This window comes from Levilactobacillus brevis, assembly GCA_021383565.1.
GTDB classification, from domain to species: domain Bacteria; phylum Bacillota; class Bacilli; order Lactobacillales; family Lactobacillaceae; genus Levilactobacillus; species Levilactobacillus brevis_B.
The window spans coordinates 980,418-1,038,088 of sequence record CP079699.1; the positions used below are offsets into that span (position 1 = coordinate 980,418).

Sequence of the window (57,671 nt, forward strand, 5' to 3'; positions counted from 1 at the left end):
TGACCGTCGTCTAACTTTAATAAGCTTACACCTACGCCGTCAATTTCACGATACCCATTTTCAAATCAACACAACCGCTACCTAAGTAGTCAATTGATCTTGCAAATTGGCAACCGTCTTCTCGCCAAATCCCGGCACCTGCGCCAAGTCCTTCACCGTCTGAAAAGACCCGTGGGCCGTCCGGTAGTCGACAATCTTCTGTGCCTTCTTCTCGCCGACCCCGGTTAACTGCTGAAGGTCGGCTACCGTTGCCGTGTTGAGGTTCACCACGGTCGCTGATTCGCCGCTCTTAGCTGCCGCCGACCCACTGTGTGCCCCCGTTTGCCCTGCAGCAGCCGATGCCGAACCACTGGTTGCCGTCGCTGGGTGCTCACCCTTCTGTGGAATTGTGAGCTGTTGTTGATCCGTCAGCCGACTCGCCAGATTGACTTGGCGTCGATCCGCCTTAGCCGTCAGCCCACCAGCGGCCTTAATCGCATCCGCTACCCGCATTTCGGCGGCAAACTGATACAGCCCCGGGTGAGCGACCGCCCCCTGAACATCCACAAAGACCCGGGTATCGTGATGACTGACCTGACTAGCCAGACTTGACCCCACGGTTGCCGTGTGGCTGGACTGACTCTGAGCGACCGGTTGCGTGGGCACCGTAGCGGGTAAGGCCGCCGGTGCCGGTCGGCTCACGACAAAACTACCCCACACAATCAATCCGGCCACCAAGAGTATGCCACCCCCCACCATCACCTGATAACGGCGGGATAAGCCGCGCCACCACATCATCACCTGTTGCATGTCATCTACCCCCTTTCACCTTAACTCCGCAATCAGAAGTAAAATATTTTCAAAAAACGCAAAAAAATTCCCCTTTTTTCAAAGAGGAATCCTGACTTAATGAGTTTTAAGGTAGTGAACCGCGTCGTTAAAGGACTTGACCGGAACAACCTTCATGTTCGGCGCATACTTCTTCGCCGTGGCCTTTGCCAACTGGTAATTGGTCTTGTGTTGTTCCTCGTACTTGAGTAACAACTTCGATGGTTTGACGTACGGTGCGAAGAAGACCGTGGCCCCTGCGCGTTTGGCCGCGATAATCTTCTTATCAATACCACCAATCTCGCCCACATCACCGTTCGCATCAATTGTCCCCGTTCCGGCCACTTTCTTGCCGTGACGGAGATTCTGCCCGGTCACCTGCGTATAGATCTGCAGGCTAAACATCAGCCCACCGGACGGACCTCCAATGTTACCGGCGTCCACCGTGACCTTAGGCCGGGCCTTCACCTTGACGTTATCGGTCAGCGTGATACCAATGCCCGCCTTCTTGGTCGGCAGGCGCATCAGCTTCTGAGTGGCCGTATGCGTCTTCCCGTTATGCCGGTAAGTGATGGTCGCTTTAGACCCCACCTTTTGGCGCTGAATGTACTGCTGATACCCAGTCATCGTATTAAAATGACGACCATTAACCCGGGTCACCGTGTCACCAACCTTCAACTGGTGGGCAAACGGCGACTTGGCATCCACACTCAACACGTAAATCCCCAGATACTGCCGCGTGACCGGTTTATGTGCGGCCTTATACGCGGTATAAATGGATTCATTGATGGCGCTTTGCATATAAAAATCCTGGACCTTGTCATAGGTGGCATTACTCTGCCCACCCGTGACGTCATCCACGCTTTCGATGCTGTAGTACGAGTTGAGTTTCGCATATAAATACGTCGCCGGTCGCGCTTGTGCCAACGCCACCGACGTAATCATGTATTTACCGCTGTTCTTATCCGGATGACCCGGCATCTTGACGAAGGTCTTAAGATTATCTGCCTCGCCAGGCCCCTCGATGTACTTGGGCAACGGCAGAAAGAAGAAAGCGAGCACGGCCAACGCCGCAATCGCCGTCCCGATGACCTGCCACCACTGTTTACGGGTTAATTTCCACATGCGCTAGTCACGCTCCAATCGCTCGCGGAGACCGCGCGCCACGGCAGGAGGAACCAACTGCGTCAGGTCACCACCGAACTGGGCCACTTCCTTGAGCAGACTGGAGGAAACAAACTGATACTTGGGCGCCGCCATCAGGAAGATTGTGTCAATCTGATCGTCTAGCGTCCGGTTCATGCCGGCAATCCCCTGTTCAAATTCAAAGTCCGTGCCGTTGCGGAGGCCGCGCACCAGAACCGTGGCGTGAACCGACCGCACGAAGTCCACCGTCAGACCGGTTTCGACCTGAACGGAGACGTTTGGCAGATCGCGGGTCTCCGCCTCAATAAAAGCAACCCGCTCACTGGCCGTGAAGACCCCCCGTTTCGACGTGTTCTGCCCCACGGCGACCACTAGTTGATCGAAGAGACGGCTGGCCCGTTGGATGAGATCCAAGTGGCCGTTGGTCAAGGGATCAAAGCTTCCAGGAAAGACTGCGATAGTCATGCTGGATCACTTCCCAACGCATAGATAGTCAGCTCCGTGATGCCGTAATCACGACGCTCCACGAGGTCAAAACCGGGCAATTCATCCGGTAATTGGGCGTTCTGATCCGTTTCACAGATTACCCGCGCCCCGGGTGCCAAGAGCTTCAGCTCACGTAATGTTGCCATCTGTTCGGCAATCTTCTGTAAGGCATAGGGCGGGTCAAAAAAGACCAGATTAAACTGATCACCACGACCGGCCAATTCCTTAATGGCGCGGTTGGCGTCGCGCTTTAGGATTTCAAACCGCTCGGGGGCCTTGGTCACGGCCACGTTATCCTTAATCGTCTTGATGGCCGCGTACTGCTTATCAATCAGCACGGCCTTAGCGACACCGCGTGACACGGCCTCGATGCTCAGCCCTCCCGACCCCGCAAAGAGGTCCAGACTCCGGCCGCCATCAAAGTACGGGCCAATAATGTTGAACAAGGCTTCTTTAACCTTATCCGTCGTCGGCCGCGTGGCCATCCCCGGCACCGCCTTTAACCGACGGCCACCAAAATCACCTGCTACAATTCTCATTCATCATCATCCTTTGCCGCCGCCATCTCTTCCGCGACGCCGTTAAAAGTTTCGTTGATTGCTGGCCGTTCTGATGCCACGACCCGTTTTACAAAGCGTAAATGATTCAACTGATCCGTCAACGTGGGGACTTCCTCCTTGTTGACGTACAACACCACGTAACGCATTTTTTTAGAGACGTACATCACGGTGCCGTAGCGCTTCAGTTGGCGCGTTTGTTTCAAGCTATACGTATACACGATCAGACTCTGTCGTGGTTGGATTTCAAATGCCATCGCTAGAACCTCCTCACTTAATGCGTTGCCCGGTAGCGTTTCTGCCGAGCACTAATATTCATCACGACCCCCATCACGAGGGCTAACGTCCAGGTACTGGACCCCCCGTAACTAATAAATGGGAACGTAACCCCGGTAATCGGCAGCAAGCCCAGGACACCCCCCAGGTTAAAGAGGGTCTGGACCGTCAAGTAGGTCGCCGCGCCGTAACAAATCAAGGCGTGGTAACCCGAATGACTCCGAATGCCGACCAAGACCGTGCGAACAATGATCAAGAACAGCAGACTAATCACCGCTAGTGCCGTGATCAGACCCAGTTCCTCGGCCAGAATCGCCATGATGAAGTCGGTGTTGGGCTCAGGCAAGTACCCAGTTTTCTGAATACTATTGCCCCAACCCACACCGAAGATGCCCCCGTTACTCAGGGCGTAATAGGAATTAACCAGCTGTTGACCGACCCCCTGCGAATGCTTGAAGGGGTCCACAAAGGCCACCACCCGCTGGAGTTGGTAAATATTCTTGGCAAAGCCCAACTCCGAAACCTTGATTGCCAGTGGAAAGATGAGGCCAATCACCACAAACAAAGCCAACAGGAAATAGGCAATCGCCCGCCGCCAGTTAAAGCCACTGGCCAGTAACATCACGAAGACAATGCTGGCATTAATGGCCGCCCCCCCTAAATCGGGTTGAATAAAGATTAGCCCAATCAGGACCGCACTAATCCCGACCGGCCGTAACATGACGGCCCACCATCCTTCAAGGGCAATGGCATCCTGTCGCCGGTCAATGATGTGCGCCAACCAGACGATCAGGTAAAATTTCACAAATTCCGCGGGTTGGATGCTAATTGGCCCCAATCGAATCCAGCCGGCCGCCCCATTAATGGTCTTCCCGATCACGATCAGGAACAGCAACGAACACACCGCCAGAATGCTGGCATACTTGAGGACGCGCTTGTCGCGGAGTTTATTCAGATTCATCATTACCATAAAGGTATAGATGACCAATCCCAAAATCACAAACATCAGTTGCTTGACTAAATAACTACCAGGACTTCCCCCATTTTGAGCACCTATGTCGGCGCTGGCGGAGTACACCATGACAACCCCGAATAGGCTCAAAATGATGTAGGGTACAAACAGCCAGTAGTCTAAATATTTTAACTTTCGCATACGGTTTACTCGCTCCAAGTCTACCGTCCGTAAACGGTAATCGAATGTTTATATTATAGCATAGCTTCCGCTTAAGCAAATGATAAACTGGGATTCTCGCTTCTACCGTTTCTCCGCCCGAACCATCACGCCAACAGCCACCTGGTGACACCAAAAACCGGCCATTCTCGCAGTTACCCACGAAAATGACCGGTTCAGATTTAAATTAAATTTTAGAAATTACTTCCGTGCAGCGGTCTTCCGCTTCTTGGCAGCCTTTTCCCGTTCGCTGGTGTTCAGAATTTGCTTCCGCAGACGAACGTGTTCTGGGGTGATTTCACAGTATTCATCTTCGTTGATGAATTCCAGTGATTCTTCCAGAGACATCTTCAATGGCGTCTTAACCTTGGCAATATCTTCAGAACCGGCGGCCCGGACGTTGGTTTGGTTCCGGCCACGCGTGATGTTAACGGAGATATCGTTATCTCGGCTGTTTTGGCCAATGATCATCCCTTCGTACACTTCAGTCCCAGCTTCAGTGAAGATGGTCCCACGGTCTTGAACGGCCATGATGGCGTACGTCGTTACCTTACCAGAGTTGATGGAAACCAGAGTCCCGTTGTGACGACCAGGGTTCCAGTTCTTGATAACTGGCAGGTACTTGGAGAAGGTATGGTTCATGATCCCGTAACCACGCGTTAAGGATAAGAATTCGGTTGAGTAACCGATTAATCCACGTGATGGGGCCAAGAAGGTCAAACGAGTTTGACCGTTACCAACGGCTTCCATGTTCTTCATTTCACCCTTACGTTGTGACAAGGTATCAATGATTGAACCGGTGTATTCGTCAGGCGTGTCGATTTGAACGGATTCAAATGGTTCGCAACGCACGTTATCAATTGTTCTGTAGATAACTTCTGGACGAGAAGCTTGTAATTCGTAGCCTTCACGACGCATCGTTTCGATCAAGATGGACAAGTGAAGTTCACCACGACCGGAAACAATCCAGGCACCAGGGTTATCGGTGTCGTCAACTCGTAAGGAAACGTCGGTATGGAGTTCACGCTTCAAGCGTTCTTCCAATTGACGAGACGTCACGAACTTCCCTTCGCGACCGGCAAATGGTGAGTCGTTGGTCCGGAAAGTCATTTGCAGCGTTGGTTCGTCAATCCGTAAGATTGGAAGTGGTTCCAACGTGTCAGGTGCAACCACCGTTTCACCAACGTTGATTTCATCCATCCCGGAAACGGCAATCAAGTCACCCGCTTGGGCTTCCTTGATTTCCAAACGCTTCAGACCGAAGTAACCAAATAACTTGGTCACCCGGAAGTTTTGCTTGGAGCCGTCCAACTTCATAACGGTAACGCTATCGCCGACTTTAACCTTCCCACGGAAGATCCGGCCAATCCCGATCCGACCCACGAAGTCGTTGTAGTCCAACATGGCAACTTGGAACTGTAAAGGTTCGTCCGTATTGTCGATTGGCGCTGGGATGTGCTTAACGATGGTGTCAAAGACTGGCTTCATCGTGTGTTCTTGCGTGTCCAATTCTGGATCGTAGCTAGACGTCCCGTTCATTGCTGAGGCGTAAACCACTGGGAAGTCCAATTGGTCTTCGTCAGCACCTAATTCGATGAAGAGGTCTAAGACTTCATCAACGACTTCGGAAGGACGAGCGCCTTCACGGTCAACCTTGTTGATAACCACGATTGGGGTTAAGTGTTGGTCCAAAGCCTTCTTCAAAACGAAGCGGGTTTGGGGCATCGTGCCTTCGTAAGCATCGACAACGAGCAAAACGCCGTCGACCATGCGCATGATCCGTTCAACTTCACCACCGAAATCAGCATGTCCTGGGGTATCCAAGATGTTGATTTGCTTGTCGCCGTAACGCACAGCAGTGTTCTTGGACAGGATCGTAATTCCCCGTTCCTTTTCGATGGCGTTAGTATCCATGGCGCGGTCGCCAATGGACGTGTGTTCGTCTAACGTATCGGATTGTTTAAGCATTTCGTTAACCAGGGTCGTTTTCCCGTGGTCAACGTGGGCAATGATGGCAATGTTACGGATATCATCTCTGAATTTCAAGTGTATTTCTTCCTTTCGTGCTTGTTGAATTAGATGGATCACGGCATGCTTACGTCGTCAGTAAGTACGCTTATTGTAGCGTGATTGATTAATAAAGTCCATCTGTACCGACCGGCCGCATAAAAAAACTGTGACCGTGTCACAGTGAGACGTCATCTTCTTCAATTTGGAGAATATCACGTTGCGCTTTTTCCGTCGCTACTAGTACAAGGTTAGATGATAGCATATTGAGCGGCTGGCCGTCAATGGTTGAGACCCGAACACCCAAAAAGTTTAGCATAACTTGACCGGCCGCAATGTCCCACGGCTTCAGATAGGAAATGTATCCGAGCGTCTTCCCCAGAAGAACGTTAATCATTTCAATGCCGGCACTCCCGTAAATTCGCATCCCTGCGCTATCGTGCACAATCTTCTGCATGTGCGCGACGTCATGGACCACGAGCGGAGCACTGGCGCCAATCAGGCCATCGGCTAAGGCAATGTTCGCCGGTGCACTGAGCTGTTGATCGTTGGCCCAGACCCCATCAACGGCGGGACCACCGGCGTACAAGACGTCATTCATCACGTCATAGATGAAGCCCAATTGCCCGACGCCATCTTGGTAGATCCCAATCATCATGGCGAAGTTGTCGTGTTGCTTCACAAAGTTCATGGTCCCATCGATCGGGTCCACAATCCAGACACGCCCGTCCAGACTGGTCAGCTGATCACCAAAGCCTTCTTCTCCTAAAACCTTGGCCGTGGGATCTAAATGCCGAATACCTTCAATCAAAAATTGTTCGTTACTCTTGTCAATGTTGGTCACTAAATCCTTCCGACTGGTCTTTTCACTGACCGTCATCGGACCGGCCATCTTCGCAATGACCTGCCGCCGCCCTTCTCGTAAGAGTGCCGAAACATCCCGTGCTACCTGTTGCCAATCTTCTGCCATAACGCTTAACGCGCCCCTTTCATCTTAATCCGGCCACCCTGTTCGCGGGCCTGCTTAACCGTCCGATAAATGCTGTAGCCGGAAGCCTGTTCAAATTCCCGTCCCAACTGCTTTTCTTCGAACTTTTGCGGAACAACCTGCTGAAAACCCCGGTAAGCTGCCAGCAAAACATCTGCGGGCACCCCCTGATTCAGCTCATAGGCATCCTCCACGCGCTGATACAGCGTGGTTACCGCGACAATGTCTGCGGTCGACCAGTCGGCCTGCAATGGATATTCATAGTTACTTGATGATTGTGTCACGCGTTATTTCCCCTCCGTTTGTTGTGCTTCTATCGTGGCAATCTGCTCACGAATCGCCGCAATCTGGGCGGCGTAGTCCTGTTGCTCGTCTTCAGATAAGACCAGATTGGTTAAATGCCGAATGCCCTTGGCTCCCACCAGTACCGGTGAGGCAGCCGCAAAGGCCGGCTCTTCCTCATGAATGTTGGTCACTGCCGCAATAACCGGCTGATCGGACAAGGTGGCCTGTAGCAAGCGAATAATCGCCAAGTCACGCAAGGTCCCCTGCTGTTCGGCGGCTTCACGCGTCAACCACGTGCTCATCTTGCCCAAGTCATCGGCATCAAAATCGGCATCCGCATTGGCTAAGTACATAAGTAAGGGGGCGGGACCCACGTAAGTTCGGCTCCAAGCCACAATCGGCGTCTGTGCCGTTCCGACCACCGTCGCCTGAATCACGGCAGCCCCGACCCCCAGTCGTTCGGCCAGTCGATAGGTCAACAGCCGCGTCAAGGGGTAGGTTCCTAGCCCCCAGATTTGACTGGCGGGCAATCCCGAGAATTTCCACGCAAAGTAGGTCAAAATCTCGTCCTGCTTCCCGGAAAAGATCAGCTGACCGTTGAAGCCATTCTCCACAATGCGCTTCATCAGTAGGCGCAACTCCGCCACCATGTTGGCGACCGGTGTCTCCACCGTTTCGCGGTCGAGAACCATCAGCCAGGTCGCCTGACCATAGTCAGCGGCGGTCCCAACTCGGATCGTCAGCCGCGGGCACAAGGCACTCGCGACGACCAAGGGTTGATAGCGTGGCGTATCGTCCGTGGTGTTGGGCATCACCACACAATCTAGCGGTAAATCCGTCACCAGTAGCTGGTGCAACAGCTGACTGGCCTGATCAAAATTTCCCTGAATCAATAACGTTGGTTTCATGGGTGACCCTCCTTGTACCAAAAACGATAGGTAGCTGACCGTGACCGCTGAATTCGGGTTGCAGGCGATCTGGCCGCTGGTTTAAGGCCGCAACCTCCCCATATTAGAGGCGGCTCCGGCTAACTGCCGTCAAAAATAACCACATAATCCCATTATAAGTGAACCCCGCCGGATAGCAAGCTAGAACTCCCGCTCCCACGAAAAAAGGCGCCTCCACAATGGGAGTCGCCTTTCTTCGTAACCATAGAGTTGTCACAAGTCGCTTTAGACGTGGGTTGGGAACCCTAAAGCAATGTCCGCAGTTTCTTGGATTGGTTCGTTTAACGTTGGATGTGGGTGAATCGTCAACGCCACATCCTCGACGTTCAAACCGCCATTCACGATTAAGGATAATTCACCCGTCATCGTGCTGACTTCGGGACCAACCGCTTGGGCACCGACAATGTTCTTGTTGTCATCATCGGTGTAGACGAAGCGAACGAAGCCTTCAGGTGCGTCCAGAGAAACGGCCCGAGCATTCCCAGCGAATGGGAACTTCGCGGTCTTCACCTTGATACCCTTGTCCTTGGCTTCGGCTTGGGTGTAGCCCACCGTCGCCAATTCAGGGTCGGCGAAACATACGGCCGGCACACTCAGCCAGTCGTTGGCCGTCTTCTTACCGGCAATAGCGCCAGCAGCCGTCTTGGCTTCGGCAAAGGCCTTGTGAGCCAATGCGGCGCCAGGAACAACGTCCCCAACGGCCCAGATGTGTTCTGAAGCCGTCCGACCTTGGTTGTCGACTTCGATCTGACCGTGATCGTTTAACTTAACCTTGGTGTATTCCAAGCCCAAGTCATCCGTGTTCGGCTTCCGGCCAACCGTCACCATGCAGTAGTCTGCCTTGATCGTGGTTTCCTTGCCATCAACAGAGTAGGTCACGTCGACACTGTTGTCGTCTTGCTTTGAGCTCTTGGCCATAGCGCTGGTAATCACATCAACGCCCTTCTTCTTCAAGTTCTTCAGGACAACGGAGACCATATCCTTTTCAAAGTTAGGCAGGATGGATGGTGTTCCTTCAATGATGGTGACGTGAGCACCCAGACTAGCGTATGCGCCCGCTAATTCGGTCCCGACGTAACCGCCACCGATGACGACGAATTCTTTGGGAATCTCTGGCAAGTTGAGCCCACCGGTCGAGTCAATGACCCGGCCTTCAAACTTGAATCCAGGGATTTCGATTGGGTGACTCCCCGTCGAAATAATAATATTATTGTATTCGAAGGTTTGGCCCGTATCCGTCGACATAAATTGCTTCTCACCAGTTGGCATCACCCGCAGTTGGGTATCGCTCAAGAAGACCGCTTCACCATTGACCACGTCAACGTGATGCTTCTTCATCAGCATCTTAACCCCACTGGTCATCCGGTCGACAACCTTCTTTTGCTTCCAGTCTTGGGTTTTCTTGAAGTCGATCTCAGCCGAACTCGTCGAAATCCCGTAAGTGGAACCATCCTTGGCTTGTTCTAACCGATGACCCGCTTGGATCAGCGCTTTGGAAGGCACACAACCAACGTTCAGGCAGACACCGCCCAGCGTATCGGATTTTTCAACCAAAGTTACCTTTTGGCCTAATTCAGAAGCCCGAATTGCGGCAACGTAGCCACCGGGGCCGGCACCAATGATGACGGTATCCTTTTTTTCAACATCTGCCATATTTCTGTCATCCTTCCATTAAGAGCATTTCTGGATCATGAAGCAATGCTTTCATTTCGTTTAAGATATTTTGAGCTAAGGCCCCGTCGATCAAACGGTGATCGTAACTCATGGAGAGCTTCAGCATCCGGCCAACCACGATGTCGCCATCTTCGTTGACGTAAGGTGCCTTTTCAATCCGGCCAACCCCCAGAATAGCGACTTCAGGTTGGTTAATAACTGGCGTGAACCAGCCGCCACCGATAGATCCAACGTTACTGATGGTAATGGAACCACCGGCCATGGATGCTGGTGACAACTTGTTATCGTAAGCAGCTTGGGTGTTTTCACTAATTTCCTTAGCGATTTCAAACATACCCTTGGAATCCGCGTTCTTGATGTTTGGCACATACAGACCGTGGTCCGTGTTGGTGGCAATCCCAATGTTGTAGTAGTGCTTCGTCACAATCTCTTGGGTGGTGTCGTCAATGGAGGCGTTCAGTTCTGGGAAGTCCTTCATGACGGCGACTAAAGCCTTAACGATGTATGGTAAGAAGGTCAAATGAATGCCCTTGTCGGCAGCGGCTTGCTTGTACTTCTTCCGGTTAGCCATCAAAGCTGAAACTTCAACTTCGTCAAATGAAGTAACATGTGGCGCAATGTCCTTGGAAGTCCGCATACTCTTGGCGATAATCTTCCGCATAGGCGACATTGGTTCCCGAGTTTCCAGTTCTGGCCGATCCGCGTTCCAAGGCTTGATTGCCTGACCCGTTGCCTTGGCAGCAGCTGGAGCGGCTGGCGCAGCCTTTTCAGCAGCTGGGGCAGCAGCACCGTTAAAGTTGTCGATATCAGCCTTCAAGACTTGACCGTGGTTCCCGGTTGGGGCAACCTGCGTGATGTCAACACCCTTATCGCGAGCATATTGCCGAACAGATGGCATCGCCATGACCAGCTTATTTGGATCAGCGGCAGCCGGTACCCCGGTTGGCGCAGCAGCTGGTGCAGGTGCTGCGGCGGCTGGTTCTTCAGCTGGTGCAGTCTCTTCAGCTGGAGCTTCGTCGCCACCCTTGCCTAAGTCAGGTGGTGTATCCGAACCATCGTCAATCACAATCAGTGGATCACCGATTTCAACGGTATCCCCCTCTTGTGCGACAATCTTTGAAATCGTACCATCAACGGGTGATGGTAATTCCGAAACAGACTTATCGTTTTGGATTTCGACTAACGTGTCGTCTTCCTTAACGGCGTCTCCTTCTTTAACAAGCCATGAAGAAATTTCACCTTCAGCCATTCCTTCACCAAGCTCAGGGAGTTTGAACGTATAAGCCATGGGAAAACTTCCTTTCTTTCATTTAATGCAGGATGTTCCCACATCGAGTTTTATCATTTTATTAATAGAGCGGTTACATTTTAATAGTTAACGATTTCACGGACCTTGGCTTCAACGTCATCGGCATTTGGAATCCAATCGTTTTCAGCTTGGGCAAATGGGTAAACGCTATCTGGCGCAGCTACCCGACCAATTGGCGCATCCAAGGACATGATCTTTTCTTCGGCAATGTCGGAGGCCACAACGGCACCAACACCGGCCATCCGTTGTGCTTCTTGAACGACAACAACCTTGTGCGTCTTGTCGATGGAAGCGAAGATGGTGTCCGTGTCAATTGGTGACAGTGAACGCAGGTCAATGACTTCGGCTGAGATGTTGTCCTTAGCCAAGGCATCGGCAGCGGTCAGAGATTCGTTAACTTCTGCACTGTAAGCCACGATGGTCACATCCGTACCTTCGCGAACCACTTTAGCGGAATCTAGCGGAACCGTGTACTTTTCATCTGGCACTTCATCCTTCATTGACCGGTAAAGCTTCAAGTTTTCCATGAACAGAACGGGATCGTCACTCTCCACAGCGGAGATGATTAAGCCCTTCGCATCGTATGGATTGGCTGGGGTTACAACCCGCAGACCAGGGGTACTGGTGAAGTAGTTTTCCAAGTTATCGGCGTGCATTTCGGCGGTATGCGTCCCCCCACCAAATGGTGTCCGAACAGTAACTGGGAAGTTCTTCTGGCCACCGAACCGGTAGTGGTCACGCGCTAATTGGCCAACAATCCCATCCATGGCTTCGAACGTGAATCCCATGAATTGGATTTCTGGAATTGGCCGCCAACCGGTCAGTGACAACCCGATGGCTAACCCTAAAATCCCGGATTCGGCCAATGGGGTATCGAAGACCCGGTCTTCACCATATTTGTCTTGCAGACCAACCGTGGTCCGGAAGACACCACCGTTTTTACCAACATCTTCACCGAAGATCAAAGTCTTGGGATCGTCGTTTAAGACTTGATCCAGACCAGAAGTGATCGCTTTAATATACGTCATTTTAGCCATGATTACTTCGACTCCTTTGCTTCGAATTCTGCAATTTGCTTCTTAACCGCTGGAGTAGGAACATTGTAAGTCCACTTCAGGAAGTCGGAAACCTTTTGTGCTGGGGCAGCTTCTGCTTCCTTCATTGCTTCCTTAAATTGGTCTTTGTATTCGTCGACTAACTTGTCTTCTTGATCTTGTGACCAAACGCCCTTGTCCGTTAAGACTTTCCGCATCCGAATCAGTGGATCGGCATCGAACCAAGGCTTTTCTTCTTCCTTCGTCCGGTAACGAGAAGGATCATCACCCGCTGAAGAGTGGGCACCATAACGGTAAGTTAAGGTTTCAATCACAACTGGACCGTTACCAGCAGCGGCAAATTCACGGGCAGCTTTAGAAACTTCGTGAACGGCCACAATATCCATCCCGTCAACTTGAACGGAAGGAACACCCATGGCAACCGCCTTTTGGGCTAAGGTTTCAGCACCCGTTTGCTTATAACGTGGTACGGAAATGGCCCAACCATTGTTTTGAACGAAGAATACGGCTGGTGCTTGGAAGGCACTGGTGAAGTTAACCCCTTCATACCAGTCCCCTTGTGACGTCCCACCATCACCGGTGTAGACAAAAGCAACGCGATCTTCGTCGCCGTTCTTCTTGATCCCCAGGGCTACGCCGGCAGTTTCAACGTATTGGGCACCGATAATAATTTGTGGGAAAAGCATGTTTGGATTTTCATGTTGGTTTCCTTCAACATGGCCCTTAGACCATAAGAAACCCTTTGCAACAGTTGTACCGTGCTGAATCATTTGTGGTAAATCACGGTAAGCAGGTAACAGGAAGTCATTTTCCTTAAATGCAGTCACACTTCCCATTTCACTGGCTTCCTCACCGGCAGTTGGAGCATAGAAACCGAGGCGACCCTGACGGGAGAAGTTCATTGTTTGTTCGTGTAACGTACGCTCCCAAACCATTTTCTTCATGAAGTCAACAAGTTGGTCATCTGAATATTTTGCCAACGTGTCTGGATCAACAACCTTCCCTTCCCGGTCAATGACTTGCACCGGGTGCTTATATGGGTCGGCCATCGTAGCTTTGATTTTGGCAAAGTCTACAATCTGTTTGCTTCCATTAGCCATAAGTAACACTTTCCTTTCACTTGATATGAAATTGTTAACAAGAGTGAGTTAACGTTGCGTTTCCTGACTACACCCCTAAAGTACCATTTTTTCACAACCGTTGCAAGCCCTTTCATTAACGTAAATAAAGGTTTAGTGTGAAATATTCCGCGACGCTTGTGATTATCAGCTTTCGTTATTTTAAATGTACGGAAAGCGTTTTCTTTCATTTCATTTTGAGCGCTTGTTATGTTAAAATAGTTGGTAGTTATGAATAATTTGCGGAGGTAATGCTCTTGTTTCTCATGAAAGATATTGTCAGAGATGGCGATCCCGTACTGCGTAAGGAAGCGGCAGAAGTCACTTTCCCCTTATCTGCAGAGGATCAACAGCTCGCTAAAGACTTAATGGAATACTTAGTGGTCTCTCAAGACCCCGAGCAATGTAAGAAGTATGGTCTGCGGGCCGGCGTTGGTCTGGCCGCACCCCAAGTCGGTGTGTCCAAGAAGATGGCGTCCGTGCTGGTGCCACCGGCAGAAGAAAACGGCAAGTCGCCCTTCACCGATGTCATCATTAACCCGGTCATCGTCTCTGAATCCGTTCAGCTAGGCGCTTTAACCGAGGGTGAAGGTTGCCTGTCCGTGGACAAGGATGTGCCCGGCTTCGTGCCCCGTCATGACCGCATCACGTTGCGTTACTACGACGTCAACGGTGAAAAACACCAGATTCGGCTCAAGAACTACCCCGCAATCGTGTGCCAACACGAGATTGACCACTTACACGGGACGTTATTCTACGATCACATTGATAAGGATCAGCCGTTCAGTCGCGCTGAAGACACCATTATGATTGAGTAATTGTTTGCAAAAAGAGTGCGTCGCTTTCACAAATTTCTGCGAAAGCGGCGCACCTTTTTTCAGTTAGGTTAGTTACTTAACCACGGGATCGTCCAATTTTTTTAAGTCCTTAAGATATTCCACGGTTGATTCATTCATCAGATAGGCCACGTCCAGGTGAAGCTCACCCGTGTAGACCCAGATGTCACTGACCACGAAGGCCGAGCCACTAACAACCGACTTAATATCGTGGTCGGCACTGAAACTGGCTAACGCCTGATTGAAAGCTGCTTCCAATTCCGGTAAGCGCCGTTCCGTGTCCAAACCGGCCGGAAAACTATACTCAAACGACATGACCCCCCGGCCCCACACATCGGCGACGGTCTCCGCCGCTTCGATCTGACACTCGGGCTCGGTCAGCACGTCTTCATTCACCAGCCGTTGGAGGGCCGCCTTGACTGCCACATCCGTCTCGTCTTGGGCAGAACGCCGAACAATTCGGGTCGCCCGCTGGACGATGGTGCGGTGAATCATTTCATATATCACGATGGCAATGATAATCCCAATGATGATCTCTACTATTAGTGCCATGGCGTCTCCTCCGTTCACTTTGCGTTAGGTTAATCATAGCATGTTTTACCGTCCAGTGGTAATTCTATACAATCGCCTGAAACTATGCTAAAATTGTGCTAATTGTTGTGTAAGCAACCCGCAGTTCGGATGGACCAATGACGCGCCGTAATGCTGACGCGTTAAATTATTTTGTTAAAGGAGTTTTGTCAGTGATTTATAAAGTTTATTACCAAAACGATAAAAAGCGGAATCCTAAGCGCGAGGATACCCATTCTCTATACTTGGAAGCGAACACCGAAGTTGAAGCTCGGGCCCAAGTAGAGGAACACACGGAACACAATATCGAATTCATCGAAGCGATTGAAGGCAACACGCTCGCTTACGAACAACAGAATCCGAATTACAAGTTAACGGAGTTTAATGAATGAACAAGTTAAACGTCAAAAATAACGAGACCGCTATCTTTGGCGTGGGTGGACTTGGTGAAATCGGGAAGAATACGTACGGCATTCAATTTCAGGACGAAATTATCCTGATCGATGCCGGGATTAAGTTTCCCGAAGACGAACTATTAGGGATCGACTATGTCATCCCCGATTATCAATATCTCGTTGAGAACCAAGCCAAGATCAAAGCGCTAGTGATTACCCACGGCCACGAAGATCATATTGGCGGTATTCCGTATTTGCTCAAGGCCCTGAACGTCCCAGTGTATGCGGGTCCTTTGGCCTTAGCCTTGATTAAGAACAAGCTTGAAGAACACGGATTACTTAAATCGACTGAACTACACGCAATTGACGATGATACTGTGCTTAAATTCCGTAAGATGAGTGTCACCTTCTTCCGGACGACCCACTCAATTCCCGATACGCTGGGAGTTGCGGTTCATACACCAGTCGGCACGGTTGTGGAAACTGGGGACTATAAGTTCGACTTAACACCGGTTACCAACCAGCCGCCTGATCTGCAAAAGATGGCCAAGCTGGGCGAAGAAGGCGTGCTCTGCCTGATGTCAGACAGTACCAATGCCGAACGCCCAATTTGGACGAAGTCTGAAAAATGGGTGGGTAAATCCATTCGTAAGATTTTCGACCAAGTTGAAGGCCGGGTCATCTTTGCCACGTTCGCTTCCAACATCTCGCGTATCGAGACGGCTTGTGAAGTTGCGTTGGCTCACGGACGGAAGATCGCTGTCTTTGGTCGCTCAATGGAAGCGGCCATCGTCAACGGTCGTGAACTGGGGTACTTGAACATCCCTGACGATGCGTTAGTGGATGCCAACACCATCCGTTCCCTGCCCGCTGAAAAAGTTATGATTCTATGTACCGGTTCGCAAGGTGAACCCATGGCCGCTCTTTCTCGGATTGCCAACGGAACTCACCGTCAGATTGCGATTCAACCCGGTGACACCGTCGTCTTCTCCAGTAACCCAATCCCCGGGAACACGATTTCCGTAAACCGCGTGATTAACGAACTGGAAGAAGCCGGTGCCAACGTCATTCACGGTAAGGTCAATAACATCCATACCTCTGGTCACGGTGGCCAAGAAGAACAGAAGCTGATGCTCCGGCTGATGCAACCGAAATTCTTCATGCCGATTCATGGGGAATACCGGATGTTAAAGATTCATACCGAGTTGGCTGAACAGTGTGGCGTGCCGTTAGACCATAGTTTCATCCTGCAAAATGGGGATGTCTTGGCCTTAACGCAAGATTCCGCCCGAGTGGCTGGTCACTTTACCGCTGGTGATGTTTACATCGACGGTTCCGGGATTGGGGACATCGGTAACGTGGTCTTACGCGATCGGCAACTCTTGTCCGAAGAAGGCTTGGTCGTGGTCGTCGCCACGATCGATCTGAAGAATCAAGAGATTAAGGCTGGTCCCGACTTGCTCTCCCGTGGGTTCGTCTACATGCGCGAATCCGGCGAACTCTTAAATGAGGGTCGCCGCCGCGTCTTCCAGACGATCCGCCGGGCGATGCGTAATCCGAAGGCCACCGAAGCCTCGATTCGTAACGCCGTTATTGATGACCTCCAGAACTTCCTCTTTGCGAAGACGGAACGTCACCCTATGATTTTACCCATGTTTATTATGACGAAGTAGTCATGACCGAAGGGATGCTGTAGTGGCATCCCTTTTCTTTTGCCCTTTTTCCCGATGAATCTTACGACTCCGGAAAGTTCCGTTAGAATCACTAGGCAGTTTCCTTGATTTCGTTTATAATAGTGAGGATTAATAATTGAGAGGAGAAGTATGGTGAGTGTCCAGTTCTATATCATCTTAAACGAGCACGCGGGGAGTGGTCGTGCCAAGGTCTTGTGGCCCGAAATCAAGCAACAGCTCGATGCCGCCCAAGTCTCCTATGAGCTCGCCATTTCAGAATACGCCAACCATGCGATTCTTTTAAGCGAGCAATTTGCAAAACAATTACCAGATACCGCCCATCAAAACTGGGTCGTTCTCGCGGTCGGTGGCGACGGGACCCTACACGAAGCCCTCAACGGCCTCACCAAACAACCACGGACCTACCCGATTCCGGTCGCCTACCTACCGATTGGTTCCGGCAATGATTTTGCCCGCGGTGCCGGCATGGCCCTCAAGTGGCAGGATGCCCTGAAACAAATTATTCAGTGTACTCACGCGACGACCTACGATATCGGGAGCTATGACGAAACAATTAAACAGGAACGCGGGGTGTTCACCAACAACCTGGGGATCGGTTTTGACGCGGCAATCATTTCGCAAGCCAACCAGTCCAAGGCCAAGGTGTGGCTGAACAAGCACCACATGGGCAAACTGTCCTATCTGGCCTCGGCACTCGATGTGTACTACAATCAGACGGGATTTACCCTGACTGTCCACGTGGGCAATCAACGGGACATCTATCCCAACGCCTTTCTGGTAACCACGACGAATCATCCGTACTTCGGCGGCGGTGTGGGCATTGTTCCCAACGCCACCATCACCGATCACCAGCTCCATTTGGTTGTAATCGAGAAGCCAAATTTCTTCAAGCTGATGTGGTTGGCCCTACGGCTCATATTTAAGCGTCATTTGACGTCTAAGGCCGTTCATTACTATCAGGCATCAAGTGTCCACCTTACCGTTCCGGCCATCGAATACGGCCAATTAGACGGTGAAGAGATGGGCGGACGGTTCTTCGACGTTTACGTCGGACTCAAGCAGTACCCGTTTTGGTTTGACGTGACGATTTAACTTTTCTGAAAAGCCCAACTTAAAAGGGCCGTGCGCCGACAAGTTTTCTTGTCGGCGCACGGCCCTTTTTGAACAAAAATACGAAAGTTTGCGAACACGCCCCAGTCCTCAGCTGACAGGATTTACCGCCCGCCATTAAATGCGTTATCAACACCACCTACGGCTGTCAGAGATTCCGGTTACGATGGATGAAAGCCACTGAGTACGCGGCGACATCGCTGGTGTGGCAACGTTCAGCCAGTTTAATTGGACATCCCTCAGGTAGCCGTGAGTGAGCTAAATTTGGTCTCAGCCGTGGGATTTTCCAAGTGTTTTACTTGGAAAACGGCGTCTTTGAGACGCGGGCCGACGGCTCAAAGCGAGGGACAAGACCGCCTTTTGGCTTTTCCCGTCCTACCCACCGCGATCCAGACCAACTTTGGCGAACGGTAAGGCGGCCAGTACGTGACTGGCGTATTAGAACAGTAAGAAAATTCTCGGTGACCCTTGGCCAAACCAATCAAATCAAAAAAGTCCCACCGCCATAACGACGACAGGACTTGCCGATGAGCGATCATCGACGGTTTATGCTTAGTCTTCAGAAGCATCCATTGCTTCCAGAATCATGTCTAGCTGAGCGCACTTATTACTGAGGTAGTTCATTTCCTCACCATACCGCGGTTCAATCCGTACGGTTTCATCAGTACTTTGAACAGTTGCGGATTCCTTTTCTTTCAACGTGGCTAGCTGTGAATTAGCCTGCCGATACTCTTCCAGAATCTCTACCCGATTACTCATCATTACACAACTCCTTTAACAAAAATAGTTTTTTAATTCCCGTTTTCTCAAACGACTAAAAGGAATCATACCACTTGCTAAAGGATTTGTTAACGATTATCTTAAACTTTTTCAGCGAAATTCATAAACTTTTGACGTGCAACCGATTACTTAACCGTCCCGGCAAAGGATGGCATGAAGTACTTACTGATTTGGTGAACCTGAACGTTTTGTCCCGGCGTTGGCGCGTCAACAAATTGGTTATTTCCTAAGTAGATGGCATCATGGTAAGTGGACCCCTTGGCACCCCAGAAGAGGATGTCGCCCGGTTTAGCCGAGCCAACGGAATGCGTCGAAACGTAGGCCTCTTGTGCTACCGTGTTATGTGGTAAGCTGACGCCCATCGCGTTCTTGTAAACGTAAGCGACCAGACCAGAACAGTCCATCCCACTCAGTGAGGAGCCACCCCAGACGTAAGGAATGTTGGCTGAAGAGAGTTTCAGCGCCAGACCCGTCACGGAGCCGCTGGTTAAGCCGGCCGTGTTTGTGGTCTTCTTAGCGCTACTACTAGTTGTGGCCGCTGAACTGGTTGCGCTTGAAGCCGCACTGCTAGTACTGTTAGCTGATGTACTGCTGGTCGTGGTAGCGGCCTTAGCAGCCTGCTTCTTAACGGCCGATTGCGTCGTGGTTCTGATCCGCTTCGTGGTCGTCGTAGCCGTGGCGTTTTGACTACCAGTCTGCTTCTGCGCTTGGCTGGTGGTACGACTACTGGTTACGGCGCTAGTTGATGACGTGGCACCCGTAGCTGACGACTGGGTGCTGGACTGACTAGCCGGCTGGGTTGAAGAGGTTGCCGGTGCTGCGGCCCGCGTCCGCCGTTGTGGCTGTGACGTCTGACTCGCACTCGTCACGCTACTCGTGCTGGTACTGCTACTGGACGACGTCGTCACGGGAGCACTGCTAGACGTCGAACTGCTGGTCGTAGCCGCTGACTGACTGGAACTGGACTGGGCGTAGCTGGTACGCGGCGCCTGCGATGTCGTGTTGGCATTGCTGTGGTTACTCTTCGTTACACTGCTACTGGTTGATCCAGTGCTGGAAGAAGCCGAACTGGTCGTGGATTGACTGGTAGCGGCTGACGTGCCCGCGGCTGCGCTTTGTTTCTGCTGTTGCTTGCTTGCCGCTGCTTGTTGTTGCGCCACGATTTGGGCCTGCACGGCATTGGCCTTTTGCGTAGATTGATGCGTCGCACTACTGGTCGTGCCAGTCGTCGTGTTGGCTTGCACGCCGGTCGTGGTCTTGGCGGTACTCCCCCGCGGAATCGTCAATTGTTGACCCACGCTCAACACGTCACCCGTCATGTGATTGGCCTTTTGTAATTGGGCCACGGAGACATGGTATTGCTGTGCTAAATCCCAGAGCGTATCGCCGGATTTGACGGTATGCGTCTGCGTCGTCTTAGCGGACCGAACCTGTAATTTCTGCCCGACGAAAATTAAATCAGTTTTGCTGTCAATCGAATTCTGCGCTTCGAGGTCATCAATCGAGACCCCCAGTTTTTGTGAAAGTTCCCAAACGGTGTCGCCCTGCTTGACTTGAATACTGTCGGCATTAGCAGTAATGGTCGCGCCGGCTGCCAAGGCACCCATGGCCCCAACAACCCCAACCAACGCTTTTGTTTTTCGTTGTCCTGTACTCATTTTCAACAACACGTCCTTTTATGACTTTTTTTCAAACGCAAGTGAACGAGAAAATTCGGCCAAATCAGCCGATCACTTTCGGTCGTTCATAGTAAATACGAATCACAAATTAATATTACCACACGTTTTCCCAGTTCCTTGTGAAATATTAAGGAAATCATAACGGATTTTTAAGGTTAAACATTTGTTCCCGTTTTGAAAATATAACAATTTAGATACGCATGAAAGCACCGCCACGTTAGTATTAAACGGTTACATTGAAGCAAACAAACGTTCAAATACAGTCGATATCCACCGGCAAACAGTTACTTGAGGCGGTCAAGGACGGTTGCACATGAAAACAGTTGCAGAATACAAATTGAGCCTGATAACGCTTTCTGTAGGTTACAATTATCAAATTTTCGGGCGACTTTGTGAAATTGAAAAAAATTCCACAAAAAAACGGGAGAAGGTCTCCCGTTAGTTAGTAATCCCGCCATTCTGACTGATCTTAGTTGAAGAGTCCTTGGAAGAACGCCACAACCTTATGCCAGATTTGAACAAGGAAATTTTCTGCTTTTTTCGCATCCGCACTGTTGGCAAAATCTTTCACATTGGCCATTTTGTTACCAATGCTGTTGGCTAAATTGCTAGCCACATTGGTGACGTTGGTCACGTAGGATTTGCTGGTCGACACCGGCGCCTGTTGCACCTTACTCAGGGCCACCGCAATATTGGTAATCTGCGTCTGGTTGGTTTTCCCATCAATCCCCTGCTTAGCCAAAGCCTTTTGCAACATGGCTTCGATATCTGCCTTGGTGGCCAAATCGTCACCGTTTTGTCGTTGCTTGGCCAAGTCAGATGAGACTGACCCGACGGCCGACATCAACTTACCCGGATACTTCTTATCACTACTGTTGTTGTCAATGGCCGGCTGAGTGGCATCCAACACGCCGTTGGCAGCCTGGGTATTTTCCGAATTCAGCGTCAACCCATCGGCGGCCAAGGCCTTGTACACCCCAGTCAGTGCCGATTCACCGGAGACTGATTTATCGGCCGTCACCGTGATAATGACATCCTTCACCCCGGCCATCGTTGCGACCATGGCGTATTGTTGCGAGGTCACTTCCGTAATATTATTACTACCATTATAGTCGGCAATGTTGACCTTGACACCAGTTCCCGGATCAGCGGGTGCGAGTGCCACCGAACTAATCATGCTAGCATCGGTGGTTCCGGCTGAATTCAAGTACTTGGCGTAATCGCTCCCGGTAGCGGTCAAGGCCGTGTAATTGGACTTGACGCCCAGAGCGAAGGCCACGCTATCCTTGTCTTCGCTAGCTAAACCCGCGCCATAGACCACGTAGGCCTTGGACAAAGCCTTGGTCTGAACCGTGCTGCCACTGGTGGCGGAGCTACTGGTCTCGCTCGTGTCAGCGGTCGTCGTATCGGCATGTCCGATCACACCGCCCCCGATGCCCACGACCAGAGCGGCCGCGGCTAAGCTCAAAACAATTCGTTTAAATTTCATTGTTTGCACTCTCTTTTCACTTGAATTTAACTTCTCCCGTGCACCCAGTATAGCACGTGAAAATTCCGGGAAGCTAAACGCAACGTGACCTTAGAGAATTCTTCAAACTTACTTTTACTGCCAGAAACGCCGTGCCCCGGCGTATTCGGGGGCAAAGGCGGATTTGGCCATACTGGATTCTTCGACCTGACCACCCGGCTTAGGCGCGTGGAGAATGCGACCGGCCCCCGCGTAGAGTCCCACGTGGTGAACGTCACCCGTGCCGTGTTTGGTGGCAAAGAAGACCAGATCACCCGCGGTTAACTCTTCCGGCGCCACCGGGAAGCCGTTGGCAAATTGGTCCTGCGTATCCCGTGGTACCGGAATGCCCAGTGCCCGGTGCAAAGCATAGACGAAGCCCGAACAGTCGAAACCGGCTGGTGTCAGGCCACCCCAGAGGTACGGCGTGTCAATGAATTGCCGCCCCAGAGCCAGAATGCGATCACCATCATCCACGCCACTCACGCCTAATTTTGCCGCTGCGGCTGGAATCTGACCAGCACCTAGAGGCGTCACCACCTGAATCCAGTCGCTGTCTTGACTGGTGGTAGTCAGGATCGCGCCCATGGGTAGATCCAAAACGGGCTGTTGGTTGGCGTCCACGAGGGTGGTCGTCGGCTGAACCAGCCGCACCGTCGTTGTGGGATATTCCAACTCAGCATCGCTAGTGGTCAATTGACTCAGCGGGACCCAACCGGGATAACCGCGGCGCTCTGCCCGATTGGCCTGACGCGTCACGAAAACATGAGCCCAATCCCCCTCTTGTCGATCCAAGACGACCCGATCGTTGAATAACGCTTCGGTGACAATGCTTTGATTATCCGCTAATCGTTGCCGATCGGCCGGCTGTAAAGCAGCCGCCCAAGCCGTCAAGTTGCCATCCTTCAAGTACGTTTGATCAGTCTTTGTGGCTTGTTATGATCCCTTTGGGGTTGTCAAATGAAATAATATAATTCATCTGACAATCAACGGAGGGAATATGACATGTCGAAGATCAAGTATAGTGCCGTGGAGAAGCTGGAGTTGATTAATGAGTTTGAAGCATCAGGTCAAACTAATATTGGCTTTGCCAGAGAACATGGTTTGGCAGACAAGGAGGCGGTCATTCGGTGGCGGGCGTTGTACAAACGAGATGGCTTTGATGGGCTTAAAGAATCTAAAGGTTGTCGCAGATACAGTGAGGTCTTTAAGCTAAGAGTCGTGTATGCTTTTTTGAACGGCGAAGGTTCACAACGAGAAGTAGCAATGAAGTATGGTTTGCGCTCAGCTACGCAGGTAAATTACTGGGTTTCCAGGTATAATAGGGACAAAACTGTGACGGCAACCCCGTCTAGAAAGCAGGTCCCAACGATGAGCCGAAAAACTACTCTGGCAGAGCGTATTGAAGTGGTTGAGTACATTACCAAGCAGAACCACTCATATAACGAAGCAGCTGAACATTACAGCGTCTCCTACCAACAAGCCCGTTCGTGGGTGCTTAGAGCTAAGAAAGGTGGTTACAACGCCTTAGAGGATCGACGCGGACACCGTAAGCCACAACGAGAATTAACCGACTTAGATAAGGCCAATTTGCGGATTAAGCAACTAGAAGGTCAAGTCGCCGACATGGAATTACTGAAAGAATTCGTAAAAAAATTTCAAGAAATTCAGCACAAGGGGTGAATCAGCAACATCGACTGGCATATCAGGCAATCAGTGAGGTCAGTCAAGGAAAGCGAGGCGCCATTAAGACATTATTGACGCATATCGGAGTTAGTCGGCAAGCTTATAACAAGTCTTTTCATCGGCAAGAAACGCCGTGGGAGACTCAAGAGCGGCTTCTAGAAAAGCGAATCACTTATTGGTTCAATCAACATCATCAAGCAATCGGAGCTGGCAAGATCTTGTCCAATCTACAGCATGATGAACAGGTGACGTTTAAGGTAACAATCAAGCGTGTTAAACGAATTATGCGTAACTTGAATATCAAGTGTCAGATTCGGGTTAAGAAGCGCCAACGTATCAAGGAACAGGAACAATACATTCAGGACAATGTTTTGAATCGTAACTTTAAAGTCGCCGGTCCCAACCAGGTTTGGCTTGCGGATTCGACTGAGTTGTCTTACGGACCAAAGGGTCAATTCAAAATCCGACTGAGTGGTGTTTTAGATCTATGCGGCCGGAGACTGATCGCCTCATTTTTGAGCACTACAGAAACAGCTGTGGCAGAGATCCAGGTTTTTAAACAGGCTTTTGAACAGGCTGGCGATGTACACCCACTGATCCATACGGACCGTGGAGCTGCTTACACCGCTAAAGCTTTCAATAACTTTCTGTCAGAACATAAAGTGATGCGCAGTATGTCCCGACCAGGAACACCTTACGACAACGCGCCAATGGAGCGTTGGTGGAATGAATTTAAAGCGCATTGGATGGAACGTCATCCAATGCCAAAAACGTATCGAGAGTTTGTGGAGCTGGTAAACGAAGGCATCCACTACTTTAATTACTTGGATCGTTCCCCAGAAAGAAACGGCCTCACCCCAGTAGAATACTGGAATGAAGCCGCTTAGAGTAAATATCCATTTTATATTATTTCGAATGACAACTTGACAGGGACTAGTACAGCTGCCGTCGGTGCGGACCACACTAATGCCGTGGGAACCTTAATCCGTCGAATCTCCATTAAAACCGCCTCCAGTTTCTTTACCCCAATCTTACCAATAATTCGGTCAACTTACTAGGGCCTGTTCTCAAACTATTTCAATAGAATCATGATGGCGCAGATGTATATGGTGGACAAGAAGCTGGTAGCTAGCTTATCGTAGCGTGTTGCGAAGCGTCTAAAGTTCTTCATTTGATTAAAAAAGTCTTCAATCAGGTGACGTTCACAGTAGGTGAAATAATCACAGTCCCAAGGATCTTTGGCATTCTCTTTTGGCGGAATGGTATAGGTCCCATGGGCTGATGTAATTTGGTCTCTTAGCTTTTCGGCACCATATGCTTTATCCGCAATCACGTTTACGTTAGTCAAATCAACAGTTTCAAGTAGTTCAGGTGCCGCAATACTATCGTGTACCTGACCACCTGAAAGCAAGAATTTTAGTGGGTTGCCCAGTCCATCTACTAACGCATGAACCTTGGTGGTAAGGCCACCTCGGCTTCGTCCTATGAATTGGTTGAACTCTGCATTGACTGCGTTTTTTTAGCACCGGTAGCTTTTTGATGAACCCGAATACTGGTTGAATCTAAGCTGATGTTCTCCATGTCTGGATCTTGAGAAAGTTCTTCAAACATTTTTAGAAACAGACCGGAATTTGACCAACGTTGAAATCGGCTGTAAATTGCCTTCCAGTGACCGTAGCGCTCGGGAACGTCACGCCATGCCGCTCCGCTTCGCATCAGCCAGAGAATACCATTGAAAGCCGTTCGGTTATCAATGGTGGCTGGTCGACCGGTACGATAGGCTGGAAACATTGGTTCAATGCGGTTCCACTGTTCGTCAGTTAGTTCATAGCGCTTTGGTATAGTCATGATGTACTCCAATCCGTTTTTGATGGAGTATACCAGAAATCAATGTTTAGGAACAGACCCTAAAGGAAGGTGAATTTTTTCTTTTTCGCTAAGTTAGTTCAATGTCCATTAGGGTATACCCTATTGGCCTTTTTTATTTCTGTGCTATACTAGGGCCTGTTCTCAAACTATTTCAATAGAATCATGATGGCGCAGATGTATATGGTGGACAAGAAGCTGGTAGCTAGCTTATCGTAGCGTGTTGCGAAGCGTCTAAAGTTCTTCATTTGATTAAAAAAGTCTTCAATCAGGTGACGTTCACAGTAGGTGAAATAATCACAGTCCCAAGGATCTTTGGCATTCTCTTTTGGCGGAATGGTATAGGTCCCATGGGCTGATGTAATTTGGTCTCTTAGCTTTTCGGCACCATATGCTTTATCCGCAATCACGTTTACGTTAGTCAAATCAACAGTTTCAAGTAGTTCAGGTGCCGCAATACTATCGTGTACCTGACCACCTGAAAGCAAGAATTTTAGTGGGTTGCCCAGTCCATCTACTAACGCATGAACCTTGGTGGTAAGGCCACCTCGGCTTCGTCCTATGAATTGGTTGAACTCTGCATTGACTGCGTTTTTTTAGCACCGGTAGCTTTTTGATGAACCCGAATACTGGTTGAATCTAAGCTGATGTTCTCCATGTCTGGATCTTGAGAAAGTTCTTCAAACATTTTTAGAAACAGACCGGAATTTGACCAACGTTGAAATCGGCTGTAAATTGCCTTCCAGTGACCGTAGCGCTCGGGAACGTCACGCCATGCCGCTCCGCTTCGCATCAGCCAGAGAATACCATTGAAAGCCGTTCGGTTATCAATGGTGGCTGGTCGACCGGTACGATAGGCTGGAAACATTGGTTCAATGCGGTTCCACTGTTCGTCAGTTAGTTCATAGCGCTTTGGTATAGTCATGATGTACTCCAATCCGTTTTTGATGGAGTATACCAGAAATCAATGTTTAGGAACAGACCCTAGATTGTTCTGAATTTCTTCACGAAGTTGCGCGGAAAGTCCCTGGTGACTAGCCCCTATTGGACGAGATAAGTTCTTTTGTCTGCGCCTACCATGCCGAACAGCATCATCTGTTCCACCGCCACCCCACCAAAAAGGCCACGCTAGTTGCGGAAGCCTAGCGTGGCCAGAGAACGATATATTATAGAAGAAACAGCCTAAGTCTTACAGAAGATCCAGATAGGCTTGGACGATGTTTTCCGGGGTGAAACCGGCCATCTTAACCACGGCAGGTCCGTTGCCACTCGCCCCGAACCGTTCTTGCGTTAACGCCACACCATCGAGGCCAACGTAGCGGTACCAGCTGGCGCCACTCGCCATTTCGACCGCAACCCGCCGCCGCAGATGCTTAGGTAGCACGCGCGCTTGGTAATCGGCGGATTGTGCACTGAATTTTTCAAAACTTGGGATAGAAACGACACGAACATCATGCCCAATCTCCGCCAGGCGTTGTTGCGCGTCCACGGCGAGTTTAACCTCGGACCCGGAAGCCATCAGAATGCCCTCCGCCTCGTGTTGGGCCTCGGTCACCACGTAACCGCCTCGTTTAACGCCGCTACGCACCTTGGCCGCTGCCTTGGGTAAGGTTGGCAAGCCCTGACGCGTCAACACGATTGCCGTTGGGTGATCGGTCGCCGCAATGGCCTGTTCCCAAGCCGCCACGGTTTCATTCCCATCGGCGGGCCGATAAACGGTCAATCCCGGAATCGACCGTAAGGCAGCCAGCTGTTCAACGGGTTCGTGGGTCGGCCCATCCTCCCCCACGGCCAACGAATCGTGGGTAAACACGTAAATGACCGGCAGTTTTTGCAAGGCCGCCAGCCGAATCGCTGGCTTCATGTAATCGGAGAAGACGAAGAACGTTGACCCATAGATTCGAGTCCCACCGTGGAGCGCAATCCCATTCATTGCGGCCGCTTCGGCGAATTCGCGGACCCCGAACCAGAGATTCTTGCCGGTCGGGTTATCCCGACTGAAGCGGTCCGTCGCCGCCACGTTGGTCTTGTTGGAACTAAACAGGTCGGCCGATCCCCCCCAGAGATTCGGGCAAGCCGCACTCAGTTGCTGTAAAATCTCGTGACCACTCGCCCGCGAAGCCAGCGCATCTTTCTTGTAATAGGTGGGCAGACTCGCCGTGTAACCGGTCGGCAAGGTTTGGCTGATCCCCTGCGCAAACTGTGCCGCAAGGGTTGGTTCAGCCGTGGAATACCGATCAACCAGATTCGACCATTCCTGATGACTGGCCCAACCACGCGATTTGACGGTACTCTGGAACCGATCACGCACGGCCGTTGGCACTGTGAAGGGATCGTTATCCCAGTTGTAGAAGTTCCGGGTAGCCGCGAGGTCTTCATCGTTGAGCGGCGCCCCGTGAACCTTGTTGGTTCCTTGATGCGGGCTCCCCGCGCCAATAACCGTCTTGACTTCGATCAGGGTTGGCCCGGTCTGATTGTTCTTCGCCGTATTAATTGCGTCGTCGATGGCGGCTAAATCATTGCCATCTGCCACGCGGAGGTAGTTCCAGCCGTAGCTTTCAAAACGGCCGGCAACGTCATCGTGACAGGCGTTAGACAACGGCCCATCAAGGGAAATATCGTTGGAATCATACAAAACAATTAATTTATTGAGTTTTAACTGACCGGCAAGGCTGGCCGCTTCAGCAGCCACACCTTCCATCAGGTCCCCATCGCCGCAAATCGCGTAAGTATAGTGGTCAACCACGTTAAAGGCGTGCCGGTTGTACGTAGCGCCGAGGTGCATCTCCGCCATGGCCATCCCCACGGCCATACCAATCCCTTGACCCAGTGGACCAGTCGTCGCATCAACCCCAGGCGTCACCCCATACTCCGGATGACCAGGCGTCTTACTCCCCATTTGCCGAAAGTTCATCAGGTCATGCTTACTCAGTGCAAAGCCGCTCAAATGCAGTAGGCTATACAACATGGCTGAGCCGTGCCCCGCGGATAAAACGAAGCGGTCCCGGTTGAACCACTGTGGGAAGGACGGGTCGATGCGTAGGTGCCGTGAGAACAGGACGTAGGCCATTGGCGAAACACCCAACGGTAAACCCGGGTGACCGGACCGCGCTCTAGAAATCATGTCCATACTGAGCATCCGAACCGCCGTCACGGCCTGCGTATCAACTTCATCAAAATCTGCTTTTTTTACGACTTGTTCATTCAACATTGTAAAATAACCTCACTTTGAGCAACCGGACCATTCACAATCGCTAGTTTTGATTGGCACATGCATACGTTGATTTAATCGATATCGTCAACGGCATCTCCTTGACTTTTCTAACTATACCAATTCAACTAAAATAATGCAAGCATTCTTTAAGAAGTTATTCTAACGGCGTTTATATTAACTTGATAGCTGTATTATCAAATATACCGATTCGTTGATGTTGCAACCGGTTGTCTCAAAAGTGCAAAAAAAGGCAATCTTTTCCGAAAATTTCGAAAAAGATTGCACAATTTTAGTAAGCTTTCAGAAAATCTATTTTTGGCTAGCGGCGATGACGTCATCGTACGTTGGAATCGATGGCATGGCCCCTAAACCTTGAACTGTCAGGGAACTTGCCCGTTGCGCGAAGGTTAAGGCAGATTCGATGTTGCTCAGGTCGCCCTTCAATTGTGAGCTCAAGGCCCCAATGAAGGTATCCCCAGCAGCGGTCGTGTCGACGGCCTTAACCTTGAAGGCTGGCACGAAGCCAGATTCCTTTTCCGTGGCGTAGTAAGCACCCTTACTCCCGACAGTGATGATCAGGTTCTTGACGCCCATTTCGCGGAACTTGGCCGCGTTGGCATCCATGGAAGCCCGGTCGGTCACTTCGATTCCAGTCAAATCGGCACTTTCAGTCTCGTTAGGGACCACCAGATCCGTCACTTTCAAGAGCTCTGGATCGATCTTAGCAGCTGGTGCTGGGTTCAAGATCGTGGTTACCCCGTGCTTCTTAGCAACCTTGAAGGCAGCCAAAGCAGCGGCTTGGGGCGTTTCAAACTGGGTAATTAAAAAGTCAGCCTTGGCAATATCGTCTTCGACCGCAATGACTTCGTCTTCCTTGATTTGTTGGTTCGATCCCCCATAAACCAAGATACTGTTTTGACCCTCTTCATCCAAAAGAATGAAGGCAGAACCCGTCCCAACCGTCTTATCGGTCACGATGGCGCTCGTGTCAATCTTGTCTTCTTGTAGGGATTCGACCATGAAACGACCAGCGTCGTCATTGCCGACTTTCCCGATGAACCGGGTGTCCGCACCGGCACGCGCAGCAGCAACGGCCTGGTTCGCACCCTTCCCACCAGCGGCACTACTCTTGTTTTCAGTTGACAGCGTTTCGCCCGGTAGAGGCATCCGAGGAACCCGTAAGGTTGTATCCACGTTGAGACTTCCAAGAACAGTTACTTTGTTTGCCATAATTAACTTCCACTCCTTAACCATTTATCCGTTCGTAAAACGTTTTACGTATTACCGACACGCCCGGTAACCCGTTTCAGATTACTACTAGCGTATCATGTTTCGAAAAGGCTTACAAGTAAAACTTGAAATTTTTTTCAATCAAAAGCAAAATTTTGTCGGTTTATTTACGAATCGCGGCGGTACTCTCCCGTTGTCGCAGTTCAACCGGCAATTCCACCGTTTGCGGCGCCAACTGACGCTTTTGAATACGATTAATCAAAAGCGTTGTCGCCTGCTCGCCCATGGTCACCACCGGCTGATGAACCGTGCTGAGCTTGGGCACCACGTAGTCATCGAGGTCAATATCATCGTAACCCAGCACCGAGATGTCTTCCGGCACCCGAATGCCCCGCTCGTGAAGACCACGAATGAGCCCCAGCGCCATCTCATCGTTGACGGCGAAGACGGCTGTTGGCGCCTGCGCGATCACGGCTTCGGTCGCCTGATAGCCCCCCAGCTTGGTCATCGGCGAAATGATAAAGGCTTCATCGGGAAGCGTCACGCCCACCTGCGCCAGATGGTGTTTGAATCCTTCCAGCCGAACCACCAGGTTATCCGTGGGATCGGCCGGCATGATAACGGCAATCTGCCGGTGACCCAGCGATAAGAGATGTTCTGCCGCCAGCTTGCCGCCTCGCTGGTCGTTGATGCGCACGCTGTCCAGACTCGGACCACCGTTTTGGTCGATCAACAGATACGGAATGCCATTCTTTTTCAAAATATTATCAATAGCCTCGACGGTAATCGAAGAACTGGAAATGATTAAACCGTCTACCGCCCGCTTGATTAGCTCCTGCAGATAGTAACCCTCCAGATCTTCGTCGTAATTCGCCCCAAAGATCAACGGAATAAAGTGCCGCTCACGACTGGTCGACTGCACACCTTTAATAAACATACTGAAAAACGGGTTGCCCAGGTTGGGAACAATCACGCCAATCGTCTGGGCCGAACGCATAATCAGATTCCGCGCGTTAAAGTCGGGGACGTAGCCCATCTCTTCTTGGAGCTGATGCACGCGGGTCCGCGTATCAATGCTAAACCGCTCGCCCTTCCCATTTAAAATCTGCGAAACCGTGGTGACTGAAACCCCGGCGGCCTCTGCCAGGTCCCGAATCGTTACTTTCCGTGTCATAGCACCCTCCACACCAATCTGTCAAAATCTCGTTTAAGTCGTGGTCACCAACGCCCACGCCGGCAACCACGACCACTGCGTTAATTATACCCTATCCGCGCCGTCAGTTGCTGAACAATTTTAGTTATTTTTCCAATTGTTATTCGTTATTATTAAAGTTATTAAACCCGTAAGCGTTATAATCTTTATTTCAACGTTAAATTAACTAACTGTCGCTTTCCATCTGGGTAAATGAAAAAGACTAGCGGCACCCTTTCGGTCATGTCGTTAGTCTTCGGTCTACCTAAGCCTTCAAAATCTTATCGATGGCTTGTAATTCTTCATCGTCAAATTCCAAGTTTTGGACGGCTTTGACGTTTTCATATAAATGTTCTGGTTTGGAAGCGCCGGTAATCACACTGGTAATCACTGGGTTGTGTAACAACCAAGCTAAGGCCATGTGTGATAACTTTTGACCGCGGCTGTGGGCAATCTTATTCAGGCCCTGCAACTTCTTCAACATCTTGTCACGACCGGCGTCCAAGATAAATTCACTGGACCAGTGAATATCGACGTCTTCCGGAATGCCATCCAGGTACTTGTCGGTCAACAGGCCTTCGCACAGTGGTCCGTAAGCGATGGCGCCGGCATTGTTCTTCTTTAACATGTCGAACAGACCGTCATCATTGGCCGTTTGATTCAACATGTTGTAGGACACTTGGTCCACAACGAATGGCGTATGCAGGTCTCTGAAGATCTTAATCATCGCTTCGGCTTGAGGGGCCGTGTAGTTCGAGATTCCCACGTAGAGCGTCTTGCCTTGCCGCACCATGTCGTCTAACGCCACGGCCGTTTCCTCCGGTGACGTCTCGGCATCGTAACGGTGGCTATAGAAAATGTCCACGTAGTCCAGGCCCATGCACTTCAATGAACGATCCAATGAAGCCATCAGCGCCTTACGTGAGCTCATTTGACCGTAAGGACCAGGCCACATGTGGAAACCCGCCTTACTACTGATGACCAGTTCATCACGATAAGGCTTTAATTCACGCTCTAAGACCTCACCAAAAAGACGTTCCGCTTCGTAGGACCCTGGACCGTAGTTGGCGGCCAAGTCAAAGCTAAAGATCCCGGCATCAAATGCCTTTAAAATAATGTCCCGGGTATCGCCGTAGTTGGCGTGTTCCCCATATTTATGCCACATTCCAAAAGAAATTGCTGGTAGTTGAAAACCAGTATTTCCGGCACGCCGCACTGGAATTTTTTCATAACGATGTTCATCTGCTAAATACATTTGCCACATTCCTTCCCTTTATGCCTACCTATGAGTATAAAGGAATTGGTGTGGACCAGTCAAGTTTTGCGTTAAACGTGCTGTACGTCATCACTAAGCTTAACGGCTTGAGAAACGTGACCACCCGTGGCATTCAACAACTTTTTGGCCTCCGCAATGGTCCCCTTGGTCTCAATCAACACGATGGCTAGTGGGACGTTGTTGCCGGCCCGATCGAGCGCGCGTTCCGCCGCCAACGTTGAGGTCTGAGTGGCTTCCGCAATAATCTTCTTGGCCCGTTCAAAGGTCTTGCCGTTGGTCGGAACCACGTTAATCATCAGGTTCTGGTAAACCTTACCAGACTTGACCATGATGCCCGTTGACAACATGTTCAGCACCATCTTCTCGGCGGTTCCGGCCTTTAGGAGTGTGGCGCCGGTAATCACTTCGGGCCCCACGACCGGCGTAATTGGGTAATCGGCTAACTGCGCCAACGGACTGTCCTCGATACAGGAGAACCCAATACCCGTGGCGCCCTGTTCTTGGGCAAACTTCAGTGCGGCCACCGTGTAAGGCGTCTGACCGGAAGCGGCACTGGCCACCACCACATCATTTTCCGTCAACTGTACCGCGGCTAAATCGTCCTGCGCCAGCTCGGGGGAGTCCTCCACGGACGGTAGCGTGTGTGTCAAGGCCTCGTTGCCCCCGGCAATCAGCCCAAATGTCTGCTGTTCGGTCAGCCCATAGGTTGGCTGGAGTTCGGTGGCATCAATCACGCCTAACCGGCCGGAAGTCCCGGCCCCGACGTAAATCAAGCGCCCACCCTGATCGAACTTCGGGTAGGCCGCATCAATGGCCGCCGCAATCTGGGGCAACTGCTTCTGGACGGCGCGGGCTACCCGGTGGTCCTCGCGGTTAATCGTCCCGACCATTTCCAACGTGGATTCGCGGTCAATGTGCGTTGACCGGTGATTTCTTTGTTCTGTAAGTAAGTCTTCAAATTGCATGGTGTTGACCTCCAACTTTCATTAGACTTGTCGAAATTATGTATTCGCTTTCATAGCGACTACTCTAGGTATAACATGTTTCATACATAATTTCAATTGTGAATATTAACTGACCAATATTCACGACTATTTACAGTGGTGATCAGTCCGGATTTTCAGCGGCTATTTGCAAGCCGCGTCATCACCCATCTTTTCAACCAATCACGGCAGATTTTCATGACGACGGGACAAAAAAGGCCCGTTAAACTTGGACTTTTCATCCAGCTTAACGAGCCAATTTCAAATTAAATTACTGTTCAACACGCATCCACTGGTACCCGCGACTCATGCCGGCTGGGTTCCAGACATATCCCGTGACCTTGGAATTCCACATTTCAACCGTTGCGGGTTGATACAGCGGGATAACCCCCTGCTGCGTCATCAACCGTTTTTCGGCGTTAACCAGGTCATTGTACCGGGCCGTTGGCTTGTTGGCATCCTGATTCTCAGAACGCTTCAAGTAGTCGTCGTACTTCGCGTCGGAGAAGCCACCATTGTTGTTGGTGTTGCCGGTGCTCATCAACGACAAGAAGTTGATCGGATCGGCAAAGTCCGCACCCCAGTTCGACAGAACCAGGTCAAAGTTTCCACTGTTTGAGCGACTCAACCGTGTCTTGTAAGGCAAGGTGTTAATCGTCACCTTCACGTTGGGTAACTTTTGCAGGTTGGCTTGGATATCCTGCGCCACCGTCTTGGTCACACTGGTATCATCGGCCATTAACGTCAGGTTCAGCTCCTTGGCGCCACTAGCCTTTAAACCGGCCTTCATCAGTTGCTTGGCCTGCTTCAAGTCATAGGTCACCCCACTCTTGACGTAAGCGTCCTTGGCAAAGTCGGCCTTGGTCTTCGGGTTCTGCGTCAGATTTTGGGAAACGAAGCCCAGTGGTGCCTTTGAACCATCCCGCAGGACGCTCTTGGCCAACTGTTGCTTGTCAATCGCCATGGACAAGGCTTGCCGGACCTTCAAGTTCCGTAGTGCCTTGATCCGCTTTTGGTTCATCTGCATGTAGTAGGTGGACCCGCCGACAAAGGTCTTCATGCCCTTGTTGTTCTTCAGGTTGGCAACCTGTGTCCCGTCCAGCGTTGTGGCGTCCAATTTCTTTTGTTGATAGAGGTTCAAGCCCGTTGATGGGTCGGCGACGACTTGGAAGTTCAGCTTCTTCAGCGTAATCTTCTTTTTATCCCAGAACTTGGTGTTCTTGACCAATTGCCAGTTCTGATCGGTTCCTTGCCATTTGGTCATGACGAAGGGACCATCGTAGGCCGTCTTCTCACTGGAATGGCCGTAACTCTTCCCGTACTTATCGACAACGCTCTGTTCCTGCGGGAAGAAAGTTGGGAAGGCTAGCAGCAGCTTGAAGTAAGCGACTGGCTTGCTCAACGTGACCTCCAGCTTGTATTTGCCCACGGCCTTAACGCCTAATTGGCTAGGCGCCAACTTACCATTTTGCACTTGACTGTAGTTCTTGATTCCCGCCATCAAATAGGCATACTCGGCTGCCGTCTTGGGATTAACCGTCCGCTGCCAAGAGTAAACGTAATCCTTGGCCGTGACCGTCTTACCATCGTTCCAACGATTGTCGTGCCGGAGATTAAAGACGTAGGTCTTCCCGCCATTGCTGACCGTGGTCTTGGTCGCCATGGCGTTGATCAGCTTCTCATTTTTACCTAAACGATACAATCCTTCTTGCGTGTGGTAGAGCTGCGTCAGACTGGTTGAATCCGCCGCCTTCGACACGTCCAAGGTCGTGACCTCGGACTTCGTCGACAGCTTAACCTCTTGGTCCGACGCTAACTTACCTGAATTGCTGGACGTCGTTGACTTCCCGCAAGCGGCCAAACCGCCCACGACCAACGCCGCAATCCCCAGCAAGGTGCCAAAATGTTTTCCTCTCAAACGACTCGCTCCTTCTCTAAATCTTGGTAACCATCCTTATCGAACCATGATTCCCTCTTTTGCCGATTCGGTAAGACACAAAACAAGAACCATCACCAGCGTGACGGCTCTCGTCGTTTACTGCTTATGCTGCTTCAATGCCTTGTGGAATAAGGAATCCACGGGCTCTTGATGATAAATTAAATCCATCGCTTTACCGAACAATTCGCCAACCGACAGTACCACAAACTTATCACTCTTTTTCTCGTCTGGCAACTGAATCGAATCGGTGAAGACCACTTTTTCCAGCGGCGAGTCCTCGATACGCGCCGTCGCTTGACCAGAGAGCACCGCGTGGGTGGCGCAGGCGTAGACATCTGCGGCCCCCGCGGCCTTCAAAGCTCTGGCAGACACGGTAATCCGGAGGGCGGTATCAATAATATCGTCGACCAGAATGGCGCGTTTACCCTGCACATTTCCAATCACGGCATCGGGATGTGCGGTGTTCTCCGTATCGTCCCGGTTATCAATGATGGCAATCGGCGCCCCGAGCAATTCGGCTAACCGCCGTGCCCGACTCACACCAGCATGGTCCGGCGCCACAACAACGAAGTTATCGTCCGTCATCTCGGGATTGTCCACAAAGTAACTGGCCAATAGCCGATCGCTTTGCAAATGATCCACTGGAATGTCGAAGAATCCTTGGAGTTGGGCGGCATGTAGGTCTAATGCAATAACCCGGCTCACTCCATCCATTTGTAACAGTGAGGCAATCAACTTGGCCGTAATGGGTTCTCGCGACCGGGCTTTGCGGTCGGCCCGTGAGTACCCGTAGTACGGAATCACCACGTTAATCTTATCGGCACTTGCCCGCCGCGCCGCATCAACCATAATTAACAATTCCATCAGATTGGTGTTGACCGGATCAGAGACCGATTGGATGATGAACAATTGGTCACCACGAATACTTTCATCGATACTAATCTGAATTTCACCGTCACTAAAGTGCTTGATCGTTGCCTTACCCAGCTCAACGCCAGCGGCCTGTGCGATCTTTTCCGCAAGTGGCCGGTTGGAATTCAGTGCAAAAACTTTCATTCTGCCAGCTTCGACATGTTCTGCCATAACAGCCTCCCAGTGGGTTTCCCCAAATTCATTTATGATTTAATGGGTGCTGGCCTGGGTGGATCGCAAACTTCTCGACCGCGGCCGGTAAGTTTCGTGCCCCCAAGTCATCAGCACCTTGCTTAATTGACTGTTTACATTATCGCAATCTTTGGCTGGAAACGCAACGATTCACGCCGCACTTTTAGTTTGTTGCCATGAACTGTGCGGGCGTAATCCCTTGCATGCCAATCATCGGGTCAATCTGCCGACCGAGCACCAACTCCGGTGTTAAGCGGTAACTGGCCGGTTCGGTCGGTGTCGGGGCGGACGTTGAAGGCGCTTGCGGCGTCTCCCCCGTCGGCGCCACCGTTTTCTCATCTTTGGACGGCTGCGCTTCGGAAGCTGCCGGGGCTTCGGGCGTTGGCGTTGCGTCCGGTGCCAAGACACCTTGAATCCGCATGGTCAGCGTCGTCCGACGGTTAACGGACAGATTCGTCACGCAGGTGGCAAACGCATTCGGCTCACCCAATAGAATCAGCATGTCCGCGGCCCGGGTCACCGCCGTATATAGCAGATTACGCTGAAGCATACGGTTATACTGCCCCACCATCGGCAAAATGACCATCTTAAATTCCGACCCCTGTGACTTGTGAATCGACATGCAGTAGGCCAGAGTCAGTCGATTCCAGTCATTTCGCGAATAGGTTACTTCGGTCTGTTCAAAGGCAATCGTCAGTTGATCGGCCTTGAGCTTCTTGTCCTTGGCACTCAGATCAATCCCCGTAATCGTCCCAATGTCGCCGTTGAAGACATTATTTTCCGGGCTATTAACGAGGTGCAAGACCTTATCGCCAATTCGAAACTTCTGATTGCGAAATTCGACCTCCTTGGTCCGCTCGGATTTCCGTGGATTCAGAATATCCTGTAGGACCACGTTGAGGCGATCAATCCCCGCTGACCCCCGATACATCGGTGCCAGTACCTGAATGTCATTGGCCGTGAACCCCTTGGCGTGAGCCTTGGCAACAATCTGGTCGATCACACTCTCCACTTGATTAGCGTGGCAGGGAATAAACGAGCGGTCGGCTTGATTCTGCGTGAAGTTCGGCGGTAGCTGGCCGTTCTTGATGGCGTGGGCCAATGGAATAATGGACGAGCCATCCCCCTGACGGTAAATGGTATCCAACTGAATCTTCTGTAATTGATCGCTGGCTAGCAAGTCGTGAAAGACCTGACCCGGCCCGACGGAAGGCAGCTGATCCTTATCACCCACCAGGATGACCTGCATCCCTACCGGTACGGCCCGCAGGAGAGTCTTCATCAGATAGACGTCGACCATCGACGTTTCATCAATAATCAACAGGCCACCTTCGAGGTCCTTGGTCGCCGCAGCATCTAAGTCCTCCTCGCGACCCGTGAGGCCCAGCAACCGATGAATGGTGCTGGCCGGCAAGCCGGTCGATTCGCTCATCCGCTTGGCCGCCCGTCCAGTCGGTGCCGCCAGTAGAACGGGGAACGGTTTATCCTTATATTCATTAATGTCGAGTGACACCTCGTGGAGCCGGGCATACAGGTTAACCAGGCCCCGAATGATCGTGGTCTTCCCGGTCCCCGGTCCCCCAGTGAGTAAGAGCACCTTAGCCTTCACCGCCGCGGTCAGTGCGCTCGTCTGTGACGCATCGTAAACGATATCCGCCTGTTTCTCCACGATCCGTACCTGCTTGGCAATCGCCTCATCACTGAATTTTGGTTCATCGTCGCCGCCCTGCAGTAAACGCTGTAGGTGCTCGGCAATCTGCCATTCCGCATCGTACAACGATTTTAGATAAATGCGTTGATCATCTCCGACTACCTTTTGTTGCTTGGCTAATTCCAGCAACTGATCGGCAATGTCTTGGGGATTCAAGCGCACGTTCCGCGCATTTTCCAACAGACTCAGCGTATTGGCCAACAGTGGCTTGGCCGTCGTATAGGTGTCCCCGTTAGCCACCGACAGATCCGTCAGCGTCTGGAGTAGCCCTGCTTGCAACCGTTCGGGACGGTCCGCAGCGTACCCCAGCTGGGTGGCAATCTGATCGGCCCGCTTGAAGCTGACCCCGGTGATGTCCTCGGCAAGTTGATAGGGATTGTCGTGAATCACGTCGAGTGTCTTGGCCTCGTAACGGTTGTAAATGGCCGCCGCGAGCGTACTCCCGAAACCGTAACCGTTTAAGCCGATGATGATCTGTTCCATCCCGTTGTTGGTCTGCAACTGGCTGACCAGCGTGGCGACCACCTTGGCGGATAACCCGAGCGGCGTCAAGACAGAGCTATCGTCCAGAATCTTCTCAATCGCATTAGTGCCCAGCTGATCGACAATCTTAGTCGCCGTCTTCTTGCCCAATCCCGGGAAGTCATCACCACTCAAATAGGCAATGACCCCACTACGGGAAGTGGGCGTTTCATTTTGGTAATTATCCGCCTGAAATTGCACGCCGTACTTGGGATGTTCAACCTTCTTGCCGGTAAACCGGTAGGTCACATCATCCTTAACGTCGGCGAAATTCCCGGTCACAACAATCTCGTCTTCGTGCCAGTCCAAGCTGGTCTCGGACACTTTGATTAACATGACCTTGTAAAAACTATCCTGACTCGCGAAGAAGACCGCACTGACGGTGCCAACCACGTAATCGGCCTGATCATCGTGGTCCGCCGCGAATAAATCCAGTGATTCGGATGCCATCTGCTTGTCTCCTCCTAACTATTCTTTGGTGTCCGTGGTTTGGCCCTTTTGGGTCTGAATAAACCGTTCGATATCGGCCAACTTCTTCTGACCCTTTTCAAAATACGCGGGGTCTAACGTCTTAGCTGCTTTAAAATACGGACCGTAATTCTCGCCCTGCACCATGGCCACCAGGCCGCGATCGAAATTGGCCCGGCCGTTGTGGGCATCCAACTGTAAGACTTGGTCGTAGTACTGCGCGGCCTGCGTCATGTTGCCCAGCGCCAGAAGGTTCTCGGCCACCACCTGCAAGGTTGCAACGTCTTGGGGCTGGCTCCCCAGCGCCGTCAAACCAAAGACCAGCGCGCGCTTGTGATCACCACTCGCCATGTAACTCTGCGCCATCATCAGATAGCCAGCACCCTTCAGCTGCGCACCGAGCTGGTCAAATTGTGCGATGGCCTTCGGATAATCCTGGGCCGCGTAGTAGACGTTACCCAAGCCATAGTGTAGCTTTTCCACCGTTTCCGGTTGGGCGGCAAATAGTCCCAGTGCCTTCATCAAGAGTTCCTCCGCCTGAGCAAAGGAATTGAGATCGACGAGGACCGTCGCTAATTCATAGTAGGTGTCCGCATCACCAGGGTAGCTGTCAATGCGCTGCACCAGTTTGTGGACCATTTGTTCAGAGCGTTGTTTGTCCTGTTCTCTACCTTGCCCTGCTTGTTGTTCCGTCATGTTTATGATCACCTTATTTTCTAAATCGTATCGGTCGGCGTGGCTGCCGCCGTTAAGAAGCTCGTATCGTTCCAATCGCGGAGTTCAAAGTGCTGGCCACCGTCTGTGGTCTCGAGCACCGTCACACTGGTATTTCGAATCCCGCCGCGTTTGCGCAGATCGGGTAATGGCGTGCCGAGTAAAGCATTAATCTCGGCATTCAGTGCGGCGCCATGACTCACCACCAACACGTTGGCTTCGGGTTGAGGATTGGCCGCCACAATGGTCTCGATTCCCGGCGTCATGCGGTCAATAACCTCTTGGAAGGTCTCCCCGCCAATCCGACTGGTCTCGTACTGGTCGGGATGGTTACGAAAGGCATCCAATTCGGCCGGAAACTGCTGCTTCACGTCATCAAAGGCCATGCCTTCCAGCTTCCCCAGGTGAAATTCCTCCAGCCGACTCATCAACGTCAGGGGCACGTGCTGGTGAAGTTCCTTAATCACGTGTTGCGCCGTCACCCGGGCCCGCCGAATCGGGCTCGAATAAGCATGCTGAAAGCGCGTGCGGCGTAAGAAATGGCCGACCTGAACCATTTGCTGGTAACTCTCGGTTAAGAGCTCAGAGTCGCCGCCTGCCCCCTGAAAACGACCCTCCAAATTCCACTGTGTCTTCCCGTGGCGTACAAAGTATAATTTCAAAGCTTGGCGCCTACCTTTCTCTTTTTTGGTTAATCGTTCATCATTACTGCCCCATAGAAGAAACAGTCACATCACCTTATTATGCCAGTTTTCAGCTATTTTTCAAAGAAACATACACGAAAATTTCAAAAAACCCGCTAACGGGGAGGCCCTCGTTAACGGGTGATCATGACTCTTATTTAGGGGTTATAGATGAGCCGCCAAAACCTTAGGGCACCGACTAGATCAACTGTAACTCGCGGTCCTTGTTGTAAGCAGCGTCGATAATGGCACTACCCAAGCACTCGTCACCATTGTAGAAGACCACGGCCTGACCCGGCGTAATTGCCCGGGCGGGATCGTCGAACTCTACCGTGACTTGCTGACCGTCTTCGCTCAGATGAACCGTGACACCGGTATCCTTCTGACGGTAACGGAACTTCGCCGTGCAGTGGAAGTCGCTGCCCCGGTCGATCGTGTTCACCCAATGAATGTCGGAAGCCGACAGATGGGTCGCGTAGAGGTGTGGATTGTGGTAGCCCTTCCCCACGTACAAGATGTTTTTGGTCAGGTCCTTACCGATAACAAACCAAGGCTCGTTATCTTCACCGTCACCACCGATACCCAAGCCGCGACGCTGACCGATCGTGTAGTACATCAAGCCGGCGTGATCGCCCTTGACTTCACCATCGACGGTCATCATCTTGCCGGGCTTAGCTGGCAGATACGTGTTCAGGAAGTCCTTGAAGTGGCCCTTTTCACCGATGAAGCAGATTCCCATGGAATCCTTCTTGTCGGCGGTAGCCAAGCCAGCGTTCTTCGCAATCTCACGGACCTGAGGCTTAACCAAGTCACCGATTGGGAACATCACGCGGTCCAGCTGATCCTTGGATAACTGGCTCAAGAAGTACGTCTGGTCCTTGTTCTGGTCAACGGCACGCATCAAGTGTGCGTTGCCATTCTCGTCACGCGTCAACTGCGCGTAGTGGCCGGTTGCAATGTAGTCCGCACCCAACTCCAACGCGTAGTCAAGGAAGGCCTTGAACTTGATTTCCTTGTTACAGATAACGTCGGGGTTCGGCGTCCGGCCCTTCTTGTACTCGTCCAAAAAGTACGTGAACACACGGTCCCAGTACTCCTTTTCAAAGTTAACCGAGTAGTAAGGAATCCCAATCTCTGAGGCTACCTTGGCTACATCCTTGTAATCTTCCGTGGCGGTACAAACACCGTTCTCGTCCGTATCGTCCCAATTCTTCATGAAGACACCGATCACGTCATAACCCTGCTGCTTAAGCCGCAAAGCCACGACGGAGGAATCGACACCGCCACTCATACCAACGACAACCCGCGTTTGGCTGTTGTCCTGCATGGTATCACCATCATTTCATTCAGATTCTGGAGAATCTACGATTTGAAGGTCGCATAAATCCAGTATTGCCTAGTTTACCTATTTTGCCGGCGATTTGCAAGCCTGGCGTTTCCTTTCAGAAAACATAGGGCAGCCGGCCCACGTGACAAGGCAAATCGCCTCGTTTTCTCACAACATTACAGGGCAAAAACACCTCAGTTCCCAGCTGACGAGGCTTATCGCCATTAAACTAGTCATCACCCCCTGCGGCTGCCAGAGATTCCAGCACTGTGGGGACCACCTGCGGCCTGAGAAGCGGTCTTCTGGCTTGCAACCTTTAGTAGGTCACTAAAAAACTGCGCCCACCACAATCGGGCTCTTTGTCAACTGTTGTTGGTAATCGGCTGTCTGAGGTTGCCTAATCGTATTATGATTAGGCAGCCTTTTTAATTCCGAATACTAGATGAATCCTTAATCTAAAGCTACTAAAACAACCGAATCCGTAGCTGACTCGCTTGATTACTTTGATTTTATTATTGATACCTTCCATTGGTCCATTAGAATAATTGTATTTTAGCGCATTGTACACAGATTCTTGGTGTTCTCTCAACGTATTTAACGGTGTTTCAAGCTCTTCGGAGTAATCATTCTTCTTGTCTAGAATGGTTACTAGTTTGGACGTGTGATGATACTTGACGGCTCGCCGAACGGTCTGTAAAAGCTCATACGCTTGGCGTAATCCATCATTGAAGCTGAGAATGTAATCGACCGTACTATTCTCAGTATTAATTCCTGAGAGATGAGTGAAATTATGATAGACGTTGAAGTTCAGCTTTTCGTTAGGTTTTAAGAGTAGTTTCCAGTATCGTTTTAAGATCTTATGTTTGATATTTGAATTGGCATAGGACTTCATTATACGAACTCTCACACGATTGAAACCACGCATTATAGAACTCACGATGTGGAACCTATCGGTTACCACAATCGCGTTTGGAAAAACGGTTTCTGTCAATTGCGGATACGTGTAATTCATATCTGTCACAATGATTTTCACGCCTTCTCGCGCAGCCTTAGTATATCGATTGAAGTATTTTTCGAGATCATACAGGGTTCGTGATTCAAGGATATCGATAAATTCGTTTCGCATACCGTCCATAAAGACAAAGCTCATTGCACCTTTGGCATCTTTGGTAGACTTGACTTCATCCATATTAATAACTGCTGGCAACCAGCTGTAATTTGTCTTAATATCCGGTTGGTAGCTACGCATGATTCGTAAAACACTCGTACTCGAAATGTTTAATTCGTTTGCGATATGTCGCATTGAAACCGTCTCACTGAGCTTTACTAAACACGAGATCCGGCTGACGTTAGAGATGGTGTGGTTTCGCTGAACCAACGACGTTTCTGCCAGAAAGTATTGATGGCATTGCTTACACTTGAAATTACGTTTTTTAAGGTGAAGTTTAACGTCTCGTTCAACAGCTTGTGGGAGTTTAACCGTGGTCCAACGCCAACCGTATTTGATAATGCTCTTCTGGTTCAAAACGCCACATTTAGGACAAGCTTTTGGACGGTAGTCTAAAAGTGCCTGTACCTTGAGTGGTCCCTTTACTTCTAAGGGATTCATTATTTTCAGTTTTTTGATATTAGGGTCTTTTATCCCCAGAATAATTTTAGTATCATTGGACATAGGATATAGTCACTTTCTTTCTCTTGAAATGTGGTAGTGGATGGACATAGATCTGCGACTATATCCCTTTTTTGTACGACGAATTTACAATTGAAGTGCAACAAGTAAGAAGATAAAAAAGGAACTCATAGCCTGAGTCCTGTAAAATGAAGTCACCACAACAATCATTTAAAGGAGATTTTAGGCTATGAGTTCGTACAAACATCTTACCTTAAAAGACCGAGAATGCATACTGTTAGGCGTCACTTTAAACGATAGCTATCAAGTTATTGCGGAGAAAATTGGCTGTTCTAAAGCCACTGTATCACGTGAAGTTACACGCAATGGCGGTCGTGATGCATACTCAGCTGTCAAAGCACAAGAGAGCTACCAAAGGCGCCGACTGAAGAGCCGCCGTCCTAGACTCCTAACTGACCTGAAATTACGAGATTTTGTCCTTCGCTGCATCGTTCAATACCAATGGTCTCCCGAACAAATCTCAGGGCGTTTACTTCACGAAAATAGTGGATGGCGAATTAGTTACAACACCATTTATCGCGGAATTGAACGTGATAATTTGGGAATTAAACGTAAGAGTCGTGGCGCTCGTGGTTTTGCCCGTAAACTCCGCCATCGTGGCAAAACTCGCAAGGTCAAAGGAACAATCAATGAACGACGGGGGCGGTTTAATGATGTTCCTTCAGTCCATGAGCGGCCAGTGTCGTGTGATAACCGGAGCTGGTTTGGCCATTGGGAAGGTGACACCGTTCGAGGTAAGACTGGACGTTCAGCTTTAGTTACGTTGGTGGACCGTAAATCACGTTACTTACTATCTCAACGAGTTTCCAAAGTAAACGCCAAGAACGTTACACAAGCTATGATTGACTTATTGCATACTGTGACGCCCAAACGAGTTCGTACGCTTACGCCGGATCGTGGGACTGAATTCGCAAGATATCGTGAAATTAGTCAAGAGCTAGGTATTCCGGTCTATTTTCCAGATCCACACGCACCACAGCAACGGGGAACTAACGAGAATACAAATGGTCTTATTCGTGAGTATTTCCCAAAAGGAACTGATTTAGATCAACTCACTGACCAAGATATTTGTCAGTTCATTGAAACATTAAATAACCGACCACGTAAGGTCTTAGGCTGGAAGAGTCCATCAGAAATTTTCTTTGGAATAAAGTTGCGCTTGACTTGACAATTCGTCACCCATTTTTACTCTATACAGTATACAAAAATATCTGCTGCCAGTAACCAATTAAGTTGATTACCAACAACAGATATTTTAGAACCCACAATCGGCAAGGCGCAGTCTTTATTCGGCTTTAAGCCTTCTTTTGAATAATTTCGCGGTCAATCAGGTTCTGCAAGATAAAGTGGTATTGTTCCACGTTTCCCTTGGCGTGCGCACCCTTGAAGATGTTGACCCGCCGGTTACCAGACGCGTTAGTCGTCGACATCTTAAAGCCACTGAGATCCTTGGCCACGACCACCCGTAACATCTGATTCCGGTTGTACGGTGACGTGGGGTCCACCGACCGTTCCAGCGTGTAGTTGCCGGCGTTGGACAGTTGGAAACCCACATCCTTTAAGGCGTACGACTTCACATTCGGATTCAATTCGTAAATATCAGGATCACCATCAACTTGCATTTGCTTCTCGAATAACATCCTACTTCACCTCACTATGCTTCTTACTTAATCGCTTGACGATTGCCGTCACGTTCTTGATAAACGCGTCAATCTCGTCGCTGGTCGTCTGTTGACCAAAGGATAGCCGAATGGACTCGGCAATCCGGGGACTCTTTTCACCAAACATCGCCGTTAAAACGTGGGAGGGTTCAATGGAACCGGCCGTGCAAGCAGATCCTCCGGACACGGCAATCCCGGCCAGGTCTAAATTGGTCTGCATCACGTACGTGGAGATCCCTTTAATCCAGATATTCAGGACGTGGTCGAGGTTTTCCCCTTCCAATGACCCATTGACTTCAAAGTCTACGCCATTAGCGGTCAAGCCCTGAACAACCTGTTCCTTAAAACCATGGAACCGTGCGCGCTTCTCCGCCTTTACTTCTGGCGTCAAAAGCTCAGCCGCCTTGGCAAAACCGGCAATGGCGGGCACGTTTTCCGTACCGGCCCGACGCTTTTCTTCCTGGTCGCCGCCCTTAATCAGACTAGGGAAGTTGACGCCCTCGCGTTTGTAGAGGAACCCAATCATCTTGGGACCGTTAATCTTGTGGGCCGACGTTGACAGCAGGTCGATATGGTCGCGCTGAACGTCAATGTCCAGCAGGCCATAAGTCTGAACGGCATCCGTGTGGAACCAGGCCTGATGATCCTTTAAGATTTCACCAATCTCGTGAATCGGCATCCGGCTACCCACTTCGTTATTGCCCATCATGATCGTCACGAGGATGGTATCGTCCCGTAACGCCGCCTTGAAGTCATCCAGGCTAATCCGGCCGTGTTCATCGACAGGCAGGTAGGTCACCTCAAACCCTTGTTCTTCGAGTGCGTGGAGGGGCTTTAAGACCGCCTCGTGCTCAATTTCGGTGGTGATGATGTGCTTACCCAAAGACTGCCGAGCCAGTGCGGTCTGCGTAATGGCGGTGTTATCGCCTTCACTGCCCCCACTGGTAAAGATAATCTCCTCGTCACTAGCCGCATTGATACTGTTGGCAATGACTTGACGGCTATTCTCCATCACTGTGTGTGCTTGGCGCCCCAGCCCATACAACGTGGAGGCGTTGCCGTACACGTTGGCCATCTTATCGGTCATCTCCGCCAAAACCTCCGGGGCCATGGGCGTCGTCGCAGCGTTGTCCAGATAAATCTCCTGAACGGCGTGACTGTTATCAATATGAATCTCTTTCACTCTAAAAACCTCCTGAGCGGCCGAGTTAGTCTTGCGCGGCTAACAGGGCTAATAGCATCTGTGCAGAACGGTGTCCCGCATCAATAATAAAATCATCAAAGTTAACGCCAGAATCATTGTCGGCGTTGTCGGACATGGCCCGGACCACGACGTAAGGCACGTCAAATTGGTGAGCAACTTGACCAACGGCGGCCCCTTCCATTTCACCAGACAACGCATCTGGGAAGTGGCCCATGATGGCCTTAATGGTCTCTGGACTGTTCAAAAATTGGTCGCCGGAAACGATCAAACCGAGCTTGGTCTTCAGTCCCGTATCTGCTGCGGCGGCAACAATCTTTTCACCCCATTCTTTCGAAGCAGGGAACCGGGCTGGTTGTTGTGGTAATTGCCCGTATTCGTAGCCAAAGGCCCGCGCGTCGGCATCGTGGTAGGCCGTCTCGGTCGACACCACGACATCCCCGATGTTCAGGTCGGCTGCTAAGGCCCCGGCTGAACCCGAGTTAATCACCAGATCCACGTTGAATTGGGTAATCAGTAAAGCCGTCGTCAAACCGGCTTCGACTTTACCAATCCCGGACCGGACCAGCACAACGTTTTGGCCGCTGATGGTCCCTTCGTAAAATTCAAGGCCGTGAATGTTCGTGGTCTTGGCATCTTGCAGTGCTTCGTGTAATTCCTTAATTTCTTCTTCCATGGCGCAAAGAATTCCAAATGTCATGTGGTGTTCTCCTTAAACTTTTTTGTCGCGGCCACTGGGACTCGTTCAAAGTCCCGGAAGCCACAGTGTTCTAACCTCGCTAGTAACTTTGGGCTGAGTAGGCTGCTCAGTCTCAGCCCGGGTTCCCTTTAGTTCACTGAAGGTTGAAAGCTAGAAAACAGCTAGCATCCGTAGTGTGACAAGGATAACGACTATTATAATATGCTAGTCGCATACTGGCCGCCTTACCGTTCGCCAAATTTGGTCTGGATCGCGGTGGGCAGGACGGGCCAAGCCAAAAGGCGGTCTTGTCCCTCGCTTTAAGCCGTCAGCCCGCGTCTCAAAGACGCCATTTTACAAGATAGAACACTTGGAAAATCCCACGGCTGAGACCAAATTTGACTCACTCACGGCTACTTGAAGTGTATCCAATTAAATCGGCCGAACGTGGTCACGCCAGCGATGTCGCCACACGTTCAGTGGCTTTCAATCATCGTAACCGGAGGCAGCCGGAGATGGAGGTAGCCGTGACAGCGGTGTTAGCTGACGTCTTGAGTCAGCTTACAGCGCGGGACGTGTTTGGAGACTGGCGACTTTCGCTAGGCTTAAAACCGAGCCGGAGGACCGCTCCACAGGCCGCAGGCGGTCCCCCGCCGGAATCTCTGGCAGCCACAGGTGGCGTTGATGACTAGTTTAATGGTGATTTGTTTGTAAACTTTCAACCTTTAGTTAATTCATAAAGAACAGAATCAAGTAAACAATAATAATTAAGGCGACTAACCAAAAAATCGCCCAATTGAGGCGGTGGCCCAGTCGCTTTTGTTTCATCTCGGTTGGGCTGACACGTTGATCCATGGGTGGTTCTTCGGTCGGTTCATTGCCCTTGGGATTGCCGTGCTTGCGCGCATACTCCTTCTCAACTTGAACCCGTTTACGGTCGCGTTCCTGAAAGTCCTTTTCGGCCTGTTCCTGCTCGCGGCGGTAATCGGCTCTCGTCTTGGGCGGTTCGTTGTGATCTTGCCAATCATCGTTCATCGCTGTCACCTACTTCTGTAATAGCCAGTAATAGATGGCCGTAATCGTCTTGGCGTCGTTAATCTCACCGCTCTCAATCATGGCCTGAGCCTCTTGTTTCGTGACCGTCAAGAGTTCCAAGTTTTCCCCGCGATCACGGGGTAGCTTGGTCGTCACGGGCTTTAAATCCGTCGCCATAAACAAGGTCATATACTCATCGGAAAACCCGACGCTAGAGTAGAATCCGGTAATTCGTTTTAGCTGGCCCGGTTGGTAACGAATCTCCTCGTTGAGCTCCCGCATCACCGCGTGTTCGACGTTATCGGCATCCCGACTATCTAGCTTGCCGGCCGGAATCTCCAGGGTTGCGGCGGCGATTGGTGCCCGCCACTGCCGTTCCAGAATCATCTTGTGATCGTCAGTCAGCGCCAAAATTCCCACCGCACCCGCGTGCCGGACGATTTCTCTGGTCGCGGTATCGCCGTTGGGAAGCCGAACGCTCTGCCGTTCTAATTTTACAATCACACCGTCATAAAGTTCCTCGGTGGATTCGACGTGTTCTTCTAAATCCATGTTAAGCCTCCTCCGTGCTGCCCGTGACCACAGGCGTCACTTTCGCCGCTTGTGGGCCACGAATGCCTTGGACAATCACGAATTGCACGGTTTGGCCGGGTTCCAGCTTAAGAAAGCCTTCCCCTTCACCGATAATGCCCGTGTAGTACACGAAGACATCTTCACCTTCAGGCGTGGTAATAAATCCAAAACCGCGTTGTTCACTATAACTCTTTACTTTTCCGGTTAACATGGTATTCCCTCCCATACATAGTTCGAATTATACTCGCTTGGCCGGTCGACCGCAAACGCGGGGACTCGCCGTTGCTTATCCTTGGTATCTGCGTCGCTCACACTGGCCCACCTTGCCATGTAACTCCCCACAATATGGGGACCTAAACCGCTTCTTCGACCACAGATAATCCGGAGCGAACCGCCCGCCAATTCAAAAATGCCGCAAGACCACCCACGACGGGCAAGTCTTACGACATTTCATGAATTTAAAGTGAACTTAATGATTAAGCTTTACTTTTCGTCGAACCCTTCCGTTGCCGTTTCGGGGAAGTTTTCCCGAACGATAGCGGCACAACGGGCACAGAAGTGTGGATAGTCAGCATCGCTACCAACATCTTCCTTGGTCAACCGGCAACGATCACAAACCTCACCGGCAGCGGCCGTGACCTTAACCGCAACGTGGTCAAAGGTCAACGCATCGGCTGGTGCTTGATCCAACGCGGCGAAGTCCAGTCCAGAAACCAACAGGATTTGTTGAACGTTGATGTTCAGCTTATCCAGCAGCGTCTTGGTCTGATCGTCGATGTACAAGTCGAGGTGGGCTTCAGCGGCCTTCCCGATCAACTTGGCATCCCGAGCTTCTTCCAACGCCTTTAAGACGTGACTCCGCAGCTTCATGAAGTGGTCCCAAGCGGAACTTTCACCGTCGTCGGCTACTTCATTGGCATCGTCCATGTCCAAGACCTTAGGCATTTCAGCCAATTGAACGAAGCCTTCGGGTTCCTTCAAGAAGCCCCAGAGTTCTTCGGCCGTGTGTGGCAGGATTGGCGTGATCAGCTTGGTCAGGTTAACGGCAATCTGGTAGAAGACCGTTTGCATGGAGCGGCGTGCCTTACTGTCAGCGGCATCGATGTACAGGATGTCCTTGGCAAAGTCCAGATAGAAGGCAGATAAGTCCGTAACGACGAAGTTAATTAATTCCTTGTAAATGTTCAAGAAATCAAAGTTATCGTAGTGGGCTTCCACGCTCTTGGTAAACGCATTGAGTTTGTACAGCATGTGCCGGTCAACCGACGTCAACTGGTCAACGGCCACGGCATCGGTCTTCGGATCGAAGTCACTGGTGTTCGCCAACAGGTAACGCATGGTGTTCCGCAACTTTTTGTAGCTGTCGGAAATCTTCACGAAGGATTCAGTTGAGACCCGCACATCGGCGGAAGAATCAACGGACGTGACCCAGAGACGGACGATGTCGGCCCCCATCTTCTTAATGATTTCGTCAGGTGCAATCGTATTTCCGATGGACTTGGACATCTTGTGACCGTCTTTATCCAGCGTAAATCCTTGGGAGACCACCTGCTTATATGGGGCCTTCCCCGTTGCCACAACACTCGTGATTAAACTAGAGTTGAACCAGCCCCGGTATTGGTCGGAACCTTCCAGATAAAGGTCGGCTGGGAAGTCCAGGTAATCACGTTCGGCCAGAACACCCTGATGAGACGAACCGGAGTCGAACCAAACATCCATGATGTCGTTTTCCTTCGTGAATTCGCCATTCGGTGAGTGTTCACTCGTGAAACCGTCTGGCAAGAGATCCTTGGCTTCGCGTTTGAACCAGATGTTAGACCCGTACTTGCCGAAGAGATCGGCCACGTGGTTCACCGTTTCCGGCGTGATGATGGCTTCTCCATCTTCACCGTAGAAGATAGGGAGCGGCACACCCCAGACCCGTTGCCGGGAGATAACCCAATCGCCACGGTCCTTGATCATGTTGGCCAAACGACGCTTACCCCAATCAGGTTGGAACTTCACGTCCGTTAGGCTGTCCAAGATTTCATCACGAATCTTGTCGACGGAAGCGAACCACTGCGGCGTTGCCCGGAAGATAACGGGCTTCTTGGTCCGCCAGTCAAAGGGGTAACTGTGTTCGTAAGGCATGTATTTCAGTAAGGCGTTAGCGGCCTTTAACTTGTCCAAAGCGATCTGGTTGGCATCGTCATAGAAGACGCCGTCAAAGTCAGGACCGGCTTCAGCTGTCATGTACCCCTGATCGTTCACGGGAACTAGGACTGGCAAGTTGTAAAGCTTACCCACGTTAAAGTCATCTTCCCCTAAGCCTGGTGCAGTATGAACCAAACCAGTCCCAGAGTCGGTGGTCACGAAGTCGCCTAACATCACAACCAGCTTCCGGTCCGCGATGAATGGATGTTGGGCAATGATGTTGTCCATGTCTTGACCCATCACGGTCTTCAAGACCTTAACGTCTTCCCAACCAAAACGTTCAGCATTTTCTGCAACCAAGTCACTAGCCAAGACAAACTTCCGGTCTTCGCCAGCAGGTTGAACAACGGCATATTCGATGCCGGCGTCGATGGTGATCCCTTCGGAACCCGGGATGGTCCATGGCGTCGTGGTCCACACTACCAGGTAGGTGTCGTCATCTAAGACGCCCTTCCCGTCAATAACCTTTTCGCCGTAAAAGGCGGATGGTGAGGTTACATCGTGGTATTCCACTTCGGCTTCGGCCATAGCGGATTCGGAAGACCATGACCAGTACACGGGACGCTTCCCCTTGTAGATCAGGCCACGCTTGGCAAATTCACCAAAAACGCGCACTTCGGCGGCTTCGAATTCGGGCTTCAGGGTCAAGTAAGGATTGTCCCATTCGGCGGAAACACCTAGCCGCTTGAACCCATCGCGTTGTAAGTTAACTTGCTTCAACGCGTATTCGCGACACAGGTCACGGAATTCAGCGGTCGACATCTTCTTCCGGTCGTAGCCGGCCTTGGTCAGTTGTTGTTCGATAGGCAAACCGTGAGTATCCCAACCAGGAACGTAAGGTGCCCGGTAGCCACTCATGGACTTGTAACGCACGATAATATCCTTGGAAATCTTGTTCAACGCATGACCCATGTGGATGGGACCATTCGCGTATGGTGGCCCATCATGCAAAATAAACGTTGGCTTCCCCTCGTTTAATTTTTGGCGGGCTTCGTAAATCTTGTTTTCAGCCCAGACTTTTTGCCGTTCGACTTCTTTAACTGGCAAATTGCCACGCATTTTGAACTTGGTCTTACCCAGATTCAACGTGTCTTTCACTCGCATACCGTCATTTCCTCCTTTAAATTAATGCCTTCACGGTTGGTGAACCGGTGAGCTCAAGCCATAACTGGCCTCAGCTCACCGGTCAACCACACCGGATTTTGTACTTTCATTCGCCTTACCGGATGGTCCGCTAGACGCTGGAACGCCGTGGCCGCGACTTGAAGCCTCACCAAACCCGTGAGTCTCCAAGCTCGGGCTTATGCTAAGCTAGCAGATAATCACTGCCAGCTAAGCATAACGACACGGCTGAGCATCTAGCGGACCATCCTCACGGCTAAGATTGTTGTTTCAACACAACCGTTGCTGACCAACTACTAGTTCTAGCTCAGGATAAGCTTAGCAAACCTTTTCTCATTGGCTCCCCAAAACTGATGCGCCAACTTTTTCTAATTTCACATTCCGCATCCGCTAAGACAAACAAAAAACGACCTCGCCGCAAGGGACGAAATCGTTCGTGGTACCACCCAAATTCAGAAGACGATCTGCATCGTCTTCCCTCAACACCGTATCGGGGTGTTCCGCCGTTGCTTACTGTTAGTTCAGCCACGGGGCTTGGAGAATGATACCCACTAAACAGGCTGGATGTTAGCCTTCCACCATCGCTAACTCGCTCGTATCCTCTGTTTTAGTCGGCGGATTTCTCTGCCATTTTTATGATTTATTTATCCTGGTCAAAATGCGGTTGATCGTTATCTGGGAAAATCACAACGGTCTCGCCATTATCTTCATTCGAAGCTGCATCCGCAACTGGGGCGTCAACGACCGGCGTTTCCGTCGCGGTTGCCGCACTTTCCGGTTGCGATGCATCTGAGTTTACGCCTTGAGACTGGTCGTTGTCAAGCCGGTCACCCACGACCTTCTTGATTTCCTCGTAGCTCGACATGGACCCTTCCTTCAGCAGGCTGTCCCAATCATTGGACTTGACCACCTCAAGCTGGCTTTCCAGCATAACTTGGAGCCGTTGCCGGAAGACCCGGGTACTCTTCTTCAAGTCATCCGTCTCGACGGCCAGTTTCTTAGCGCGCTTCGAGGCTTCATCCATGATCTGATTGCCCTTGTTCGTGGCTTCAGAAACGATATCGGAGCTTTGCTTTTGCGCCTCTCTGATGATGATTTCGGATTCCTTTTGAGAATTGGCCTTAACCTTGTCCGCAGCCTCTTGTGCCACCAAAATAGACTGGTTCAAGGAGTCCTTCAAGTCATTAAAATACTTGAGCTTCCCGTTGGCTGCATCCAATTGTTCTTCCAATTCTTTGTTATGGTTCAACGTAATTTGGTAATCCTTGATCACTTGATCCAAGAAGTCATTGACCTCATCGACGTTGTAGCCACGCATCTTCGTGCCAAACTCTTTATTATGAATGTCTAATGGACTTAGTACCATTGTGTTCCCTCCGCATCTATTTCTTCAACACCGCTAGGGTGACCCGAATTTTTTCCTTTTTCGTTCGACCGGCCACTTCGTCCAGCCGAACCCGACCGAACCCGCGGACGGACACAATGTCCGCGACGTCGAGTTCGTAATCCGGCTTGAGCGTCTCCGTCCAGTTCACCCGAACGTGATTGCCCTCGATGAGTTCCTTCGCCCGGTGACGGGACAAATGAAAGCCAGTTCCCACGATGTTATCTAACCGCAGAGACGAGAGGGTCGCGGACTCCGCTTCCCACTCATCGATCGGCTGAATCAAGGCGTCAAAGTCACTGACGACTAGCCGGGCCTTGACCCGACCGATGTGATCGACTTGCCCCGTCAAATAGTCGGCCATCGATGTTTCCGTGATCACCTGCCAGACTTCCCCGTCGGTCAGGATGTCGCCTAAGATTTCTCTTTCGATTCCCGAGCCCAGTAAAGTGCCGAGAATCTGGCTATGGTGCAACGTCGCGAATTTTACCGGATAGTCCACCCGCAAGAGCGTCAACTCGAAGTCTTTAGCCTCGGGTTCGTAGTAATCCGGAAAAAACAGGGCGCGCTGCATCTCAGCCAAATGGTGACCCCCGCTGAATTGAACTTTCACGTCGGCCCGATGCGCCAACGTGGTGGCAATGTACACTTGCCGTGGGTTCAAGAAATGCGTGAGGACGGGCCGGTATTCGTCGGCCACCTGTTGTAGCCAGCCGCCAACGGCATCTATGAAGGATGCCTCATCGGGCCGGAAATGTTGCATGACGTTCTCATCCACGTCTCAAACCTCCCCTCGACTTGTCAAACGTGCAAACTCAGTACAGCAAGCTCATGACAATGTACTGCAAGTATTGTAAACCATATTGAACTAACGATAGGACGATGATGGCCACGACTGGGCCGAAGCCTAAGGGTCCCACCGAAATGAAATTAAAGTAACTTAGAAATGGTTCAACCAGTCGGCCAATGAATTGACCCAATTTCGACTGGTATGCGCCCGGCAACCAGCTCATTAACGCGTAGACCACAATCAACAGGATATATGCGCTAACGGCCCAGCTGAGGACTTGAAAAATTAAATTCACTATTGTTAACAAGGCGTCGCTCCTTTACTTCGTAAACTGCGTTCCTAAATTAGCTGCGACGTCTCCGCTAACTTCAAAGTTATGCGGGGTACACAGAAAAATCTGTTCACCAATCCGCTTAATCTCGCCACCAACCGCAAATGCGGTCCCGTTTAGGAAATCCACGATGCGTTGCGCCTGAGACTCGTCGACCCGGGCAAAATTCACGATCACGGCATCGCCGCCCGTGAGTTGCTTGGCAATTGACTTGGCATCGGAATAAATTCGCGGTTCGCAAATTGCGATATGACTGGCATTGGGCTTTGCATTGCGCATGGCAACCACCTTTCGACTATCAACCGGCCGATTAGGGGTAGCTGGCGTTGATTTCGCTACCGGAGTTGACTCAGGTTCCTGATAGTCTTCGTCATAATCATCGTTCACACCGAAAAATTTGCTAAGACTAAACTTCTCCGCCATGGTTGGCCACTCCTCTCATAACGACTACTACCGGAATGAGTTTACTTACGCCGCCGCTTGAAGAATGGTGGCGTATCCTCACCCTTGTTACTGTCATCTGCCGCATTATCATTGTTTGAGCTTGGGTTGAAGATGTTGAAGTCTGGCTTATCGACCCCGGCAAATTCATCACGGGATGAACTTGGCTTCGGTTCTGGCCGGTGCGCGGGTTCGCGAATGTCCCAGTTGCCAAACGGATCTTGGTTGGTATCCTTAGGCGCTTGGGCGTTTGTGGTATCTGCTGTGTTCGTAGCTTGACCAGCTTCACGCCGTGCCACCCGACTGTGTTGGGCCGCTTCGCGTTCTTCCTTCTTCTTGTCGATCCCGGTTGCAATCACCGTTACCCGGACTTCATCGCCGAGTTCTTCGTCGATGGACGTCCCGAAGATGATGTTCACGTCGCTGGTAGCGGCGTCGGAAACGATTTGTGAAGCAGCTTGGGCTTCAAACAAGGACAGGTCCGGACCACCCGTAATGTTCAGCAAGACTTGTTCGGCACCATCGATGGAAACTTCCAGTAATGGTGAGGAGATGGCCTTCTTGGTGGCGTCTTCCGTCCGGTTTTCACCGTTGGCAGACCCGATTCCCATCAGGGCGGCTCCTTGATCCTTCATCACCGTCTTCACGTCGGCAAAGTCCAAGTTCACGTAACCGGGACTCGTGATCAAGTCAGAGATTCCTTGAACCCCTTGACGGAGGACGTTGTCAGCTTCTTGGAAGGCTTCCATCATTGGCGTCTTCTTGTCGACAATCTCTAACAAGCGGTTGTTGGCAATGACGATCAGCGTATCCACGCTTTCCTTCATTGCGGCAACCCCTTCAGCGGCGAACCGTGCCCGTCGTGGACCTTCAAAACTAAATGGCCGGGTGACAACCCCAACCGTCAGGGCACCGCTGTCCTTGGCAATCTTAGCCACGATAGGTGCGGCACCGTTCCCGGTACCCCCGCCCATGCCGGCCGTCACGAAGACCATGTCGGCACCATCTAAGGCTTCCGTAATCTGTTCTTCGCTTTCTTCGGCTGCCTTGGCGCCCACTTCTGGGTTGGCCCCGGCACCGAGACCCTTGGTCAGCTTCGGCCCAAGTTGAATCTTGGTCTCAGCCTTTGAAGCCTCTAAGGCCTGGACGTCGGTGTTGGCCACGATAAATTCGACACCCTTGACGTCTTCGGTAATCATCCGGTTAACGGCATTGTTACCCCCGCCACCGACACCGATAACTTTGATAGTCGCGCCGTGGTTTTGCGCTGAATCTAGTGAGTATTCCATATTTGTCTATTCCTCCATCTCGCGTTAGTCGAAGAAGTCGCTAAAGAACTTCCGGAACCCATCAGTTCGCTTTTTCTTTTGTTTTGGTTGTTTGGCCTTCGGAGCCTGAGCGGATTGGTTCGCCGCGTTATTCGCTGCCTCTTGGGCGGCCTCGCGGGACCGAATCTCATCCGTTTCATCGGCTAATTGGGTGGAGCCCGTCAAAGCACTCTTGATGAGCAAGTCAATCTCACTCAATCCCCCAAAGTATTTCACTAAAGCTAGGGCCAGGGTGAACGATGGGTGCCGAAGCCCCATCTGGTCGGGCACGTAGACCCGCACGTTCGTCCCAAACTCATCCGTGGCCAAGTCAGTGATGCCAGGTAGCGCAGCAACGCCACCGGTCAACACGATACCCCCCGGTAATTCTAAGGCTTGGACCTTGTCTAAGTTTGACCGTAACCGTTGGAAAATCTGGTCGAGCCGCGCTTCAATGATTTCAGCTAAGTATTTTTCCGAAATTGGCGTCGGTTGGCTTTGACCAACGACGTCGACGGGAAATTCATCCTCGTCGCTTGCTTGGGTCGAATCGGCGTAACCGTAGTCACGCTTCAACTTCTCCGCGCTGTCCAGAGAGGTGTTCAGGACCACCGAGATATCCTTGGTGATGAACTGGCCACCCTCCTGGTCGACATCAATGTATTTTAACTGATGGTCGTGAATCACAGCGGCCGTGGATTGACCACCGCCGAGATCGACTAAGATGGTCCCAAAGTCCTGTTCGCCATCATTCATCACCATCATGCCTTGAGCCATCGGGTTAATAACTGTTCCCCGCAGGTTAAGACCAGCCTGTTCCACGGCTTTGCGGGTATTGTGCATGATCGTCTTCGGTCCGGTAAACAACGTCCCGTGAATCTCGAGACGAACCCCCACCATTCCGCGTGGATCTTTAATCCCGTCAAACCCATCGACCACGAACTCATCGGCT

The 57,671-nt window shown here is 51.0% G+C and carries 51 protein-coding genes and 2 pseudogenes (1 of these 53 only partly in view); 7 read left to right on the forward strand and 46 right to left on the reverse strand.

The window, feature by feature from the left end; all coding sequences use genetic code 11:
- Positions 1-81: 81 nt before the first annotated feature.
- The 14 genes from KB236_04655 to pdhA form a co-directional block, all read right to left on the reverse strand.
- Positions 82-789: a helix-hairpin-helix domain-containing protein gene (locus KB236_04655; GenBank protein UIF30021.1), complete on the reverse strand. Its 708-nt coding sequence runs from the start codon at positions 787-789 to the stop codon at positions 82-84.
- A 96-nt stretch (positions 790-885) separates the two neighbouring features.
- Positions 886-1,932 (reverse strand): PDZ domain-containing protein, encoded by a 1,047-nt coding sequence (locus KB236_04660; GenBank protein UIF30022.1) that lies wholly within the window; start codon positions 1,930-1,932, stop codon positions 886-888.
- Positions 1,933-1,935: 3 nt separating this feature from the next.
- Entirely contained in the window at positions 1,936-2,418 is a 483-nt protein-coding gene (coaD, locus tag KB236_04665) for a pantetheine-phosphate adenylyltransferase (GenBank protein ID UIF30023.1), read from the reverse strand.
- On the reverse strand, positions 2,415-2,978 hold the full coding sequence (gene rsmD / locus KB236_04670) for a 16S rRNA (guanine(966)-N(2))-methyltransferase RsmD (GenBank protein UIF30024.1): 564 nt from the start codon (positions 2,976-2,978) through the stop codon (positions 2,415-2,417). The genes coaD and rsmD overlap by 4 nt, the downstream gene beginning before the upstream one ends.
- Entirely contained in the window at positions 2,975-3,253 is a 279-nt protein-coding gene (locus KB236_04675) for a YlbG family protein (protein UIF30025.1), read from the reverse strand. The genes rsmD and KB236_04675 overlap by 4 nt, the downstream gene beginning before the upstream one ends.
- Before the next feature lie 17 nt (positions 3,254-3,270).
- Complete coding sequence (locus KB236_04680; GenBank protein UIF30026.1) at positions 3,271-4,425, reverse strand: FtsW/RodA/SpoVE family cell cycle protein; 1,155 nt, start codon at positions 4,423-4,425, stop codon at positions 3,271-3,273.
- Positions 4,426-4,644: 219 nt separating this feature from the next.
- Entirely contained in the window at positions 4,645-6,489 is a 1,845-nt protein-coding gene (typA, locus tag KB236_04685) for a translational GTPase TypA (GenBank protein ID UIF30027.1), read from the reverse strand.
- A gap of 139 nt (positions 6,490-6,628) precedes the next feature.
- The gene (locus tag KB236_04690) at positions 6,629-7,420 is read right to left on the reverse strand and encodes an inositol monophosphatase family protein (GenBank protein UIF30028.1); all 792 of its coding nucleotides are present in this window, start codon (positions 7,418-7,420) and stop codon (positions 6,629-6,631) included.
- A 5-nt stretch (positions 7,421-7,425) separates the two neighbouring features.
- Entirely contained in the window at positions 7,426-7,722 is a 297-nt protein-coding gene (locus tag KB236_04695) for a UPF0223 family protein (protein ID UIF30029.1), read from the reverse strand.
- A 3-nt stretch (positions 7,723-7,725) separates the two neighbouring features.
- Positions 7,726-8,631 (reverse strand): lactate dehydrogenase, encoded by a 906-nt coding sequence (locus tag KB236_04700; GenBank protein UIF30030.1) that lies wholly within the window; start codon positions 8,629-8,631, stop codon positions 7,726-7,728.
- 264 nt (positions 8,632-8,895) lie between these two features.
- Positions 8,896-10,323, reverse strand: a complete 1,428-nt coding sequence (gene lpdA, locus KB236_04705) for a dihydrolipoyl dehydrogenase (protein UIF30031.1) — start codon at positions 10,321-10,323, stop codon at positions 8,896-8,898.
- A gap of 7 nt (positions 10,324-10,330) precedes the next feature.
- Positions 10,331-11,632, reverse strand: a complete 1,302-nt coding sequence (locus tag KB236_04710) for a 2-oxo acid dehydrogenase subunit E2 (GenBank protein UIF30032.1) — start codon at positions 11,630-11,632, stop codon at positions 10,331-10,333.
- An 80-nt stretch (positions 11,633-11,712) separates the two neighbouring features.
- Positions 11,713-12,690, reverse strand: a complete 978-nt coding sequence (locus KB236_04715; protein UIF30033.1) for an alpha-ketoacid dehydrogenase subunit beta — start codon at positions 12,688-12,690, stop codon at positions 11,713-11,715.
- 2 nt (positions 12,691-12,692) lie between these two features.
- Positions 12,693-13,808 (reverse strand): pyruvate dehydrogenase (acetyl-transferring) E1 component subunit alpha, encoded by a 1,116-nt coding sequence (gene pdhA / locus KB236_04720; protein UIF30034.1) that lies wholly within the window; start codon positions 13,806-13,808, stop codon positions 12,693-12,695.
- A 275-nt stretch (positions 13,809-14,083) separates the two neighbouring features.
- Between pdhA and def the strand changes: the two genes are divergently transcribed.
- On the forward strand, positions 14,084-14,644 hold the full coding sequence (gene def / locus KB236_04725; protein UIF30035.1) for a peptide deformylase: 561 nt from the start codon (positions 14,084-14,086) through the stop codon (positions 14,642-14,644).
- A gap of 72 nt (positions 14,645-14,716) precedes the next feature.
- On the opposite strand, the gene KB236_04730 is transcribed toward def, so the two are convergent.
- Positions 14,717-15,214: a hypothetical protein gene (locus KB236_04730; protein ID UIF30036.1), complete on the reverse strand. Its 498-nt coding sequence runs from the start codon at positions 15,212-15,214 to the stop codon at positions 14,717-14,719.
- 191 nt (positions 15,215-15,405) lie between these two features.
- On the opposite strand from KB236_04730, the gene KB236_04735 reads away from it, so the two are divergent.
- From KB236_04735 to KB236_04745, 3 genes are all read left to right on the forward strand, one after another.
- Positions 15,406-15,624, forward strand: a complete 219-nt coding sequence (locus KB236_04735) for a DNA-dependent RNA polymerase auxiliary subunit epsilon family protein (protein UIF30037.1) — start codon at positions 15,406-15,408, stop codon at positions 15,622-15,624.
- Positions 15,621-17,300 (forward strand): ribonuclease J, encoded by a 1,680-nt coding sequence (locus KB236_04740; GenBank protein ID UIF30038.1) that lies wholly within the window; start codon positions 15,621-15,623, stop codon positions 17,298-17,300. Before KB236_04735 ends, KB236_04740 begins: the two co-directional genes overlap by 4 nt.
- A gap of 150 nt (positions 17,301-17,450) precedes the next feature.
- Positions 17,451-18,413, forward strand: coding sequence for a YegS/Rv2252/BmrU family lipid kinase (locus tag KB236_04745; GenBank protein ID UIF30039.1), 963 nt, complete (start codon positions 17,451-17,453; stop codon positions 18,411-18,413).
- A gap of 570 nt (positions 18,414-18,983) precedes the next feature.
- On the opposite strand, the gene KB236_04750 is transcribed toward KB236_04745, so the two are convergent.
- From KB236_04750 to KB236_04765, 4 genes are all read right to left on the reverse strand, one after another.
- Entirely contained in the window at positions 18,984-19,190 is a 207-nt protein-coding gene (locus tag KB236_04750) for a hypothetical protein (GenBank protein ID UIF30040.1), read from the reverse strand.
- 146 nt (positions 19,191-19,336) lie between these two features.
- A complete protein-coding gene (locus KB236_04755; GenBank protein UIF30291.1) occupies positions 19,337-20,818 on the reverse strand; it encodes a LysM peptidoglycan-binding domain-containing protein in 1,482 nt (493 codons plus the stop codon).
- Positions 20,819-21,359: 541 nt separating this feature from the next.
- Positions 21,360-22,379 carry a DUF1002 domain-containing protein gene (locus KB236_04760; GenBank protein UIF30041.1) on the reverse strand — a complete coding sequence of 340 codons (1,020 nt, stop codon included), beginning with the start codon at positions 22,377-22,379 and terminating at the stop codon, positions 21,360-21,362.
- Between the two features lie 114 nt (positions 22,380-22,493).
- Positions 22,494-23,306, reverse strand: coding sequence for a C40 family peptidase (locus tag KB236_04765; GenBank protein ID UIF30042.1), 813 nt, complete (start codon positions 23,304-23,306; stop codon positions 22,494-22,496).
- 96 nt (positions 23,307-23,402) lie between these two features.
- Here KB236_04765 and KB236_04770 point away from each other — a divergent pair, with 96 nt between their 5' ends.
- Positions 23,403-24,080: a transposase gene (locus KB236_04770; GenBank protein UIF30043.1), complete on the forward strand. Its 678-nt coding sequence runs from the start codon at positions 23,403-23,405 to the stop codon at positions 24,078-24,080.
- Complete coding sequence (locus KB236_04775; GenBank protein UIF30044.1) at positions 24,077-24,970, forward strand: IS3 family transposase; 894 nt, start codon at positions 24,077-24,079, stop codon at positions 24,968-24,970. Before KB236_04770 ends, KB236_04775 begins: the two co-directional genes overlap by 4 nt.
- Before the next feature lie 185 nt (positions 24,971-25,155).
- Here the strand turns inward: KB236_04775 and KB236_04780 are convergent.
- The 14 genes and pseudogenes from KB236_04780 to KB236_04845 all read right to left on the reverse strand — a co-directional run bounded on the left by KB236_04780 (position 25,156) and on the right by KB236_04845 (position 43,921).
- Positions 25,156-25,931 (reverse strand): annotated as a pseudogene (locus KB236_04780) (IS5 family transposase).
- A gap of 167 nt (positions 25,932-26,098) precedes the next feature.
- A pseudogene (locus KB236_04785) lies at positions 26,099-26,874 on the reverse strand (IS5 family transposase).
- A 264-nt stretch (positions 26,875-27,138) separates the two neighbouring features.
- Complete coding sequence (tkt, locus tag KB236_04790; GenBank protein UIF30045.1) at positions 27,139-29,160, reverse strand: transketolase; 2,022 nt, start codon at positions 29,158-29,160, stop codon at positions 27,139-27,141.
- A 312-nt stretch (positions 29,161-29,472) separates the two neighbouring features.
- Entirely contained in the window at positions 29,473-30,393 is a 921-nt protein-coding gene (gene rbsK / locus KB236_04795) for a ribokinase (GenBank protein UIF30046.1), read from the reverse strand.
- 163 nt (positions 30,394-30,556) lie between these two features.
- Complete coding sequence (locus tag KB236_04800; protein ID UIF30047.1) at positions 30,557-31,567, reverse strand: LacI family transcriptional regulator; 1,011 nt, start codon at positions 31,565-31,567, stop codon at positions 30,557-30,559.
- Positions 31,568-31,850: 283 nt separating this feature from the next.
- A complete protein-coding gene (locus tag KB236_04805; GenBank protein UIF30048.1) occupies positions 31,851-32,840 on the reverse strand; it encodes an aldo/keto reductase in 990 nt (329 codons plus the stop codon).
- Positions 32,841-32,911: 71 nt separating this feature from the next.
- A complete protein-coding gene (murQ, locus tag KB236_04810) occupies positions 32,912-33,826 on the reverse strand; it encodes an N-acetylmuramic acid 6-phosphate etherase (GenBank protein UIF30049.1) in 915 nt (304 codons plus the stop codon).
- A 289-nt stretch (positions 33,827-34,115) separates the two neighbouring features.
- Complete coding sequence (locus tag KB236_04815; GenBank protein ID UIF30050.1) at positions 34,116-35,762, reverse strand: peptide ABC transporter substrate-binding protein; 1,647 nt, start codon at positions 35,760-35,762, stop codon at positions 34,116-34,118.
- Between the two features lie 117 nt (positions 35,763-35,879).
- Complete coding sequence (locus KB236_04820; GenBank protein UIF30051.1) at positions 35,880-36,866, reverse strand: ribose-phosphate diphosphokinase; 987 nt, start codon at positions 36,864-36,866, stop codon at positions 35,880-35,882.
- 184 nt (positions 36,867-37,050) lie between these two features.
- On the reverse strand, positions 37,051-39,570 hold the full coding sequence (locus KB236_04825; GenBank protein UIF30052.1) for an ATP-dependent RecD-like DNA helicase: 2,520 nt from the start codon (positions 39,568-39,570) through the stop codon (positions 37,051-37,053).
- 18 nt (positions 39,571-39,588) lie between these two features.
- Complete coding sequence (locus tag KB236_04830) at positions 39,589-40,284, reverse strand: tetratricopeptide repeat protein (GenBank protein UIF30053.1); 696 nt, start codon at positions 40,282-40,284, stop codon at positions 39,589-39,591.
- A 20-nt stretch (positions 40,285-40,304) separates the two neighbouring features.
- Positions 40,305-40,964 (reverse strand): histidine phosphatase family protein, encoded by a 660-nt coding sequence (locus KB236_04835; GenBank protein ID UIF30054.1) that lies wholly within the window; start codon positions 40,962-40,964, stop codon positions 40,305-40,307.
- 220 nt (positions 40,965-41,184) lie between these two features.
- Entirely contained in the window at positions 41,185-42,312 is a 1,128-nt protein-coding gene (mnmA, locus tag KB236_04840; GenBank protein ID UIF30055.1) for a tRNA 2-thiouridine(34) synthase MnmA, read from the reverse strand.
- 412 nt (positions 42,313-42,724) lie between these two features.
- Entirely contained in the window at positions 42,725-43,921 is a 1,197-nt protein-coding gene (locus KB236_04845) for an ISL3 family transposase (protein ID UIF30056.1), read from the reverse strand.
- A gap of 250 nt (positions 43,922-44,171) precedes the next feature.
- Between KB236_04845 and KB236_04850 the strand changes: the two genes are divergently transcribed.
- Positions 44,172-45,170, forward strand: a complete 999-nt coding sequence (locus tag KB236_04850) for an IS30 family transposase (protein ID UIF30057.1) — start codon at positions 44,172-44,174, stop codon at positions 45,168-45,170.
- A 127-nt stretch (positions 45,171-45,297) separates the two neighbouring features.
- On the opposite strand, the gene KB236_04855 is transcribed toward KB236_04850, so the two are convergent.
- The 13 genes from KB236_04855 to ftsA form a co-directional block, all read right to left on the reverse strand.
- Entirely contained in the window at positions 45,298-45,642 is a 345-nt protein-coding gene (locus KB236_04855) for a DUF1831 domain-containing protein (GenBank protein UIF30058.1), read from the reverse strand.
- A gap of 1 nt (position 45,643) precedes the next feature.
- Positions 45,644-46,846, reverse strand: coding sequence for a cysteine desulfurase (locus KB236_04860; GenBank protein UIF30059.1), 1,203 nt, complete (start codon positions 46,844-46,846; stop codon positions 45,644-45,646).
- Between the two features lie 25 nt (positions 46,847-46,871).
- Positions 46,872-47,564: a 5'-methylthioadenosine/adenosylhomocysteine nucleosidase gene (locus KB236_04865; GenBank protein ID UIF30060.1), complete on the reverse strand. Its 693-nt coding sequence runs from the start codon at positions 47,562-47,564 to the stop codon at positions 46,872-46,874.
- Positions 47,565-48,272: 708 nt separating this feature from the next.
- Positions 48,273-48,578 (reverse strand): hypothetical protein, encoded by a 306-nt coding sequence (locus tag KB236_04870; protein ID UIF30061.1) that lies wholly within the window; start codon positions 48,576-48,578, stop codon positions 48,273-48,275.
- Positions 48,579-48,587: 9 nt separating this feature from the next.
- Positions 48,588-49,130, reverse strand: a complete 543-nt coding sequence (locus KB236_04875; protein UIF30062.1) for an NUDIX hydrolase — start codon at positions 49,128-49,130, stop codon at positions 48,588-48,590.
- A gap of 1 nt (position 49,131) precedes the next feature.
- The gene (locus tag KB236_04880; protein ID UIF30063.1) at positions 49,132-49,362 is read right to left on the reverse strand and encodes a cold shock domain-containing protein; all 231 of its coding nucleotides are present in this window, start codon (positions 49,360-49,362) and stop codon (positions 49,132-49,134) included.
- Positions 49,363-49,634: 272 nt separating this feature from the next.
- Positions 49,635-52,448, reverse strand: coding sequence for an isoleucine--tRNA ligase (gene ileS / locus KB236_04885; GenBank protein UIF30064.1), 2,814 nt, complete (start codon positions 52,446-52,448; stop codon positions 49,635-49,637).
- Positions 52,449-53,106: 658 nt separating this feature from the next.
- On the reverse strand, positions 53,107-53,832 hold the full coding sequence (locus KB236_04890) for a DivIVA domain-containing protein (GenBank protein ID UIF30065.1): 726 nt from the start codon (positions 53,830-53,832) through the stop codon (positions 53,107-53,109).
- Positions 53,833-53,848: 16 nt separating this feature from the next.
- Positions 53,849-54,628, reverse strand: a complete 780-nt coding sequence (locus tag KB236_04895; protein ID UIF30066.1) for an RNA-binding protein — start codon at positions 54,626-54,628, stop codon at positions 53,849-53,851.
- A gap of 37 nt (positions 54,629-54,665) precedes the next feature.
- Positions 54,666-54,947: a YggT family protein gene (locus tag KB236_04900; GenBank protein UIF30067.1), complete on the reverse strand. Its 282-nt coding sequence runs from the start codon at positions 54,945-54,947 to the stop codon at positions 54,666-54,668.
- Positions 54,948-54,959: 12 nt separating this feature from the next.
- On the reverse strand, positions 54,960-55,394 hold the full coding sequence (sepF, locus tag KB236_04905; protein UIF30068.1) for a cell division protein SepF: 435 nt from the start codon (positions 55,392-55,394) through the stop codon (positions 54,960-54,962).
- A 41-nt stretch (positions 55,395-55,435) separates the two neighbouring features.
- Positions 55,436-56,701: a cell division protein FtsZ gene (ftsZ, locus tag KB236_04910; protein ID UIF30069.1), complete on the reverse strand. Its 1,266-nt coding sequence runs from the start codon at positions 56,699-56,701 to the stop codon at positions 55,436-55,438.
- 24 nt (positions 56,702-56,725) lie between these two features.
- Positions 56,726-57,671 carry the 3' portion of a cell division protein FtsA gene (gene ftsA, locus KB236_04915; GenBank protein ID UIF30070.1) on the reverse strand. Its footprint extends 386 nt past the window's final position, so 946 of the gene's 1,332 nt are visible here — the last part of the coding sequence; its start codon lies beyond the right edge, outside the window; the stop codon is at positions 56,726-56,728.

What these genes read in the sequence shown, in the direction of transcription:
- KB236_04760 (UIF30041.1), bottom strand. Translation starts at nt 22,379, where the DNA reads ATGAAATTTAAACGAATTGTTTTGAGCTTAGCCGCGGCCGCTCTGGTC.
- KB236_04880 (UIF30063.1), bottom strand. Translation starts at nt 49,362, where the DNA reads ATGTTAACCGGAAAAGTAAAGAGTTATAGTGAACAACGCGGTTTTGGA.
- KB236_04690 (UIF30028.1), bottom strand. Translation starts at nt 7,420, where the DNA reads ATGGCAGAAGATTGGCAACAGGTAGCACGGGATGTTTCGGCACTCTTA.
- KB236_04660 (UIF30022.1), bottom strand. Translation starts at nt 1,932, where the DNA reads ATGTGGAAATTAACCCGTAAACAGTGGTGGCAGGTCATCGGGACGGCG.
- KB236_04800 (UIF30047.1), bottom strand. Translation starts at nt 31,567, where the DNA reads ATGACACGGAAAGTAACGATTCGGGACCTGGCAGAGGCCGCCGGGGTT.
- KB236_04700 (UIF30030.1), bottom strand. Translation starts at nt 8,631, where the DNA reads ATGAAACCAACGTTATTGATTCAGGGAAATTTTGATCAGGCCAGTCAG.
- KB236_04850 (UIF30057.1), top strand. Translation starts at nt 44,172, where the DNA reads ATGAGTTCGTACAAACATCTTACCTTAAAAGACCGAGAATGCATACTG.
- KB236_04750 (UIF30040.1), bottom strand. Translation starts at nt 19,190, where the DNA reads ATGAGTAATCGGGTAGAGATTCTGGAAGAGTATCGGCAGGCTAATTCA.
- murQ (UIF30049.1), bottom strand. Translation starts at nt 33,826, where the DNA reads ATGCAATTTGAAGACTTACTTACAGAACAAAGAAATCACCGGTCAACG.
- KB236_04680 (UIF30026.1), bottom strand. Translation starts at nt 4,425, where the DNA reads ATGCGAAAGTTAAAATATTTAGACTACTGGCTGTTTGTACCCTACATC.
- KB236_04805 (UIF30048.1), bottom strand. Translation starts at nt 32,840, where the DNA reads ATGTATTTAGCAGATGAACATCGTTATGAAAAAATTCCAGTGCGGCGT.
- KB236_04715 (UIF30033.1), bottom strand. Translation starts at nt 12,690, where the DNA reads ATGGCTAAAATGACGTATATTAAAGCGATCACTTCTGGTCTGGATCAA.
- lpdA (UIF30031.1), bottom strand. Translation starts at nt 10,323, where the DNA reads ATGGCAGATGTTGAAAAAAAGGATACCGTCATCATTGGTGCCGGCCCC.
- KB236_04730 (UIF30036.1), bottom strand. Translation starts at nt 15,214, where the DNA reads ATGGCACTAATAGTAGAGATCATCATTGGGATTATCATTGCCATCGTG.
- rsmD (UIF30024.1), bottom strand. Translation starts at nt 2,978, where the DNA reads ATGAGAATTGTAGCAGGTGATTTTGGTGGCCGTCGGTTAAAGGCGGTG.
- pdhA (UIF30034.1), bottom strand. Translation starts at nt 13,808, where the DNA reads ATGGCTAATGGAAGCAAACAGATTGTAGACTTTGCCAAAATCAAAGCT.
- KB236_04870 (UIF30061.1), bottom strand. Translation starts at nt 48,578, where the DNA reads ATGAACGATGATTGGCAAGATCACAACGAACCGCCCAAGACGAGAGCC.
- KB236_04755 (UIF30291.1), bottom strand. Translation starts at nt 20,818, where the DNA reads ATGGGTGCCTTGGCAGCCGGCGCGACCATTACTGCTAATGCCGACAGT.
- KB236_04675 (UIF30025.1), bottom strand. Translation starts at nt 3,253, where the DNA reads ATGGCATTTGAAATCCAACCACGACAGAGTCTGATCGTGTATACGTAT.
- ileS (UIF30064.1), bottom strand. Translation starts at nt 52,448, where the DNA reads ATGCGAGTGAAAGACACGTTGAATCTGGGTAAGACCAAGTTCAAAATG.
- tkt (UIF30045.1), bottom strand. Translation starts at nt 29,160, where the DNA reads ATGTTGAATGAACAAGTCGTAAAAAAAGCAGATTTTGATGAAGTTGAT.
- KB236_04875 (UIF30062.1), bottom strand. Translation starts at nt 49,130, where the DNA reads ATGGATTTAGAAGAACACGTCGAATCCACCGAGGAACTTTATGACGGT.
- KB236_04820 (UIF30051.1), bottom strand. Translation starts at nt 36,866, where the DNA reads ATGGCAGAACATGTCGAAGCTGGCAGAATGAAAGTTTTTGCACTGAAT.
- KB236_04865 (UIF30060.1), bottom strand. Translation starts at nt 47,564, where the DNA reads ATGACATTTGGAATTCTTTGCGCCATGGAAGAAGAAATTAAGGAATTA.
- KB236_04855 (UIF30058.1), bottom strand. Translation starts at nt 45,642, where the DNA reads ATGTTATTCGAGAAGCAAATGCAAGTTGATGGTGATCCTGATATTTAC.
- KB236_04655 (UIF30021.1), bottom strand. Translation starts at nt 789, where the DNA reads ATGCAACAGGTGATGATGTGGTGGCGCGGCTTATCCCGCCGTTATCAG.
- coaD (UIF30023.1), bottom strand. Translation starts at nt 2,418, where the DNA reads ATGACTATCGCAGTCTTTCCTGGAAGCTTTGATCCCTTGACCAACGGC.
- KB236_04830 (UIF30053.1), bottom strand. Translation starts at nt 40,284, where the DNA reads ATGACGGAACAACAAGCAGGGCAAGGTAGAGAACAGGACAAACAACGC.
- rbsK (UIF30046.1), bottom strand. Translation starts at nt 30,393, where the DNA reads ATGGCAAACAAAGTAACTGTTCTTGGAAGTCTCAACGTGGATACAACC.
- KB236_04745 (UIF30039.1), top strand. Translation starts at nt 17,451, where the DNA reads ATGGTGAGTGTCCAGTTCTATATCATCTTAAACGAGCACGCGGGGAGT.
- KB236_04770 (UIF30043.1), top strand. Translation starts at nt 23,403, where the DNA reads ATGTCGAAGATCAAGTATAGTGCCGTGGAGAAGCTGGAGTTGATTAAT.
- KB236_04890 (UIF30065.1), bottom strand. Translation starts at nt 53,832, where the DNA reads ATGGTACTAAGTCCATTAGACATTCATAATAAAGAGTTTGGCACGAAG.
- KB236_04845 (UIF30056.1), bottom strand. Translation starts at nt 43,921, where the DNA reads ATGAATCCCTTAGAAGTAAAGGGACCACTCAAGGTACAGGCACTTTTA.
- KB236_04710 (UIF30032.1), bottom strand. Translation starts at nt 11,632, where the DNA reads ATGGCTTATACGTTCAAACTCCCTGAGCTTGGTGAAGGAATGGCTGAA.
- sepF (UIF30068.1), bottom strand. Translation starts at nt 55,394, where the DNA reads ATGGCGGAGAAGTTTAGTCTTAGCAAATTTTTCGGTGTGAACGATGAT.
- KB236_04825 (UIF30052.1), bottom strand. Translation starts at nt 39,570, where the DNA reads ATGGCATCCGAATCACTGGATTTATTCGCGGCGGACCACGATGATCAG.
- ftsZ (UIF30069.1), bottom strand. Translation starts at nt 56,701, where the DNA reads ATGGAATACTCACTAGATTCAGCGCAAAACCACGGCGCGACTATCAAA.
- KB236_04740 (UIF30038.1), top strand. Translation starts at nt 15,621, where the DNA reads ATGAACAAGTTAAACGTCAAAAATAACGAGACCGCTATCTTTGGCGTG.
- mnmA (UIF30055.1), bottom strand. Translation starts at nt 42,312, where the DNA reads ATGCAGGACAACAGCCAAACGCGGGTTGTCGTTGGTATGAGTGGCGGT.